The organism is Kitasatospora sp. NPDC002040, assembly GCF_040296785.1.
Taxonomy (GTDB): Bacteria; Actinomycetota; Actinomycetes; order Streptomycetales; family Streptomycetaceae; genus Kitasatospora.
Window position 1 is genome coordinate 55280 of the sequence record NZ_JBEOXV010000010.1, and the last position, 55788, is coordinate 111067.

Consider the following 55788-nt stretch of genomic DNA (forward strand, 5'->3'; position numbering starts at 1 on the left):
GCCTTCTCGATCGCCTATCCGCTCGGCGACATCCTGGTGCTGGCCATGCTGCTGCGGCTGCTGGTGCCGCACGGGCCGCGCAGCTGGTCGCTCCGGCTGCTCACCGTCGGCACCCTGGGCATGCTGGTGTCGGACGTGATGTTCGGCCTGATCCAGCTGCACGGGATGTGGCGGATCGGCACCCCGGTGGACCTCGGCTGGGCCGCGTTCTACACCTCCTGGGGCATCGCGGCGCTGCACCCCTCGATGGTCTCGATGACCCGCCCGGCCCCGCGTCAGCGGGCCGAGGTGGCCCGCGGCCGGATCGGGCTGCTCACCTTCGCCTCGCTGGTCGCCCCGGCGATCCTGATGCTGGACGCCTTCGTCGGCGACACCAGCAACGTCGGTGTGGTGGCGGCCTTCTCCGCGCTGCTCTACGTGCTGGTGCTGGCCCGGCTGGCGGGGGTGGTCAGCACCCACCGGCAGACCGTGGCCCGGGAGCGGGTGCTCCGGGTGGCGGTCAGCTCACTGGCCGCCGCCACCCGGGTCGACGAGGTCACCATCGCGCTGCGGGCGGCGGGCGCCGCGCTGCCGCCGCCCGATCCGCGCCGCCTGGTCCTGCTGGGGCTGAGCGAGGAGGGCCGGGTCAGATTCCAGCCGCTGCACGGCCGAACGGGTGAATGGCCGCCGTTCCAGGTCCCGCGCGCGGTCAACCTGCTGGCCGCCACCGGCCGCAGCCACCAGTGCCGGGCGGCCGATCTGGGCGAGGAGCTGGCGCTGGCGCTGCGCGGCTCCAGCCAGGCCCTGGTCTGCCCGCTGGCCCTGCAGGACCGGCCCACCGGCGACCCGCTGATCGGCGTGCTGATCGTCGGCGGCGAGGAGGAGGAGCTGTTCACGCTCACCGACACCTTCGGCTCGCTCGCCTCGCAGGCGGCACTGGCGCTGGAGCGGATCACGCTCAGCCAGGAGGTCAACCGCCGGAACAGCGAGGCGTACTTCCGCAGCCTGGTGCAGAACGCCTCGGACGTGATCCTGATCCTGGACGAGCGCGACCGGGTCAGGTACGCCTCCGCCTCGGCCGACCGGGTGCTCGGCCACCCCGGGCTGGTCGGTACCCCGATCGCCGACCTGGTGCCGCCCGAGGAGAGCCTGGGCGTGGTCGGCGCCCTGGACCAGATGCGCCGGCCCGGCGTCCGGGAGCGGCGCGAGCACTGGCGGATGGTCCGGCCCGACGGCATCCCGATCGAGGTCGAGGTCAGGCACAGCGACCTGCGCAGCGACCCGACCGTGGCCGGGCTGGTGCTGACCCTCCGGGACGTCACCGAACAGCGCCAGCTGGAGCGCGAGTTGAGCCACCGGGCGTTCCACGACGCGCTGACCGGCCTGGCCAACCGGGTGCTCTTCCACGACCGGGTCACCCAGGCGTTCCGGCGCGGCGTCCGGGGCGGGCTGGCGGCCGCCGTGCTGCTGATCGACATCGACGACTTCAAGGTGGTCAACGACGCGATGGGCCACAGCGTCGGCGACGAGCTGCTGGTGGCCGTCTCGCTGCGGCTCTCCACCATCGCGCGGGCCTCGGACACCGCCGCCCGGCTGGGCGGCGACGAGTTCGCGGTGCTGATCGAGGACGCCCGCACCCCGGCCGACGCCGAGGGCTTCGCCGAGCACGTGATCCGCGCCTTCGACGAGCCGTTCCCGCTCAGCGTCGGCCCGGTCAACATCTCGGTCAGCGCGGGGGTGGCGACCACCGACGACAGCTGCGACTCCACCGAGCTGCTCACCCACGCCGACCTGGCGCTGTACGCCGCCAAGGGCTCCGGCAAGCGGCAGTGGCGCCGGTTCCAGCCGGTGCTGCAGGAGGGCATGATCGAGCGCCACGAGCTCCAGGAGAGCCTGCACGGCGCCGTCGCGGACTCCGCCTTCAACCTGCTCTACCAGCCGATCGTGGAGATCGGCAGCGGTGAGCTGGAGGGCTTCGAGGCGCTGGTGCGCTGGCCGCACGCCAAGCGCGGGATGGTGCCGCCGGAGCAGTTCATCGCGCTGGCCGAGGAGAGCGGCCAGATCGTCCCGCTCGGCGCCTGGGTGCTCGGCCACGCCACCTCCGAGGCGGCCCGCTGGCAGCGGGCGAACGGCTCGGCCCGCCCGCTGTACGTGAGCGTCAACGTCTCGGCCCGGCAGTTCCGCGACCCCGGCTTCGTCGAGGTGGTCCAGGACACCCTGGAGAGCTGCGGGATGTCGCCCGGCTCGCTGGTGCTGGAGCTGACCGAGAGCGTGCTGATGCAGCGTGACGACCGGGTCAGGGCGGACCTGCTGATGCTGAGTGAGCTGGGGATCAGGCTGGCGATCGACGACTTCGGCACCGGGTACTCCTCGCTCAGCTACCTGCGGGAGTTCCCGATCACCATCCTGAAGATCGACAAGTCCTTCATCGACGGCCTGGAGCGGTCCCCGCAGCAGTACGCCCTGGTCGAGGGGATCACCCGGATCGCCGAGACGCTGGGCGTCCGGGTGATCGCGGAGGGGATCGAGACCGCCCGCCAGCGCGAGCTGCTCGGCGCGATGGGCTGCCCGCTCGGGCAGGGCTACCTGTTCGCCCGCCCGATGGAGTCCGACCGGGCGGAGGCCCTGATCCGCGGCGAGTCCCCGTTCGCCGAGCTGCCGCGGGCGGCCACCTGAGGGCCGTTGAGGAATACCCCCTGGGGGTATATGGTTCGTGGTGTCCGAAGGGACGACGAAAGCGCGGGGAGAGCTGATGAACCACGAACACGCCCAGCACGGACACGCGGAGCACGGCCACCAGCAGGAGGGCCGGGCCGACAGCTGGCGGAACGCCGCCCGGGCGACCCTGCACTGCCTCACCGGCTGCGCGATCGGCGAGGTGCTCGGCCTGGTGATCGGCACCGCGCTCGGCCTGCACAACGGTGCGACCGTGGTCCTCTCCGTCCTGCTGGCCTTCGTCTTCGGCTACGCGCTCACCATGCGCGGCGTGCTGCGGGCGGGGCTGGACCTGCGGGGCGCGCTGAAGGTCGCCCTGGCGGCCGACACGGTGTCGATCGTGGTGATGGAGCTGGTGGACAACGGCATCATGGTGGCCGTGCCCGGCGCGATGGACGCCGGTCTCGACAGCCTGCTGTTCTGGGGGTCGCTGGCCTTCTCGCTGGTGATCGCCTTCGTCCTGACCGTCCCGGTCAACCGCCTGCTGATCTCCAAGGGCCGCGGCCACGCCGTGGTCCACGCCTACCACCACTGACCGCCCGCGCACCGGAGGACCTGCCGTCATGCACCCCGAACGCCGTCGCCCCCGAGCCCACCTGCGGGTGCTGCTCGTGCTGGCCGCGCTGCTCGGGGTGCTGGCGATGCACGGGCTCGGTGCCGTACCGGCGGCCTCGGCGCCGCCCGCAGCGATGGCCGGGCACCAGCAGCACGAGGACGGCGGCGGGGACCACGGCAACGGCAGCCACGCGGGGCCGATGTGCCTCTCCGGTGCGGTGGCCGTCCCGTTCGCCCCGGTCCGGCCCGGGCCGGCCGCGCCGTTCGGGTGCGGGCCGCCCGCCGCCGGACCGGTCGGCGCCACCACCGGCGAACCGGACGGCGGGCGGGCCCCGCCCAGCCTGGCCGAGCTCCAACTCCTGCGCAGATAGGCCGTCCTGGACCGGACCGCCCCTCTCACCTTCGTACGCAGGAGAACCACACCATGAACGCCAAGACGACCCGCCGTACCGCGACGGCCGCGGCCGCACTGCTCGCGGGCGGCCTGCTGCTCACCGCCTGCGGCGGCAGCGGTGGCCACGGCGGCCACGCCGCGGCCCCGGCTGCTCCGACCACTTCGACCGCTTCGGGCCAGGCGTACAACGCTGCCGACGTGGCCTTCGCCCAGGGCATGATCCCGCACCACCGACAGGCCCTGGAGATGGCCGAGTTGGCGGCCGGCCGGGCCTCGGCGGCCGAGGTGAAGCAGCTCGCAGCCGCCATCCGGGCGGCCCAGGACCCGGAGATCGCCACCATGTCCGGCTGGCTCACCGGCTGGGGCCAACAGGTCCCGCAGCCCGGTGCGGCCGGTGCGCACGCCGGCCACGGCGGGGCCGGGGCGGCGGGCATGATGACCGAGGCCGAGCTGGCCTCGCTGAAGGACGCCACCGGCGCGGCCTTCGACACCGCCTTCCTGAAGCTGATGGTGGCCCACCACACCGGGGCCGTCCGGATGGCCGAGGAGGAGCGGGCCAACGGCGGCTACGCCCCGGCGAAGGAGCTGGCGGGAGCCGTGATCAGCGGCCAGAGTGCGGAGATCGAGCAGATGAACCGGCTGCTCAAGGGCTGACCGGATCGGTGATGCCCCGTCAGCGGGCGTGCTGTCGGGGCCTGGTGGCAGGATGAGGGCATGACCGAACCTGTGAAGGGCCCCGCCAGCTACTTCCCCGCGATCGAGCAGAAGTACGGCCGCCCGATCGCGGAGTGGCAGCAGCTGATCCGCTCCTCGCCGCTGACCAAGCACATGGAGCTGGTGGGCTGGCTCAAGGCCGAGCACGGGCTCGGGCACGGCCACGCCAACGCGCTGGTCGCCGCCACCCTGGCCGAGGGCTGACCCGGCCGCGCCGCGGCCGCCCGGTTACGTCAACGGGCGGCCGCAGCGCAGGTTCCACCGCCCGGAGCGCCCGGTCAGTTCGGTGGCGGTCAGCGGCGGTACGTCGATCCGCCAGAACGCCTGGGCCGGTACGCCCAGCGCGTGCACCACGGCGGCCCGGACCAGCTCCGGTTCGGCCACCGCCAGCACCGGCCCGTCCGGCAGGCCGGTGAGCCAGCCGGCCACCCGGGCGCAGAGTGCGGTCAGCGACTCCCCGCCGTGCGGGGCGGCGTCCGGGTCGGCCAGCCAGTGGCCGACGGCCTCCGGTTCGGCGGCGGCCACCTCATCCAGGGCCAGGCCGTGCCAGCGGCCCATCGACCAGCCGGCCAGCCCGGGTGCCGTCGTGACGGTCAGTCCGAGCGCCTCGGCGGTCTCCCGGCAGCGCGCGGTGGGGGAGACGGCCACCGTCCCGTCCGCCCGGACGCTCCCCGCGGCCGCCTCCGCCCGGCCCCGCCCGACGGCGTCCAGCGGCTCCCCGTCCTCGAACCGGGCCCCGCGCAGGGCCGCCCCGATCGCCGGTGAGATGAACGTCACCCGTACCGTCATCCTGCTCTCCCCTTCCGCTCAACTACCGCTCGCCGCCGCCGGATCGAGCGCCGCCCGGCGCACCTCGGCGGCCTGCGCCCCGCTACGCACTCCCTTGGCTGCCCCACCCGATTGGCGGTACGGTTCGCAGCGACATGACGACGGCAGGACGGAAGCCGGTGAGAACCCGGCACGGTCGCGCCACTGTATGCCTCGCAGGACCCCGCCCAGGTGCGGGAACTGCCGGTGAGTCAGACCCGAGGGCCGTCGTTCGAGCTCCAACGACTGGGACGCGCGTTCCCCAAGGAGGTCCTGCCATGGCTCAGGCCATCGTCTCCCCCACCACCGAGGTCACCGAGACCCTCCCCGTCCGGGCCCTGCTGCCCTGGGCGGTCTTCCTCGGCACCCTGATGCTGGTGCTGCTCTACTTCGTCGGTGCCGAACAGGGCGCCACCTCCGTGTTCTCCGGCGCGTCCGTGCACGAGTGGGTGCACGACGGTCGCCACCTGCTCGGCTTCCCCTGCCACTGACGGAGAACACGCACATGCCTTCCTCAACTGTCAGAAACCTGCTGGTCCGCGGCATGCTCGCGGGCCTGCTGGCCGGGGTGCTGGCGTTCGCCTTCGCCTTCCTCGTCGGTGAGCCGTCGGTGGACGCCTCGATCGCGCTGGAGAGTGCCGCCTCGGCCCCCCAGCACGTCCACGGCGGGGACGCCGCCGCTGCCCCGGCCGCTCCGGCGGCCGAGGAGGAAGAGGAGCTGGTCAGCCGGTCGGTGCAGTCGACCTTCGGCCTGGCCACCGCGACCCTGGTCTACGGCGTCGCGCTCGGCGGCATCGCCGCACTGGCGTACTGCTTCGCGCTCGGCCGGATCGGCCGCTTCTCGCCCCGGGCGTCCGCCGCCCTGGTCGCGGCGGCCGCGTTCACCACCGTCTACCTGGTGCCGTTCCTCAAGTACCCGGCGACGCCGCCGGCGGTCGGCAACCCGGACACCATCGGCAAGCGCACCACGCTGTTCTTCCTGATGATCGCGCTCAGCGTGCTGCTCGGGATCGCGGCCGTCATCCTCGGCCGCCGCCTCGCCCCGCGCCTGGGCAACTGGAACGCCTCGGTGGTGGCCGGCCTCGCCTTCGCGGCCGTCGTCACCCTCGCCTTCGTGCTGCTCCCCGGCAACGGCGACGCCATCAAGGAGACCTTCCCGGCCGCCCTGCTGTGGAAGTTCCGCCTCGCCACCCTCGGGCTCCAGGCGGTCCTCTGGACCAGCTTCGCCCTGGTCTTCGGCCACTTCGCGGAGCGCCTGCTGGCGCCCCGCCCGGCCCGGGCCACCCCGGCGACGGCGGCGGTCCCGGCCGCCTGACCCACCGCCGTACCACCTCGGGGCCTGCCGCACGCGCGACCGTCGGCAGGCCCCGAGGCGTTTCCCGAGACGTTCTCCGTTCCGGTGCGGCGGCGGTGCGCCCGCCCGTGCGGACCATGCACGCCGTCCGGGTGACCGGGACAGGCGTGTCCCGGCCGCCGGGGAGCCCGGACGGGCATGGTCGGGAGGGTCGTCACCCTCAGCCGAACAGGACGCCTTCGCATGCCCCGCTCCGCCGGCCGGCCCCTCCGCACCGCCACCGTCTCGGCCCTGACCGCCCTGACCCTGCTCTCGGTGGCCGGCCCCGCGTCGGCGGCCGACTCGGTCTACGGGGAGTGGAGCGTGCCCGGCGGCAGCGGCACGCTGACCGTCCCGGCGACCGGCTTCCCCGCCGCCACGGTGACCACCGACAGCACCGGCCCGAGCGTCCCGAGCGGCAGTTCGGCGTACCTCAACGGCTCCACCCCGTTCGGTGCCGCCTACGGCAGCTCCCAGGGCGACCCGTACCTGAGCCTGCACACCGCCGCCGGGGGCGTCCCGTCCACCACCACCATCGGCTTCGCCACCCCGCCGGCCGCGGGCAGTTGGGCCTTCACCCTCGGTGACGTCGACGCCGACGCCGTGCAGATCAGCGGGACCGCCGCCGACGGCAGCGCACTGACCGCCGCCGACCTCGGCCACCAGGGCACCTTCAACTACTGCACCGGCTCACCGGTGCCGTCCAGCTGCGGCGGTGCGCAGACCGACCGGCCGCAGTGGAACGCCGCCACCGCGACCCTGACCGGCAACGGCCCCGACACCTCCGGCGCCGCCGCCTGGTTCCGGCCGGTCAAGGCGGTGAAGAGCCTGACCTTCGTCTTCAGCGTGCAGACCGGTGTCCCCGTCTACCAGATCTGGGTCGCCGCCCGCACCACCAGCGTCTCCGGCAGCGTGGCCACCACCGGCTGCGCCGGGCCCGACCGGGCCACCGTGGAACTGCTCGACGTCAACGGGCGGCCGGTGCTCGGCGCGGACGGCGGGCCGGTCACCACCGGCACGGCGGCGGAGGGCGGTTACCGCTTCGACCGGCTGACCCCGGGCGACTACCAGGTCACGGTCGACCCGCCCGAGGGCTACGGCGCTCCGCCGCCCGTCCGGACGGCCGCCGCCGGAACGGACGCCACCGGCGTCGACCTCGCCCTCACCTGCCGCCCCGTCAAGCTGCCCGTGCGGAGCCCGGTCCGGACCGGTGACGGCCAGCCCGTGGTGATCCGGCTCCCGGAGGCACTCTGCGACGGCAGGCACCTGGACATCACCCGCAAGCCCGAGCACGGCACGGTGCAGATCATGGACAACTGCCGGGTGAAGTACACCCCGGAGGCCGACTACACCGGCCCGGACGGGTTCGGCTACACCGGCAACACCGCCGCCGGCCTGCCGGTCAGCGGTGAGGAGGCCGTCACCGTGGTCGCGCGTCCGCAACTCGCCGAATCCGGCCGTCCGACCGGGCCGCTGCTCACCGCCGCCGCCCTCGCACTGGCCCTGGGCGGCGCCGCGCTGCACGGCTCCCGCCGCCTGCGCCGCCGGGACTGACGTCGGCCGCCCTTCCCGGGAGGGGCGGCCGACGACGGGTCAGGACTTCCGGCGCAGGCCCAGCAGGAGGTCGACGGCCAGGAAGGCGGCCAGCGGTATGCCGAGCAGGGGGAGGAACCAGCCCACCGCGACGGCGCACAGGGCCAGGGCGGCGGCCGGCCATGGGGCGTGGCGCCAGCTGCCGGCGGGGTAGGGGCGGCCGAAGCGGCCGGTGGCGGGTCGGCGGTGCCACCACATCCGGTAGCCGAGGACGGTCATGGTGATCAGGCCCGCCGCGAGCACGATCAGGGCGAGCTGGTTGGCCAGGCCGAAGGTGACGCCCATGTGGAGGTCGATGCCGTAGCGGGTGAGCTTGGCGCCCAGGGGGTAGTCGGCGAACCGGAGTTCGGAGCTGACGGCGGCGGTGGCGGGGTCGATCGCGACCTGGTCCAGGCGGACCGGCCACTGCTTGTCGATCTCCTTGACCACGAACGCCTTGCCGGGCTTGGCCGGGACGAACTCGATCGGCCCGTCGATCCCGGCGGCAGCGGCGGCGGCCAGCACCTGGTCCACGTCGGCCGGAGCGGTGGCGGCGGTGGTGCTGTCGTGCGCCGCGTGGGCGGAGTGGTCGCCGGGAGCGGCGGCGGGCAGGACCGGGGTGGTCCAGCTCAGCGAGGTGCGCAGGGTGTCGATGTGCTCCCCGGCGTACGTGGACCAGGTCAGGCCGGTGGCGGAGAGGCCGAGCAGGCCGAGTGCGGCCCAGAGGCCGATCGCGCCGTGCCAGCCGAGGGCGCGCCGACGGCCCGTCAGCCCGCCCTCGGGGCGGGCGTAGCGCCTGCGGCGGCGGCCGAACCAGAGCGCGAGCCCGCCGAGCACCACCACCCAGAGCCAGCTGGCGGCCAGTTCGCTGTAGATCCGGCCGGGCTCGCCGAGCAGCAGGTTGGCGTGCAGCTTGCTCAGCCAGGTGCGGAACGGCAGCGCGCCGGAGCTGCCGTAGCTCTCCAGTGCGCCGCGCACCTCGGCGGTGTACGGGTCGACGAAGACGGCGAGCTTGAGGCCCTCGGCCAGGGTCGGGACGTTCAGCAGCACCTGGGTGGTGTCCGCCGGGTCGGCGGAGGTGCGGACCAGTGCGAGGGTGCCCTCGGGGTGGGCGGCGGTGGCGGCGGCGATCTGCCGGGACAGCGGCAGGACGGTGTCGCCGGTCCGCTGCACCGTCAGCTGGTCGGCGTAGACGACCCGTTCGATCGGGGTGGCGGCCGCGTACAGCAGCCCGGTGGTGGCGGCGACCAGCAGGAAGGGGGCGATCAGGATGCCCGCGTAGAAGTGCAGCCGCAGCAGCAGGGGGCGGAGCGATGACATTGGTGGGGTTCTCTCCGGCTCAGGAGGACGACGGCACGTCAGGGCACGTCGACGAGGTGGGAAGTCCGGCCGCGGGTGCGGAAGAAGGCACGGCGGAGCGGACCGGCGGCACCCGGAAGCGGGCGCGGCCGTACCACCGGGCACCCGTGGCGGGGCCCGGCTTCAGGAGCAGGAGGGAACGGGTGGCCCGCGCCGCGAGACGGCGGCGGCGAGCAGGGAGAGCAGCGCGGGCGCGGGGCTGTCCCAGACGGTCAGCCCGCGCGGGCGGGGCCGGACGGGGACGGTGGGCGCGGCCGTGACCAGCCGGACCAGCCAGCCGCCGACGGCGACCGCCGCGCCGAGCAGCAGCCCGGCCAGGGCGTGCTCGCCCTGGGCCAGCCACCAGGCGCAGACCAGCGCGAGCAGCGCGTGGACCAGGAGCATCTCCGGTTCCAGCGCCAGGTGTTCGGTCGCGGCGGGGGCTTCGTGCGCCGCGCCGTGATGGTGCATCGGCTGCTGCGCCGCCATCGTGTGCGCCGGTGCCGCGCCGGCCCCGAACAGGTGGTGCAGGCCGTACTGGCCGGCGAAGCAGGCCCCGAGCAGCGGGCCTAGCCCGCGCCGGCGCCCGGCCAGCAGGTATCCGCCGCCGGCCGCCGCCGCGACCGCGAGCAGCAGCGTCCCGGGCCGGACCGGAGCCCCGCCCGCGAACCGGTGCACCCCGAGCGACGCGGCCGCGCACACCGCCGCGAAGGCGAGGGCGCGGAACGCGCGGAACAGGGGCTGGCCGGTGTGCACCCCGGAAGGATGGCAGACCCGGCCACCCGGCCCGGACCAGGGTCGGCCGGTCAGTCAGGTCGGTCCTGCTTCGTCCCCGACCGACCCTTCGTCAGAAACGGCCCCGGGTGACTTTGCCGATCTGTGACCACCCCCGGTGTGGGCAACTGCTTAGGCATGGCTTACTTTACTCCTGGGTGAGGGTGTCCTAAGTAGCTCCCGCCCGCCCCTCACAAGCCGTTCCTTGCCCGTGGAGTCCTGATGCCCGTCCGTCGTCCGCACCTCGCCGCGCTGCTCACCCTCGCTGTCGCCGGAGCCGCGCTGACCGCGTGCACCGAGCAGAAGAAGGACGGCTCCTCCGACGGCGCGGTCCAGGTCAACGCCTCGGACAGCGCGTGCGAGCTGTCGAAGACCAGCTTCCCGGCCGGTGCCGTCAACTTCGCGGTGCAGAACAAGGGTTCCAAGGTCACCGAGGTCTACGTCTACGCGGCCGGCGACAAGATCGTGGCGGAGCGCGAGAACATCGGCCCCGGCACCAAGGCCACCATCACCTCCGAGATCAAGGCCGGCGAGTACGAGGTCGCCTGCAAGCCCGGCATGGTCGGCGACGGCATCCGGCAGAAGATCACCGTGACCGGTGACGGCGCCGCGGCCAAGAGCGACCCGCGCCTGGACAAGGCGGTCGCCGAGTACCGCAAGTACGTCCAGGAGCAGGCCGACGCGACCATCCCGCTGGTGCAGAAGTTCGCCGACGCCGTGAAGGCCGGCGACGTGGCGGCCGCCAAGGCGGCGTTCGCCCCGTCCCGGGTGGGCTGGGAGCGGACCGAGCCGGTGGCCGAGAGCTTCGGTGACATCGACCCGAAGACCGACGTCCGCGAGGACGGCCTGGAGGCCGGCCAGGAGTGGACCGGCTGGCACAAGCTGGAGAAGTCGCTCTGGGAGGCCGGCGCGGTCACCGACGCGGACAAGAAGCTCGCCGACCAGCTGGTCACCGACCTGAAGGCGTGGCAGAAGGTGGTCGGCACCGCCGACATCACCGCCACCAGCATGGCCAACGGCGCCAAGGAGCTGCTGGACGAGGTCGCCACCGGCAAGGTCACCGGCGAGGAGGACCGCTACAGCCACACCGACCTGTCCGACTTCGCGGGCAACGTCGAGGGCGCGCTGAAGGCGTACGAGCTGCTCAAGCCGGTCGCCGCCGAGAAGGACGCGGAGCTCTCCAAGACGCTGGACCAGGAGTTCGCCGATCTGCAGGCGATGCTGGCCAAGTACAAGCAGGCCGACGGCAGCTACACCTCGTACGACAAGGTCGCCGAGCCCGAGCGCAAGGCCTTCTCGGACGCGGTCAACGCGCTCGCCGAGCCGCTCTCCAAGCTCGCCGCCGCCGTCGTGGTCAAGTAAGACCTGAGGAGAGTCATGAGCGAGCAGACGCAGACGCCCGAGCCGGGCACCGAGTCCAAGGGTGCGGTCAGCCGACGCGCCGTCATCGGCTGGGCCGGTGCCGGGGTGGCGCTCGGCGCCGCTGCGGTCGGCACGGTGGCCGCGGCCACCCGCAGCTCCGACGAGGAGGCCGAGGCAGCCCTCAAGGCGGTCCCGGACATCCCGTTCTTCGGTGAGCACCAGGCCGGTATCGCCACCCCGGTCCAGGACCGGCTGCACTTCGCCGCTTTCGACGTCTCCACCACCAGCCGGGACGCCCTGATCCGGGTGCTCAAGGAGTGGACCAAGGCGGCCGCCGTGATGACCGGCGGCCGCGAGGTCGGCGCGGGCGCCACCAACCTTCCGGAGGCCCCGCCGGACGACACCGGCGAGGCGCTCGGCCTGCCCGCCGCCCGGCTGACCCTCACCATCGGCTTCGGGCCGACGCTGTTCGAGAAGGACGGCAAGGACCGGTTCGGCCTCAAGGGCAAGCGGCCCGAGGGCCTGATCGACCTGCCGGCCTTCCCGCACGACAACCTCGACCCGGCCCGCAGCGGCGGCGACCTGTGCATCCAGGCCTGCGCCGACGACCCGCAGGTGGCGGTGCACGCGATCCGCAACCTGGCCCGGATCGGCATGGGCGTGGTCACCGTCCGCTGGTCCCAGCTGGGCTTCGGCAAGACCTCCTCCACCACCCCGGAGGCGCAGACCCCGCGCAACCTGATGGGCTTCAAGGACGGCACCCACAACATCGCGGGCACCGACACCCCGACCCTGGCCGACCACGTCTGGGCCGCGCCCGGCGACGGCCCGGAGTGGATGACCGGCGGCTCGTACCTGGTGGCCCGGCGGATCCGGATGCACATCGAGACCTGGGACCGCACCCCGCTCGCCGAGCAGGAGGACATCTTCGGGCGGACCAAGCGCGAGGGTGCCCCGTTCGGGAAGCAGAAGGAGCACGACGCCCCCGACCTGGCGGCGATGCCCAAGGACTCGCACGTCCGGCTGGCGCACCCGGACAGCAACAGCGGGGCCAAGCTGCTCCGCCGCGGCTTCTCCTTCACCGACGGCTCGGACGGTCTCGGCCGGCTGGAGGCGGGTCTGTTCTTCCTCGCCTACCAGCGCGACACCCGCAAGGCCTTCGTCCCGGTGCAGCGCCAGCTGGCCGCCAGTGACGCGCTCAACGAGTACATCCAGCATGTCGGTTCGGCGCACTTCGCCTGCCCGCCGGGGGTTCGCAAGCCCGGCGAGTGGTGGGGTCAGTCGCTCTTCGGCTGACCTGCCCCCACCCCACAAGCACAGGAGGACACCCGCGTGTTCGGCAACTATCTGATCGGCCTGCGCGAGGGTCTCGAAGCCAGCCTGGTGGTCTGCATCCTGATCGCCTACCTGGTCAAGACCGGGCGCCGGCAGGCGCTCGCCCCGGTCTGGACCGGCATCGGCGTGGCCGTCGGCCTGAGCATGGCCTTCGGCGCCCTGCTCCAGTTCGGCTCCAGCCAGCTCACCTTCCAGGCCCAGGAGGCGCTCGGCGGCACGCTGTCGATCGTCGCGGTCGGGCTGGTCACCTGGATGGTGTTCTGGATGCGCCGGACGGCCCGTCACCTCAAGACGGAGCTGCACGGCAAGCTGGACGCGGCCGTCGCGATGGGCACCGGTGCGCTGGTGTTCACCGCCTTCCTGGCGGTCGGCCGGGAGGGCCTGGAGACCGCGCTCTTCATCTGGGCCGCGGTGGACGCCACCGGCGACGGCATCCGCCCGCTGGTCGGCGCCTGCCTCGGGCTGCTCACCGCGGTGTTCCTCGGCTGGCTGTTCTACCGGGGCGCGCTGAAGATCAACCTGGCCAAGTTCTTCACCTGGACCGGCGCCATGCTGGTGGTGGTCGCGGCGGGCGTGCTGGCGTACGGCCTGCACGACCTCCAGGAGGCCGACCTGCTGCCGGGGCTGGCGAACCGGGCCTTCGACATCAGCTCGACCATCCCCCGGGACAGCTGGTACGGCACCCTGCTGAAGGGCGTCTTCAACTTCCAGCCCGACCCCAGCAAGCTCCAGGTCTGGGCCTGGGCGCTGTACGTGGTGCCCACCCTGTTCCTGTTCCTGCGCAAGCCCGGCGCCCCCGCGAAGGCCCCGGCCACCGCGAGCTGACGGCTCGCCACCCGCCGCGTGTCTTCGGGTGCGCGGCGGGTCCCCGGGCGTGAGACTGGGCGGCGGAGGTTCTGCCCATGTCCGACTGGCGTTCGCGCGCGGCGCGCGCGAGCATGCGTCCGTTCTCCCGTACTCCGGACCAGCCGCCGGAGCCGGCCCCCGAGCACTCGATGGACCCCCGCTCCGAGAGCCGCAGCGAAGGGGTGCACCTGGAGCGCTCGGTGGTGGACGCCGCCGTCTACCGGAGCGGCCACCGGATCGCGGGTGCCGACAGCCTGGCCGAGGTGTACCGGCAGGTGCCGGGGGAGCCCGGCACGATGGCCTGGATCGGCCTCTACCGCCCGGCCGAGGAGCAGCTGCTGGAGGCGGCCGAGCGGTTCGACCTGCACGAGCTCGCGGTCGAGGACGCCATCGTGGCCCACCAGCGGCCCAAGCTGGAGCGCTACGGCGCCACCCTGTTCGTGGTGCTCCGGGCGGCCCGCTACCTGGACGAGAGCGAGCAGGTCGACTTCGGCGAGATCCACCTCTTCGTCGGCCCGCAGTTCGTCCTGACGGTGCGCCACTCGCAGTCCCCGGACCTCTCGGTGGTCCGCCGCCGGCTGGAGCACGACCCCGAGCTGCTGGCGCTGGGCCCCGAGGCGGTGCTGTACGCCGTGCTGGACGCGGTGGTGGACGGCTACGCCCCGGTGATCGCCGGGCTCCAGCACGACATCGACGAGATCGAGACCGAGGTCTTCAGCGGCGACCCCAAGGTCTCCCGCCGGATCTACGAGCTCTCCCGCGAGGTGATCGAGTTCCAGCGCTCGACCCGGCCGCTGCTGCAGATCATGGCCAGCCTGGAGGCCGGGTTCGGCAAGTACGGCACCGACGAGGAGCTCCAGCGCTACCTGCGCGACGTGGCCGACCACGCCACCACCGCGGCCGAGCGGGTGGACGGCTTCCGGCAGATGCTGCAGAACATCCTCACCGTCAACGCCACCCTGGTCTCGCAGGCGCAGAACGAGGAGATGAAGCAGCTGGCCGAGGCGGGGCACGCGCAGAACAACGAGATCAAGAAGATCTCCTCCTGGGCCGCCATCCTGTTCGCCCCGACCCTGATCGGCACCGTGTACGGGATGAACTTCGAGCACATGCCGGAGCTCGGCTGGGGGTTCGGCTACCCGTTCGCGATCGGGCTGATGGCGCTGGTCTGCCTCGGGCTGTACCTGGTGTTCAAGCGCCGCGACTGGCTCTGACGGGAGCCGGCCGCGGCGCTCGACGGGGGGTCAGAGCGAGGAGACGGTGACCCGCTCCACGTCCAGCCGGCCGCCCTGGCCCCAGAGCCGGTTGCCGGGCAGGCTCTGCTCGTCCGCGAAGGTCTGCGGGGTGGGCGCGCCGGTGCGCGGGGCGTAGTAGGTGTCCTGGTCGGTCAGCCGGACCAGGCCGCGCCCGTTCGGGCCCGCGCCGTCCAGGATGGCGAACATCGCGATCCCGCAGGAGAGCTGCCGGGGCGTCACCCGCTCCTCGGTGCCGCCGAGGTCGAGCACCAGGTTGCTGCGGTCGGCCGGGCGGAAGCCCAGCGTGCTGACCTTGTAGACCTCGCGGCCGTCGGCCCGGTACGAGACGGTGCCGGCCGAGCGGTCGTAGGAGATCGACAGGTCGTGCTTCTGGCCCGGCCACCGGTCGGCCACCGGCAGCGCGTAGGAGAACGCGGCGTAGGTGCGGCCGGGCTGCGGCAGGCGCTCGTAGAAGGCGTACAGCTTGCCGTTGGTGATGAAGAAGTCGAACACCATCAGGCTCTCGAAGTCCACCATCGAGACCGCGCCGGCGCCGAGCCGGAGGTCGGTCTGCGGGTCGGTGACGTTCGCGCCGAACGGGTGCTGCTCGTTGCCGTAGCTGCGGGCCGAGATCCGCGCGCCGCAGCTGAGCCGCTGCCCGGGCACCGCGTCGAAGCCGGCGTAGCCGGTGCTCGCGGTGTGGTTGGCGTAGGCGTACCACTTCACGTGGTCGGCGGTGCCGGCGCCGCCCGCGTTCTCCTGGCCGGTGGAGTAGCTGAAGGCGGGCTTGCCGGTGACCGGGTTGCGGCCGGGCGGGACGACGGTGAGGCCCTGGGCCGAGGTGGTCGGCACCCCGTCGCCCTGGGGGCGGTCACCGGTGGCGAACAGGCTCCACCTGGCGTCCGGGCCGGTGCTGTCGAAGCCGTTGCGGAAGTTGTCCCAGACCTTGAAGTAGCGGCCGTCGGCGGGCGTCCCGGTGGCCGCCGCGCCGGTCGGCAGCGCGACCGTGCCCGCGGCCACCGAGAGCGCCGCCGCGCAGCTCAGCAGCGCCCGCCGTATGTTCCTGTGCACTTGGTGACTCCCGTGGGTCGGTCCGTGGTCGACCCCAGGGTGCCGGTGCGGGTTCGGGTGCAGCCAGGGCCGCCCGGGGACTCCGTCAGTTCTGCTGGGAGGATGGCGGGGTGAACGACGCTCCTGGCTCCCCGATCCGGTCCGGTATCCCCGAGCACGGCCGGGTGCCCAAGTACTACGCCGTCAAGGCCGAGCTCGAGGCGCTGCTGGACCAGCTCGGCGAGGGCGGCGCGCTGCCCACCGAACGCGAGCTGGCCGCCCGGTACGAGGTCTCCCGGGAGACGCTCCGGCAGGCGCTGCGCGACCTGCTGATCCAGGGCCGGGTCCGGCGCCGCGGCCGCAGCACGGTGGCGGCCGGGCCCAAGCTGGAGCAGCCGCTCTCGCTGGCCAGCTACACCGAGGGCGTGCGCCGCCAGGGCCGGGTGCCGGGCCGGACCCTGATCGGCCTGGAGCGGTTCGGCGCGGACGGGCAGTTGGCGGACCAGCTCCGGGTGGAGCCCGGGGCACCGGTCTGGCACCTGGAGCGGGTGCTGCTCGCCGACGGCGAGCGGGTCGGGCTGGAGAGCACCTATCTCGCGGTGGCCCGGGTCCCGTTCCTGGAGGACGAGTTCGACCCCGGGGCCTCGCTCTACGCCTTCCTGACCGAGAAGCTCGGGATCGGGTTCGGCGCGGCCGACGAACGGATCGAGACGGTGCTCGCCACCCCGCGCGAGGCCCTGCTGATCGGCACCCCGCCGGCCCTCCCGATGCTGCTGCTGCACCGCCTCACCCGGGACACCGAGGGCACCCCGCTGGAGCGGGTCCGCTCGCTCTACCGGGGTGACCGGTTCAGCTTCACCACCCGGCTGGAGCCGCAGGCCTGAGGCCGGATCAGACCCGCAGGTGCCTGCGCAGGGTGAGGAAGGCGGCGATCGCGGCCATGCCCGTCCCGGCCACCAGCAGCAGTGGGATCACCGAGAGCACCGAGGACAGCCCGATGAAGTCGATGAACTTCAACTGCTCGGCCAGGGCCCGCCGGAGGACGTAGTGCCCGCCGACCAGCAGGCCGGAGGCCAGCGCGGAGCCCAGCAGGGCGGCGATCGCGGCCTCGGCGATGAACGGCAGCTGGACGTGCAGGTTGGAAGCGCCGACCAGGCGCATGATGCCGGTCTCGCGCCGCCGGCTGAAGGCCGACACCCGGACGGTGTTGACGATCAGTGAGAGGGCGACGAAGAGCATCAGCGCCATGATCACGAAGGCGCCCTTCTGCAGCGTGCCGAGCAGCTTGAACAGCTTCTCCAGCACCTTCTTCTGGTCCTGGACCGACCCGACGCCGGGCAGCGTGCCGAAGGCGCTCTGCACCACCTCGTACTTGGTCGGGTCGGTGAGCTTGACCCGCCAGGACTGCGGCAGTGCCTCCGCACGGACCGCCGGGATCAGCTGGTTGTCGGGGCTGCGCTCCTGCCAGCGCCTGAAGGCCTCGGCCGAGCTCTCGAAGGTGAACTCCTGCACCAGCGGCATCTTCTCCAGCCGCGCCTTCACGTCCGCGATCTGCTGGTCGGTGGCGGCGGTCCCGGCGCACTGCGGGGCCCGGTCGGTCTTGGTGCAGAAGTAGATGGTCACCTCGACCTTGTCGTACCAGTAGTCCTTCATCGCGTCGACCTGGTCCCGCACCAGCAGACTGGCCCCGGCCAGGGCGAGCGACAGGGCGACGCTGATCACGACCGAGACGGTCATGGTCAGGTTGCGCCGGAGGCCGACGGCTATCTCGGACAGGACGAACTGGGCGCGCATGGATTCCCCCCACTGCAGAGCTGATCCGGCGCGGGCTCGGCGGCGCGCGTCGGTCGGGCACGGAGCGATCATGCCAGCCGCGCGCTTGAGGTCAACCGATGTCACGGAAGGATAACGGGTCTGGACCGAAGTTACGGCGCTGTTCACATCCGGTACGGCGACTGGGCGGGTCGGCGCCACCGGGCGGCCCGAGTGTGGTCCGCGCCCCGCTCCCCAGCTCTCTGACGCTCCCTCAGGAGGACGACGTGACCGCAGGACTCCCCAGGCGCAGCCTGCTCCTCGGCACCGCCGCGGCCGCACTCGCGACCGGCCCGCTCGCCCGCACCGCCTTCGCCGCCACCGCCGCCCTCACCCCCAAGGTGCTGGTGATCGGCCTGGACGGCACGATGCTGAACCGGATCAAGGACGCCGACGCGCCGAACCTGGACGCCCTGATGGCCGGCGGCATGACCTCGGCCGGCAGCCTGTACGCCAACCCGATGGCGGAGACCTCGTCCGGCCCCGGCTGGTCGACCATCGCCACCGGCGTCTGGCCGGACAAGCACAACGTCAAGGACAACAACTTCACCGCGCCGAACTTCGCGGCCTACCCGGACTGGCTGACCCGGGTGGAGAACGCCCGCCCGGCGCTGTCCACCTACGTGGTGGCCTCCTGGGCGGCGATCCCCAACACCATCTACTCCGCCGCGGTCGACACCCGGGTGGCCACCCCGAGCGCCGAGTACGACACCGGCACCACCTCGCGCGCGGTGGCCAAGCTCCGGGACGGCAACCCGGACGCGGTCTTCCTCCAGCTCGACAACGTCGACCACGCGGGCCACGCCAGCGGCTCGGCCAGCCAGGCGTACCTGGACGCGATCAAGGGCGTGGACGGCCAGGTGGGCCAGATCGTGGCGGCCGTCCGGGCCCGGGCGACCTACGCCCAGGAGGACTGGCTGATCATGGTGACGGCCGACCACGGCCACACCCCGACCGGCGGCCACGGCGGCTCGACCTGGGAGGAGCGGCAGACCTTCGTCATCGCCAACGGCGGTGGCCTGGCGGCGGGTTCGGTCCGCTACGACGTCCGGATGGTCGACATCGCGCCGACCGCGCTGGCCCACCTGGGCATCGCGATCGACCCGGCTTGGGGCCTGGACGGCGTCCCGGTCTCCACCCTCACCCCGGACGCCTTCGACGCGCTGCGCCCGCAGCTCACCGGCCGGGTCGACGAGACCGGCATCCCGGCCGGGGTGCTCGGCTTCACCCACACCGCGCCGAGCGGCTGGTCGGTCGACAACTCGGCGATGGGCACCGGCGGGGTCACCGAGTGGCGCGGCTGGTCGTTCACCACCGACGAGTTCTGGACCAGGACCCAGCGCGACCAGTACCGCGAGCTCAACGTCCGGGCCCGGAACGTGTTCGCGGTCGCCGACTCCGACGAGTGGGCCGACAAGTCCTTCTCGGGGAACTACGACACCACGCTGGTCAGCCCGGCCTACCCGGTCTCCGGCCTGGCCACCGTCAAGGTCGAGTACACCTCCTACTACCAGCAGGAGGGGGCCCAGACCGCGAAGGTGCTGGCGTCCTGGAACGGCGGCGCCCCGGTCACCCTGGCCTCGTACACCAGCCTGGTGAACGGCCGTCAGACCCACACCCTGACCGTTCCGGCGGGTGCCACCAACCTCCAGCTCCGCTTCCGCTACACCGGCAGCAACAACTGGTACTGGGTGGTCGACAACGTCCGGGTCTACGGCGTCTGACCCCGGAGCCGCCCCCGTCCGGTGCCGCGGCACCGGACGGGGGCGGGCCGGTCAGCGGGCGTCGTGCAGGGTGTCGGTGGCCCTGATCTTCTGCCAGGACCTGGGCTCCTGGGCGGCGGTGGCGCGCAGCGCGGTGCCGTCGGCGGGCTTGGCGGGGGTGTAGAGCCAGGTCCGGAGCAGGTCGCCGAGCGGCCGCCCGGTGGTGCGTTCGGCGTACCGGCGGAAGTCGGCGATGGTGGCGTTGCCGTACTTGCGCTCGGCCGGCCAGCCGCGCAGGACCGCGAAGAAGGCCTGGTCGCCGACCTCGTTGCGGAGCGCCTGGACGGCCAGCGCGCCGCGGTCGTACACCGCCGGGTGGAACTGGTTGTCCGGGCCCGGGTCGCCGGGCAGCACGGTCCAGAACGGGTCGTCGGCGGGGTGGGAGGCCCGGACCCAGTCGGCGAGCTCCTGCGCGGTGCCCTCGTTCTCGTGCTCGGACCAGAGCCACTGGGCGTAGCGGGCGAAGCCCTCGTTCAGCCAGATGTCGCTCCACCGGTTCAGTGAGACGCTGTCGCCGTACCACTGGTGCGCGATCTCGTGCACGACGACCGAGGTGTTGGAGCCGGAGTTGAAGATCCGGGGGCTGTAGTAGACCTGGCTCTGGGTCTCCAGGGCGTACCCGGGCCGGGTGTTGGGGACGTAGCCGCCGACGGTGGCGAAGGGGTACGGGCCGAACTGCGTGCTGAGCCAGTCGGTGATCTCCCCGGTGCGTTCGAGGCTGGCCCGGGCGGCGCCCGCGTTGTCGCCGAGGTCGCGGCTGTAGGCGGTGATGACCGGGATGCCGCCCTCGCTGACCGAGGTGTTCAGCTCGAACCGGCCGACCGCGAGGGTGGCCAGGTAGGTGGCCTGGGGCTTGGTCTGGCGCCAGTTGTACCGGGTCCAGCCCAGCCGTGAACTCTGCGACACCAGTGCGCCGTTGCTGATCGCCTGGGTGCCGTCCGGCACCTGGACGGAGACGTCGAAGGTGGCCTTGTCGGAGGGGTGGTCGTTGCTGGGGAACCACCACCAGGCGGACTCCGGCTCCCCGGCCGCGACCCCGCCGTCCGGGGTGCGCTGCCAGGCGGTGAAGCCGTACGCGGTGACGGTGGAGGGCACGCCGGAGTAGCGGACCACCACGGTCGCGCTCTGCCCCTTGGCGAGCGGGACGGCCGGGGTGATCTCCAGCTCGTGCTCGCCGGTGGACGCGAACCGGGCCTTCCGCCCGTTCACCAGCACCTCCTGGACGTCGAGCGCGAAGTCCAGGTTGAACCGGGAGAGCGCCTGGGTGGCGGTGGCCAGCAGCGTTGCGGTGCCCTGGAGTTCGTCGGTGGCGGGCTGGTAGGTCAGGCGCAGGTCGTAGTGCGAGACGTCGTAGCCGCCGTTGCCGTACTGCGGGTAGTAGCTGTCCCCGGCGCCGGAGGCACCGATGGCCCCGGTCGCGGCGGTGGCCGGGTCGGCCAGGAGCAGGGCGGCGGCCAGGATCGCGGAGACGGTCAGCCTTTTGCGCACGGGTCCTCCGTTGTCGTCAAGGGATTGACCGACCGTAGGACGGATGGCGGTGCGGCGGAGGTGATCCGTCGTAGGCGTTATGAAATGTTCATGCTAGGAAACAAGGCCCCGGACCCGGCCCCGGACCCGGCGCCGGACCTTCCGGCCGGGCCGGCGGCTGGCTAGCGTCGCGGGCAGGTACCCGGCCGGAAGGATCCACGGACATGATCGTGATCGCCCACCTGAGCGACACCCACCTCGACGGCTCGCAGCGCGCCACCGACCGGACCAGGGCGGTGCTGGAGCACCTGAACGGGCTGCCCTACGACCTCGACGCCGTTCTGGTCACCGGTGACATCGCCGATCACGGCCTGCCCGCCGAGTACCGGCTGGCCCGCGAACTCCTGGACACCAGGCACCCGTTGCTGACCCTGCCGGGCAACCACGACGACCGGTCCGCGTTCCGGTCCGACCTGCTCGGGCAGGACCCGTCGGCCGCGCCGCTGAACCGGCTGCACGTCACCCCCCGGTTCGCGGTGGCGCTCTGCGACTCCACCATCCCCGGCCGGGACGACGGCCGGCTGGACGACGGCACGCTGGACTGGCTGGACCGGGCCCTCGGCTCGGTCGAGGTGCCGGTGCTGGTGGCCTTCCACCATCCGCCGGTGCTGCTGGGCATCCCCTACCTGGACGGTCTGCGCCAGTTCGGTGCCGACCGGCTGGCCGCCCTGACGGCCCGTCACCCGCACGTCGCCGCCTTCCTGTGCGGCCACGCCCACGTCTCGGCCGTGACCACCTTCGCCGGCCGCCCGCTCACCGTTGCCCCGGGGGTGGTCTCCACCGCCCGCCTGCCCTGGGAGTCCCGCCCCGCCCCGGACAGCCACGTCCACCACGACCTGCCGCCGGCGCTGGCCTTCCATGTCCTGGGCGACGACGGCCGGTTGACCACCCACATCCGGAGCTGCGGTCAGTAGCCGGCCGCCGGGAGCCGGGCCAGCAGTCGGTACGCGCGCCGGAGCGCGGCCTCGCCGCGCCAGAGCAGCAGGGTGCAGGCGAGCGCGGTGAGCAGGTGGGCCAGGGCCAGGGTGGGGGAGAGGCCGTGGGCCGGCACGGCGGGGTCGGCCAGGTCGAGCAGCCGGTCGGGGCGGTGCGCCGCAGCGCGGTCGAAGATTGCGTACAGGGCGATCTGGGTGGCCGTCATCCAGGCGCCGGTGAGGCGGATGCAGGGGCGGGCGGTGGCCAGCAGCCAGGTGCAGACGGCGGTGCCCGCGAAGGCCAGCGCCAGCGCGGGCAGCGGGAGTTCGGCACCGGAGCAGGCGTGGTGGGCGGCCGTGGTGAGTGCCACGCACAGGGGGGCCAGCACGGCGGTGCGGAGGAGGCGGGGCTGCCAGGTCGTCACAGCGGGACATGGTGGCACCGATCACCGCTGCGCGGCCGGGAATTTCGGGCTACTCCGTCAGTCCGCCGGGCCGGTCCGGGCCGTGGCGCCGAACCCCTTCCGCAGCCATGTGATGTATGCAATGGTACATGTCACACTCCCCACCGTGTTCACGACAGAACCGGGAATCCTCAACTCCCGTCGCTGCCACGGTCCGCATCCCCCATTGCCGTGCCCCCAAGCACGGCCGCAGACCGGCCCGGAGGCCACCCTCATGCGTAGTTCCCCCACGACGAAAGACGTCGTCAGGCTGCTGATAGCCGCCCTGATCTGCTGTCTCGGGCTGACCCTGCTCGCGCCCGCAGGCCAGGCCGCGGCCGTCGGAGCCAAGGGCCCGCAGCCGACCCCCGCGCCCGCGCCGAGGTCCGGCGCCGCTCCGCAGGCCGCCAGCGTGCCGGCCGCCGCCGACGCCGCCGCCGAGGAGGCCAAGGCGCCGAGCTCCCTCGCCGAGCGGGCCCCGCTCCGCGCGGTGCAGGACCCCAGCAAGCGCGAAAAGGCCCCGGCGAAGCCGCAGTTGTCGGCCGGTGCGGCCGGCACCGCGGCCGCCTGCAACGTCGCCGACTTCACCTCCAAGACCGGGGCCGCCCTGGTCAGCCAGATCAAGGCCTCGGAGCTGGGCTGCATCAACACCCTGTTCCAGCTGACCGGCCCCAACGCGCAGGCCGCGTTCCGCGAGGCACAGATGGTCTCGGTGGCCGACGCGCTGCGCAGCACCGCCTCCAACTACCCGGGTGACAACAGCACTTCGGCGGGCCAGCTGGTGCTCTTCCTGCGCGCCGGCTACTTCGTCCAGTGGTACAACGCCTCCACCGTCGGTGCGTACGGCCCGGCCCTGAAGAGCTCGATCCAGGGCGCCCTGGACACCTTCTTCGCCGCCCCGCGCACCGCGGACGTGAACGACGCCAACGGGGCGACCCTCTCCGAGGCGGTCATCCTGGTCGACAGCGCCGCGGAGAACGCCCGCTACCTGAGCCTGGTCAAGCGGATGCTGACCGGCTACAACAGCTCGTACGACGGCTCGTACTACATGGTCGCCGCGGTCAACAACAGCTACACCATCCTGTTCCGCGGCCACCAGAACGACGACTTCCTGCCCGCCGTGCAGGCGGACCTGAGCGTGCTCACCGTGCTGCGCGACTTCGCGATCGCCCACGACGACCTGCTCGGCACCTCCAAGTCCTACCTGGCCGCCAACTCGGGCCGGGAGCTGGGCCGTTTCCTGATCCACCCGGAGCTGAAGGGGGCAGTCAAGCCGCTGCTCAAGCAGCTGCTCGACCGCACCTCGATGACCGGCCGGACCGCCTCGATCTGGGTCCCGATGGCCGAGATGGCCAACGAGTACGACGCGACCGACTGCTCGTACTACAACAGCTGCGACCTTGGCAACCGGCTCCGCGCCGCCGTGCTGACGGTCAACTACACCTGCAGCCCGAGCATCCGGATCGTCGCCCAGCAGATGAGCCCGGCCGACCTGACGGCCGCCTGCACCAGCCTGACCAAGCAGGACGCCTACTTCCACAGCGTGGTCAAGGACAGCGGGGCGGTGGCGAACGACAACAACACCACCATCGAGGTCACCGCCTTCGACTCCAGCGCGGACTACCAGACCTACGCCGGTTCGATCTTCGGGATCAGCACCAACAACGGCGGCATGTACCTGGAGGGGAACCCGGCCGCGGCCGGCAACCAGCCGCGCTTCATCGCCTACGAGGCCGAGTGGGTCCGCCCGGACTTCCAGATCTGGAACCTGAACCACGAGTACACCCACTACCTCGACGGCCGGTTCGACATGTACGGCGACTTCAACGCCGGCATGACCACCCCGACCGTGATGTGGGTCGAGGGCTTCGCCGAGTACATCTCCTACTCGTACCGCAACGTCGCGTACGACAAGGCGATGACCGAGGCGGCCAAGAACACCTACAAGCTCTCCACCCTGTTCGACACCACCTACGACAACTCGGACTCCACCCGGGTCTACCAGTGGGGCTACCTGGCGGTCCGCTACCTGATCCAGTCGCACCCGGCGGACGTGACCACGCTGCTCGGGTACTACCGCACCGGTAACTGGGCGGCCGCCCGCACCCTGCTCACCTCCACCATCGGCACCCGCTACGACGCCGACTTCGCCTCCTGGCTGGCGAAGTGCGCGACCGGCGACTGCACCCCCGTCCCGCCCGCCAACCAGGCGCCGGTGGCCGGGTTCACGGCGTTGGTGAACGGCCTCGCGGTGAACTTCACCGACGCCTCCACCGACGCGGACGGCACCATCGCCTCCCGCGCCTGGAACTTCGGTGACGGCACCACCTCGACCGCCGCCAACCCGGCCAAGACCTTCGCCGCGGCCGGCACCTACACCGTCCAGCTCACCGTGACCGACAACAAGGGCGCGACCAACACCATCAGCAAGCCGGTCACGGTCGCCGTCCCGGGCCTGCCGGAGTGCTCCCCGGCCGACGACACCCGGGTGCTCGGCAAGAACTGCCGCCGCACCAACGTGTCCAACACGGTGGGCAACTACAGCTACTTCTACCTGTACGTCCCGGCCGGCACCGCCTCGATCAAGGTCACCGTCACCGGTGGCACCGGCAACGCCGACCTGTACTACAGCCCGACCGGCTGGGCCACCACCACCAACTTCACCCAGCGCTCGGTGAAGAACGGCAACAGCGAGACCCTGACGATCAAGAAGCCCAAGGAGGGCTACGTCTACCTGAGCCTGTTCGCCGCGGCCTCCTTCGACAAGGTCAGCATCACGACCGCGTTCTGAGCCGCCCGCACCAGCTGAACCGCCGCCCCACCCCGTTCCCGGGGTGGGGCGGCGGCGCTGTCGGGGCGTCAGCCCTCGGCGAAGGCGTTGGCGAGCCGGCGCAGGCCCTCGCCGATCTCCTCGGGGTTGTGGGTGGTGAACGACATCCGCAGCGTGCGGTGGTCCGGGTCGGCGGCGTAGAACGGCGCCCCGGGGACGTACGCGACGTCGTGCCGGACGGCGGTCCCGAGCAGCTCGGTCGCGTGGTGGCCGTCCGGCAGCCGGACCCAGAGGAACATGCCGCCGGACGGCTGGTTCCAACTGCTGCCCTCGGGAAGGGCCTTGGGCAGACCGCCGAGCAGCGCGTCCCGGCGGTCGCGGTAGGCGGCGCGGATCCGGCCGATGTGGGCGTCCAGGTCCGCGTCGCGCAGGTAGCGGGCGGCGGCGGCCTGGTCGATGGTCGAGGTGTGCAGGTCGGCCGACTGCTTGACGATCACGCAGGCGCGGCGCAGGGCGGCGGGCGCGCGCAGGAAGCCGAGCCGCAGGCCGGGGGCGAGGATCTTGGAGAACGAGCCGAGCAGCAGGGTGCGGTCGGCGGCGGCCGGGAGTCCGGCGATCCACGGCTCGGCCGCACCGTCGTAGCGGAGCTCGCCGTACGGGTCGTCCTCGACCACCCAGAAGCCGTGCCGCTCGGCGAGCTCGGCCACCGCCCGGCGGCGGGCGGTGTCCAGGGTGCGGCCGGTCGGGTTCTGGAAGGTGGGCACCAGGTAGAGCAGCTTCGGCCGCTCCCGGGCGACCAGCTCGGCCAGCGCGTCCGGGATCAGGCCGCCGTCGTCGGTGGGCACCGGCACCACCCGGGCGCCCGCGAAGGCGAAGCACTGGAGCGCGGCCAGGTAGCCCGGGTCCTCCACCAGCACCACGTCGCCGGGCTCCAGCAGGGCGGTGGCGACCAGGGTCAGGCCCTGCTGGGAGCCGGTGGTGACGAGCAACTCGTCCGGGCCGGTGGGCAGTCCGCGTGCGGTCAGCCGGGCGGCGATCGCGGTCCGCAGCTCCGGGTCGCCCTCGGTGGTGGAGTACTGCAGGGCCCGGTCCGGGACCTCGGTGAACGCCCGGTCGTAGGCCGCCCGGAGGCCGGCCACGTCGAACAGCTCGGGGGCGGGCAGGCCGCCCGCGAAGGAGATCACCTCGGGGCGCGCGGTGAGCGCGAGGATCTCGCGTACGGCGGACGGACCGACGGCGGAGGCGCGGGCGGCGGTCGGCGGCAGTTCGGCTCGGGTCATGGCCGGAGCCTACGAGCACTCCACCGTTCGGATCGATGCCTTTCCACCATCTGAGCCGCCGGCCGCCGCGGCGTGGGCCGGCGTCAGCCCCGGGGCAGCACCAGCGACTGGATCTCCGGCAGTGCGCGCCAGTCGCTGGTGGCCAGGCTGGCGTGGGCGGCGGCCAGTTGGGCCACCCGGGCCCGGGCCTGCTCGGCGGTGGGGGCGGTGCCGGAGATGGCCGGGGCGACGTTGTGGGCGTCCGTCATGACGAGGAAGTAGTTCCCGGTCCGGTACCAGGAGGTGTCGATGCCCCCGGCCAGGTAGGTGGCGGCGTCCCCGTCGAAGACGACGAACCACGGGCGGATGCCGGTCTCGGCGTACCGGCCCCGGGGGTCGCCCGCCGCGGCGCCGTGCACCGCCGGGAAGACCTGGGCCTGCCCGATCCGCCCGGCCGCCGCCAGGTCCCGCAGGTGGCGCCCGTACTCCACGTCGGTGTGCAGGGTGTCGAACGGGTTCTGCTCCTCGACCGTGCCGGGGATGAGGTCGACCAGGACCCGTCCGGCCAGGGCCGAGCGGCTCGGCCAGTGGCCGGCCCGGGCGGCGGCGTCCAGGGTCAGGTACGAGCCCAGCAGGTCGGCCGGGCGGAAGACGGTGCTGCCCAGGTGGGCGGCGATCAGTGCGTCGAGCTGGGCCGGACCCATGCCGCGGTTGGCGGCGAAGCCGCCCTTGAGTTCCAGCTTGACCACCAGCGGGCCGGCCTGGGGGTGCGCACCGAGCCAGAGCCGGACGTCGTCGAGGCAGTGCTCCAGGTTCTTGTTGGTGCCGCCGCCGTACAGCTGCGAGGCGTCGGTGGCCGCGACGCAGTTGTTGCTGTTGCCGAGCGGGTTGGAGTGGCTGACCTTCCACTCCTTGGTGACGGTGTCGGTCCAGGCGTCCAGCTCGATCAGGCCGGTGCCGGTGTCCAGGGCACGCGCCAACTGGGGGAAGGCGGCCGGGTCGTAGGTGTTGTGCAGCCCCACGGTGGTGGCCCCGGCGAACGGCAGGTCGGTGGCGGCCTGTGCCGGAGCGATCGGCAGCAGGGTGGCCGCAGTGGCGGCGAGCAGGGCGGTGGCGATCCGGCGAAGGCTCAACGGGGGCTCCTGGTAGGGGGGTTGGGAGAAGGCCAGGATCGGGCAGCCGAGCGGACGCCAGATGACATGACAGGTACATCTGGCAGAAGACTTCGCCACGACTGGCCTTGACCTAAGCATGACACTGGCTTCACCATCATGGTTGGCGCGCGCCGCAGCTCCTCCCTCCATCCGTCCTACCGGACCCCCCACAGGAGGACAGTCATGCGACTGCCCCGTCGCGGAAAGCCCGCTGCGGCTGTTGCCGCCCTGCTCGCGATCGCCCTGGCGATGCCGCTCGCCTCCGAGGCCAGCGCCAAACCCGCACCACAGCACGAGAGTTCGTCCGCCGTGGCGGACGAGACGGTCACCCAGTACGCCATCGACGGGCCCCGGACGGTCGGCGAGCGCACCGCGATCGCCGCCGTCGGCGTCTCGATCGACGAGGTGGACGCCCAGTCGGTGGTGGTCTCCGCCACCGCCGCCGAGGCGCGCCGACTCCGGTCCCAGGGCTGGAAGTTGACCGCACTGCCGGGCCCGGAGAACGACCCGGCGCTGGGCATCACCATCAACGACTTCCCGTCCAAGGACTCGAACTACCACAACTACGCCGAGGCCACCGCCGACATCAACGCCGTGGTGGCGGCGCACCCGACCATCATGAGCAAGCAGGTGATCGGCAAGTCCTACGAGGGCCGGGACCTGTTCGCGATCAAGATCAGCGACAACGTCGGCACCGACGAGGCCGAGCCGGAGGTGCTGTTCACCGCCCACCAGCACGCCCGGGAGCACCTCACCGTCGAGATGGCGCTCTACCTGCTGCACGAGTTCGGCGACAAGTACGCCACCGACAGCCGGATCGCGGGCGTGGTGAACAGCCGGGAGATCTGGATCGTGCCGGACATCAACCCGGACGGCGGCGAGTACGACATAGCCACCGGCAGCTACCGCAGCTGGCGCAAGAACCGGCAGCCCAACTCCGGCTCCAGCAACGTCGGTACCGACCAGAACCGGAACTGGAACTACAAGTTCGGCTGCTGCGGCGGCTCCTCCGGCTCCACCTCCAGCGAGACCTACCGGGGCCCCGCCGCGGAGTCCGCCAAGGAGGTCAAGGTGGTGGCCGACTTCGTCCGCACCCGGATCGTCGGCGGCAAGCAGCAGATCACCGCCGCGATCGACTTCCACACCTACAGCGAGCTGGTGCTCTGGCCGTTCGGCTGGACGTACAACGAGACCGCCACCGGGATGTCGGCCGACGAGTACAACACCTTCGCCACCTTCGGGAAGGCGATGGCCGCGACCAACGGCTACACCCCCGAGCAGTCCAGCGACCTGTACATCACCGACGGCACGATCGACGACTGGCTGTGGGGCTCGCAGCGGGTCTTCGCGTACACCTTCGAGATGTTCCCGGCCTCCGGCAACGGCGGCTTCTACCCGGCGGACGAGGTGATCGGCCGGGAGACCAGCCGCAACCGCGAGGCCGTGCTGAAGCTGCTGGAGACCGCGGACTGCATGTACCGCGCGATCGGCAAGCAGCAGCAGTACTGCGGCATCGCGTCCTGACCGGGACGCCCTGAACGCGCCCCGTCGGCCGGGCCTGCCCGGGTCCCGGCCGACGGGGCGTCAGAGCGCGGGGGCCTTCACGCCGTCGACGACCAGCCGGAGCGCCGCCGCGGACGGCGAGCCGGCCTCGGCGGTGTAGACCACCAGGGTCTGGTCCGGGTCGTCCGGCATCCGCATGGTCTCGTAGGAGAGGGTGAAGTCGCCCGCCGCCGGATGCCACATCGGGTAGCTGCCGTGCGTCTTCTCCCGGACCTCCAGGTCGGCCCAGAGCTCCTTGAACTCCGGGCTCTGCTCGGCCAGCCACTCGATGAAGTCGGTGTAGCCGGGGTCGCACTGGTGCCGCCCGAGGTCCATCCGCAGGATCGCCACCAGGTCACGGGCCTTGCACCCCCACTCCGCGAACCGGCCGCGCAGCCGCTCGTCGCAGAAGTGCAGCCAGGTCATGTTCCGCTGATCCCGGGTCAGCATCGCCAGGTCCACCAGCATCAGCGCGGCGAACGGCTCGTTCCAGGCCAGGATGTCCGTCCGCCGCCCGACCACCACCGCGGGCGTGTCCGGCATCGACTCCAGCAGCCGCCGCAGCCCGGGCCGGACCTGCTGCGCGGGCCGCGCACCGGTGACGTCCGGACGGACCAGGTGCAGCAGGTGCTGCCGCTCGGCCCGGTCCAGCCGGAGTGCGGTGGCCACCGCCTCGACCACCGCGTCCGAGACGTTCTCCGCCCGGCCCTGCTCGAACCGGACGTAGTAGTCCACGCTGACGCCGGCCAGCTGGGCCAGCTCCTCCCGGCGCAGGCCGGGCACCCGGCGCCGTTCGCCGTACTGCTGCAGGCCGGCGTCCTCCGGCTTCAGCCGGGCGCGTCGCGACCGCAGGAAGGTTCCGAGTTCCGCCTTGTTGCCCATGCCCTGATCCTAAGGTGGTTCCGCCAGACCCAGGTTCACCGGTTCCCAGGTGACGCGGAGCGCTGGGTAACCCGTGCGGGCCGGGCCAGGATGGGGAGCGAAACCGCAGGCCGGACCGAAGGGCACCTTTCCATGAGCACCACGACCGTCTCCGCGTACGCCGCCCCCGCGCCCAAGGCGCCGTTGGAGCGCGTGACCGTGCCGCGCCGGCCGGTGGGCGAGCACGACATCCTGATCGACATCAAGTACGCGGGCATCTGCCACTCCGACATCCACCAGGTCAACGAGGACTGGGGCCAGGCGCTGTTCCCGATGGTGCCCGGCCACGAGATCGCGGGCGTGGTGGCCGAGGTCGGCCCCGGCGTCACCCGGTACGCGGTCGGCGACCGGGTCGGCGTCGGCTGCTTCGTCGACTCCTGCCGGGAGTGCGACAACTGCCTGGCCGGGCAGGAGCAGTACTGCGCCAAGGGGATGTCCGCCACCTACCCGGAGGGCTCCGACGGACAGCCCGCCTACGGCGGCTACAGCACCCACATCGTGGTGGACGAGAACTACGTGCTGGGCATCCCCGAGGGCATCGGCCTGGCCGAGGCGGCCCCGCTGCTCTGCGCCGGGATCACCCTGTACTCGCCGCTCAGCCGCTGGGACGCGGGCCCGGGCCGGAAGGTCGCCATCGTCGGCCTGGGCGGCCTCGGCCACATGGGCGTCAAGATCGCCCACGCGATGGGCGCCGAGGTCACCGTGCTGAGCCAGTCGCTGCGCAAGCGGGAGGACGGCCTGCGGCTGGGCGCCGACCACTTCCACGCCACCGCCGACCCGGCCACCTTCACCGAGCTGGCCGGCACCTTCGACCTGATCGTCAACACCGTCTCGGCCGTCCTGCCGCTGGACGCCTACCTCGGCCTGCTGCGCACCGGCGGCACCCTGGTCAACGTCGGCGCCCCGGCCGACTCCGCCTCGGTGAACATGTTCTCCCTGATCAACGGCCGCAAGCAGCTGGCCGGTTCGATGATCGGCGGCATCCGGGAGACCCAGCAGATGCTGGACTTCTGCGCCGAGCACGGCCTGGGCTCCGAGATCGAGACGATCGGGGTGGAGCAGATCAACGAGGCGTACGAGCGGGTGCTGGCGGGCGACGTGCGCTACCGCTTCGTGATCGACACCTCGACGTTCTGACCGGTCCTCACTTGAGCAGTCTGGACAGCCGGCGGTCGGCCAGCACCCGGCCGCCGGTCTGACAGCTCGGGCAGTACTGCAGCGAGGACTCGGCGAAGTTCACCGAGCGCACGGTGTCCCCGCAGCGCGGGCAGCGCTCACCGGCCCGGCCGTGCACCGCCAGGCCCGCCTTCTTCTCCGCCTTGAGCGCGTCGGCGGTGGTGGCCCGGGCCCGCTCCAGCGCGGCGGTGAGCACCTGCCGGACGGCGGTGTGCAGCCGGCCGAGCTGCTCCCCGGTCAGCGCGGGCGCCAGCGCGTACGGGGAGAGCCTGGCCTCGTGCAGGATCTCGTCCGAGTAGGCGTTGCCGATGCCCGCGAGTACGGCCTGGTCGGTCAGGAAGGTCTTCAGCCGGTGGCGCTGCGCGGCCGCCAGGCCGGCCAGCCGCTCCCCGGTGAAGTCCGGGCCGAGCGGGTCGAGGCCGAGCCGCGCGACGCCGGGCACCAGCTGAGGGTCGGTCACCACGTAGGCGGCCAGCCGCTTGGTGGTGCCCTGCTCGGTGACGTCGAAGCCGGAGCCGTCGTCCAGCACCAGCCGCAGCGCCTGCGGACCGCGGCCCGGCCGGGCGCCGCCGGGACGGTCGGTGAACGAGGCGCGGTGCCGGATCCAGCCGGCCCGGGCCAGGTGCAGCACCAGGTGCGGACCGTCCCCGGCCAGCAGGTCGAGGAACTTCCCGTGCCGGGTCACCGAGCTGACGGGCTGTCCGTGCAGTGCCGTCACCGGTGGGTCGAAGGTCTTCAGCACCTGGATCGACAGCACGTCGACCCGCTGCACGGTCCGGCCTTCGCACGCCTCGGCGATCCGCTCGGCGAGCGCCTGGACTTCCGGCAATTCGGGCATAGTGCCCAGTCTAGGCGGAGCCCCCGGACGGTCGGCCGTCCAGAGTGCTGGCCAGCCGGGTGACGCCCTCGGTGATCTCGGCCAGGTTGCGCGGGGCGGCATAGCTCAGCCGCAGGTGCGGGGCGGGCGGCTCGGCGGCGAAGTACGGGCGGCCCGGCGTCACCGCGACCCCGTTGCGGTGGGCGGCGGCGGCCACCTCGCGGTCGTCGGCCCCGTCCGGGAGCCGCAGCCAGAGGTGGTAGCCGCCGTACGGGATCCGCTGGTCGAGCAGTTCGGGGCAGAGCCGGGCCAGCGCGTCCACCGCCGTCCGCCGACGCTCCGCCAGGGCGGTCGGGGTGTCCCGCAGTTGGCGGGCCCAGGCGGGGGAGCCGACCAGTTCGAGCGCGGTCTCCTGGAGCGGCCGGGGCACGAAGAAGCTGTCCACCGCCTGGACGGCGCGCAGCCGCTCGAAGGCGGGGCCGCGCGCGGTCACCGCACCGACCCGCAGGCTCGGCGAGGTGATCTTGGTCAGCGAGCGGACGTGCACCACCACCCCGTCCGGGTCGTCCGCCGCCAGCGTCGGGGGCAGCGGCGGTGCGTCGTCGTGCACCAGCATCCGGGCGAAGTCGTCCTCCACCACGAACGCGCCCGCCGCCCGGGCGATCCGCAGCACCTCGTGCCGCCGCTCGGCGGAGAGCACCGCCCCGGTCGGGTTGTGGAACAGCGGCTGGCAGACGAAGGCCCGGGCCCTGGTCGCGGCGAAGGCCTCGGCCAGCAGCCCGGTCCGTACGCCGTCCCGGTCCATCGGCACCGGGACCGGCCGCAGCCCGGCCGCCCGGGCCACCGCCAGGGTGCCCGGATAGGTGGGGGACTCCACCAGCACCGGCGCACCGGGCGCGACCAGGGAGCGCAGCGCGGTGCTCAGCGCGCTCTGCCCGCCCGCCGTGATCAGCACGTCCGAGGCGCTCAACGCACCGTCAGGGCCGCCGATCTCCCGGGCGAACCAGGCCCGCAGCTCGGTCAGACCCTCCACCGGCGGCCGGCCCCAGGCGCCCGGCCGCCGCCCGGCCCGGGCCAGTGCGGCGGCCAGCGCCCGCTCCGGCTGGAGCGAGGGGTGCAGGTAGCCGCTGTTCAGGTCCAGCACGTCCGGTGCCTGGACGGCGAGGGCGCCGAGCACCCCGGTGGCGTCGGTGCGCCGGTCCTGTCCGCCGGAGGTCTCGGCGCTGAGCGCGACCTCCTGCCAGGAGACGTCGCCGTGGCCCACGGCCGCCGCCCGCCGCCCGGCCCGGAAGACCCCGGCGCCGGGACGGGAGACCACCAGGCCCTCCGCGACCAGCGCGGCGATCGCCCGGGAGACCGTCACCGGGCTCACCTGGTGCCGCTCGATCAGGGCCCGGCTCGACGGCAGCTTCTCTCCTTCGGAGTAGCGGTTCACCTCGGCTCGAAGGATGGCGGCCAGCTCACCCACACTGCTACGCTCGGTCATGACAGCACACGATAGCGCTATTCGCCCGAGCACGATAGCGGTCAAGAGCGGGACGGTCCTCGCGGCACTGGGCGTGGTCTCCTTCTCGCTCAGCTTCCCGGCCACCGTCTGGTCGCTCGACGGCTTCGGCCCCTGGACCTCCACCGGCCTGCGCGGCCTGCTCGCCGCCGCCGTCGCGGCGCTCGCCCTGACGCTGGGCCGGGTCCCGGTGCCCGCCCGGCGGCACTGGCCCGGGCTGCTGGTGGTGGCCGGCGGCTGCGTGCTCGGCTTCCCGCTGCTCACCACGCTGGCGCTGCAGGTCTCCTCCACCGCGCACACCGCCGTGGTGATCGGGCTGCTGCCGCTGGCCACCGCGAGCTTCGCGGCGCTGCGCTCGGGCGCCCGCCCGTCCCGGACCTTCTGGTGCGCGGCGCTGGCCGGGGCCGCCGTGGTGATCGCCTTCGTGCTCCAGCAGAGCGGCGGGTCGCTGAGCCTGGCCGACCTCTACCTGGCCGGCGCGCTGCTGGTCTGCGCGGCCGGGTACGCGGAGGGCGGGCGGCTGGCCCGGCAGATGCCCGGCTGGCAGGTGATCGCCTGGGGCGTGCTGGCGGCGGCCCCGGTGCTGGCGGTGATCTCGGCCGTCGCGCTGGCCGCCGAACCGGTGCACCTGACGGTCCGTGCGCTGACCGGCCTGGCCTACATCGCGGCGGTCTCGCAGTTCGGCGGCTTCGTGCTCTGGTACCGGGGGATGGCCGCGATCGGCGTCCCGAAGGCCAGTCAGCTCCAGCTCGCCCAGCCGCTGCTGACCCTCGGCTGGGCGGTCCTGCTGCTCGGCGAGACCCCGGCTGCGGCCGCCCCGCTGGCCGCGGTCGGGGTGCTCGCCTGCATCGCCGTCACCCAGCGGGCGCGCAGCTGACCGGCAGGCGGAGCCGACCGCCTGCGGCCGGCCGGATGCCGCCGACTACTTGAGGCCGACCGACGCGCAGGCGGCGGCGTGCGCGTCGTCGCAGATCTCCTCGGCCTTGTACAGGCCGCCGGCCACCACCGTCTCGGCCACCTTGGCCTTGGTCACCACGATCGGGCTGAGCAGCATCGAGGGGATCTGCTCGCCGCCGCTCTCGGTGATCGAGGTGGCCACCGCGGTGATGCCGAGGCCCTTCAGCAGGTAGACCGCGATGCTGGCGGCGGCGTCCGCCTCCGGCTTGTACGGCTTGTAGATGGTGTACGCCTGCTCGCCCGTCAGCAGCCGCCGGACGGCGTCGATCGAGGCGTCCTGGCCGCCGACCGGCATGTTCTTGGCACCGGCCGACTTCAGGGTGGAGATGATCGAGGTGGCCATGCCGTCGTTGGCCGAGTAGACCGCCTGGAAGCCGTCCTTGCCCAGGCTCTGGATCGCCTCGGTGGTCTTCTGGGCGGCGGTCTCGGGCTTCCACTCGCCGGACTGCTCGTAGCCGATCCGCTTGACCTTGCCGTCCAGCACCTTGTGCGCGCCGGTCTTGAACATCGCGGCGTTCGGGTCCGACTCCGCCCCGTTGATCATCACCACGGTGGACTGGGCGGCCTTCGGGCCGAGCGCCTCCAGCAGGGCCTCGCCCTGGAGTTCGCCGGTGCGCTGGTTGTCGAAGGAGACGTACGCGGTCACCTTTCCGGCGGCCAGCCGGTCGTAGGCGATGACCTTCGCGCCCTTCTTGTTCGCCTGGTCCACCCACTCCGCCGTGACCTTGGAGTTCACCGGGTCGAGCAGGATCACCTTGACGCCCTTGGCCAGCAGCTGGTCGAACTGCTGGCGCTGCAGGGTCTCGTCGCCGTCGGCGTTGGCGTAGTCCACCGAGCACTTGGTGCACAGGGCGGTGATCGCCGACTCGATCAGGGGCTTGTCGAAGCTCTCGTACCGGGTGGACGAGCTGCGCTCGGGCAGCAGCAGGCCGACGGTCTTGCTGCCGGTCGCACCGGGGTCCGGTGTGCCGTCCTGGCCGCAGGCGGCGAGCGAGAGCGTCATCGACACGGCGACCGCGGCGAGGAGGGTGCGGCGCATTGCGTTCATGGTGGGTGGTGCCTCCCTGACTGCGTACCGCAGCTTTGCGGCAGCGGAGGGAGTCAAGCTGTCGATCCGATGTAACGTCAAGAATTTAACCATGCGGGGTGCTGAGGTGTGCCAATCGTTACTTTCTCGAATCCACCCGTCCCTTTGGTTGGTATATGCCAAAGGCCCGCCTTCAGAAGATGGCGGGCCTTTGCTGACTGTTCGTCATTTCTCCGTACGGACCACCAGGCAGACGGCGGCCACCACGATCGCGCCGCCCAGCACGATCGGCCAGCTGAGCGGCTCGGCCAGGATCAGCCAGCCGAGCAGCACGGCCACCACCGGGTTCACGTACGCGTAGGTGGCGACCAGCGGCAGCGGGGCGTTGTGCAGCAGCCAGGCGTACGCGGTGAAGGCGACCAGTGAGCCGAAGACGATCAGGGCGGCCAGCGCGAGCCAGGACCGGGTGGAGATGGCGGCGAGGTCGAGCGCCTGCGGTTCGCCCTTGATCGCGGCGACCGCCAGGCAGCCCAGTCCGCCGATGATCATCTCGTACGCGCTGGTGGCGAAGACGTTCTTCGGCATCGGCAGTCGGGAGGTCAGGAACGAGCCGCCGGCCCAGGACAGCGTCCCGATGATCACCAGCAGCAGGCCCACCAGTTCGACGTCACCGTTCAGGCCCGGCACGGTCAGCACCCCGAGCCCGAGCAGGCCGAGCAGCACCCCGACCAGGGTGGCGCCCGAGGTGCGCTGGCCGAAGCCCAGCCGCAGCAGCACCAGCCAGAGCGGCACCACGGCGATCACCAGCGCGGCCAGCCCGGACGGCACGTCCTGCTCGGCCAGCACCACCATGCCGTTGCCGCCGAGCAGCAGCATCAGCCCGACCAGCCCGGCCGAGGCGAGCTGGCGCGGGGTCACCTTCAGGGCGGACGGCCCCTGCCGCCAGGCCACCAGCCCGGCCAGGATCAGGCCGGCGGTGATGAACCGGGCGGCGGCGGAGAGGAACGGCGGCATGGTCTCGACCGCGATCCGGATGGCCAGGTAGGTCGACCCCCAGACCACGTAGACGATGCTGAGCGCGCCCCAGACGGCGGCCGAGGTCCGGCCGGTGGTGGCGGGGGCGGTGGTGGCAGGGCCGGTGGCGGCGGGGGCGGAGTCGCGGGGAAGGGCGGTCGGCCGGTTGGGCTGCCGAGACGTGGCGGTCATGTGTGTCTCCATGCTTTGGTGCTGTCAGTCGAATGGCACCACACCGGGGAGTCCGACGCGAGCGAGATTGCTGCCAACCCCGGTCGAGTTGCTGCCAGCGCGCCGGCGTCGGCCGACTGGCTGACCCTGCCGGTGGTGTCGCCCGGCTGCCGGGGGTGCCGGTGGTAGGCATGGACGGTCCGGTGGGAGGAGCGGCGTGGAGTGGTTCGCGGCACCCGAGTACTGGTGGGGACGGTTGGTGTTCCAACGGATGGTCGCCGCCGTGTACTTGCTCGGCTTCCTGGTGGCGGCCCGGCAGTTCCGCGCGCTGCTGGGCGAGCACGGCATGCTGCCGGTGCCCCGCTTCCTCGCCCGGACCGACTGGCGGCAGGCGCCGAGCCTGTTCCGGTTCCACTACTCGGACCGGGCGTTCGCCACCGCCGCCTGGTCCGGCGCCGCACTCGCCGCCGCGCTGCTGGCCGGTGCGGGCGAACTCGTCCCGCTCTGGGCCGCACTGCTCGGCTGGGGCGTGCTCTGGCTGCTCTACCTCTCGATCGTCAACGTCGGCCAGACCTGGTACGCCTTCGGCTGGGAGTCGCTGCTGCTGGAGGCCGGCGTGCTGGCCGGGCTGCTCGGCAACGGCGAGGTGGCGCCGCCGGTGACGGTGCTCTGGCTGCTGCGCTGGCTGCTGTTCCGGGTCGAGTTCGGCGCCGGGCTGATCAAACTGCGCGGCGACCGCTGCTGGCGCGAACTGACCTGCCTGCGCTACCACCACGAGACCCAGCCGATGCCCGGGCCGCTCAGCTGGTTCTTCCACCACCTGCCCGCCCCGCTGCACAAGGTGGAGGCGGCGGCCAACCACGTGGTCCAACTCCTGGTCCCGATCGGCCTGTTCCTGCCCCAGCCGGTGGCCGGCGGGTGCGCCGCGCTGATCGTGGCCACCCAGCTCTGGCTGGTCCTGTCCGGCAACTTCGCCTGGCTGAACTGGCTCACCATTGCGCTGGCCTGCTCGGTCCTCCCGTTCTCCGGGGGTACCAGGGCGGCCGGGCCGTGGTGGTACGTGTCCGGTGTGCTGGCGTTCACCCTGCTGGTGGTGGTGCTGAGTTACCGGCCGGCCCGCAACCTGCTCTCGTCCCGGCAGGTGATGAACCGTTCGTTCGACCGGCTGCACCTGGTCAACGCGTACGGGGCGTTCGGCTCGGTGAACCGGCTCCGGCTGGAGGTGGTGGTGCAGGGCACCTCCGACACCCGGGTGACCGGGCGGTCGGACTGGCAGGAGTACGGTTTCCACGGCAAGCCCGGCGACCTGCACCGGATTCCGCGTCAGTTCGCCCCGTACCACCTGCGGCTGGACTGGCTGATGTGGTTCGCCGGGATCTCCCCGGCGTACGCCCGGCCCTGGTTCCGCCCGTTCGTCCACCGACTGCTCGCCGGGGACCGGGACACCCTCCGCCTGCTCCGGCACAACCCCTTCCCGGACGCGCCGCCCCGGTACGTCCGAGCGCTGCTCTACCGTTATCGCTTCACCGACTGGCGCACCCTGCGCGCGACCGGCGCGTGGTGGGAACGCACGCTGGTGCGCGAGTACCTGCCACCGGTCCGACTGTCCGACTTCCGCCCCTCCGTCCGAGGTGATCCCCGGTGAGCAGCCAACCGGTACGACCGGCGCGCCGTGCCCGAACCCGACCGGGTGCGTGCAGGCCTCGAACGCCCACCCGTATCCTGGGCGTCCGCACTGGGCGCCTCGCTCGTCCCGCCCGTGCCGGCGGACCACACCGCCGCCACCGCCCCCTGTCCGCCCAGCCACGAACCGGACTTCACACATGACCGTGAACTACCTGAACGACGCCGACAACCCGGCGGTGGACGCAAACTCCTCCTCGGTGGGTGACCCGCGCGAGGACCTCGGCCGTTATGCCGAGTTGGGCGGTTTCACCCTGACCGCCGACGCCAACCCCTGGTACGCCGCGCAGGCCGTCGCCACCTCCGAGGACGCCCGCGCCGCCTCCACCGCCCTGGCCGAGCTCCGCAGCCACGACCTGATCGCCACCCGCGACCGGCTCACCACCCTGCTCGGCGGGACGGCCGCCCCCGCGACCCTCGCCGAGCTCACCCGCCTGACCGCCATCCTCCAGCGCGCCCAGGGCACTTCCGCCGCCCTGCGCGGCGAGGTCTACGACGCCGACCTGGCCGCGCTGACGGCGGCGCTCGCCCCGGCGCGCTGGCGGCGTGAGCAGGGCGTGAAGCTTCCCTGGGGGCGCAGGCGCGCGCTGCGCGCCGAGGCCAAGAGCTTCGCGCTCGACGGGCGCACCCGCCGGGCCGAGCTGCTCGACGCAGTCCGGGCCGCCGCCACCACCCAGGCCGACTGGGCCGCCGCCGGTGCTGCCACCCGTCCGGTGCAGGTGACCGACACCGCCGGCCTCACCGCCACCGCCCAGGCCGTCGAGGAGCTCGGCCAGGCGGTCCGGGCGCTCTCCGCCCTGCTGCCCGGCCAGACCCTCGACACCCTGCCGCTGGCCGAACTCGCCGAACTGGTCGACCGCCTGGCCGCCGACGAGGGCACCCTCTACCGGCTGTCCGCGCTCCGTGCGCTGCGCACCGCCCTGACGGACGGCGGGCTCGGTGAGCTGCTGGACGAGCTGGCGGCGCGTCAGGCCGACCGCGACGCGGCGCTCGCCGCGTACGACCGGCTGCACGGCAACGCCACCGAGGAGGCGGCGATCCAGGCGCTGGCGGCGGGGCCGCGCGAGCCCGAGGCCGAGCCCGAGGTGGTCGAGGTCGAGGCTGTCGTTGAGCCCGAGCCCGAGGCCGAGGTCACGCCGGAGCCCGAGGTCGAGCCCGAGCCCGTCGTCGAGGCTGTCATTGAGCCCGTGGTTGAGGCCGAGCCGGAGCCCGAGGTTGAGCCCGAGGCCGCGCCCGTGGTTGAGGCTGTCGCTGAGCCCGAGGTTGAGCCCGAGGCCGAGCCCGTTGTCGAGGCTGTCGTTGAGCCCGTGGTCGAGGTCGTGGTTGAGGCCGAGCCCGTCGTCGAGGCTGTCGTTGAGCCCGAGGTCGAGGTCGCGCCGGAGGCCGTCGTCGAGCCCGTCGTCGAGGTCGAGCCCGAGGTTGTCGCGGAGCCGCAGCCCGAGCCGGTGGTGGCCGAAATCGCCGTTGCCGAGCCCGAGTTGGCGGCGGAGCCGCTGACCCCGGCCCCGGCGGCCGAGGAGTCGAAGCGGGCGCGTCGCCCGAAGAAGCCGGCCGTCACGGCCGGCCGCGCCGTGACCGCGTACGAGCCCGCCGAACTGACCGCACTGGTGCGGTGGATCGACAGCGACGGCACCGAGCGCAGCGAGGACGAGCTGCTCCGGGCCGCCGTGAAGGAGCTCGGCTTCTCCCGGGTCGGCCCCCGCCTCAAGGAGGCGCTCGCCCCGGCCGTGGCCGAGGCCCGCGCCTGAGCAGCGGCACCGGCCCACCACGGAGGCGCCCCCGGACCGTCGGTCCGGGGGCGCCTCCGTCCGTGCCGGGGTCAGCGAGCTGCGCGCCCGGCCCAGACCGGGCTGTCGAAGTAGTGGTTGTCGAAATGCTGACCCGACTCCTTGATCTCCTGCACGCTCGCCTCGCCCTTGTTCACCCGGTCGAGCAGGCGGTAGTAGTCGAAGCGGTCCATCCCGGGGGTGAAGAGCACCAGCACGTCGGCGGTCGAGTCCGCCGCCGGGCCGAACGCGTGCGGGGTGCCGGGCGGCACGGCGAGGAAGTCGCCGGCCCCGAGGGTCTCGATCCGGTCGCCGATCAGGACGTCCAACTGCCCGTCCAGGCCGAAGAAGAACTCGGTGGCCCGGGTGTGGAAGTGCGGCGGCGCGCCGATCGCACCCTTCTCGAAGGTGGCCCGGTTGCTGGTGACCTTGCCGCCGGTCCGGGCGGAGTCGGCGAACAGGGTGATCAGGCTGCCCGGTGCGTCCGCCAGCACCTCGGCCTCGGCGGCGCGGACCAGGACGACATCGTGAGCGTTGGACATGGTGCGTTCCCCTCGAACTGCTGTGCTTGCCTTGACATCTCAAATTCTATGAAGCCAACGGCCCGTCAGATCGGTGCATTCGACTGCCATTTCCTTGGGCCAATTCGGCGCCGGCCGGTTGCCCGTACACTTCCGCCCATGGACGCCACACCCGAGCAGCTCGAACGCATCCGCAGCCTCGCCGCCGGGAGCTACCTGCTGGTGACCACCTACAAGAAGGACGGCACCCCCGTCCCGACCCCGGTCTGGGTCGTGCGCGACGGCAACGCCCTCGGCATCTGGACCGTCACCGACTCCTGGAAGGTCAAGCGGATCCGCAACCGCGCCGACGTCCTGGTCGGCCCCTGCGACCTGCGCGGCAACCCCACCGGTGACTCCGTCCCGGCCACCGCCGAGCTGCTCGCTCCCGAGCAGACCGCCGCCTACCGGACCCTGCTCCGCCGCAAGTACGGCCTGCTCGGCGTGGTCACCCTGCTCGGCAGCAAGCTCCGCCGCGGCGACCGCGGCACCATCGGCATCCGCATCGTCCTGGCGGACTGAACCGCCGGCTCCGGCCCTCAACGGCTCGGCTGGATCATCTTCCGCCCTGCGGTGCTCCCGCCGTCCACGGCGACCGAGCTGCCGGTCAGGTAGGGGAAGTCGTCGGAGGCCAGGCCCAGCACGGCGCGCGCGATCTCGTCCGGCTCGGCCATCCGCTCCAGGCCGTCGACGTTGAGCGGTCCCCAGGCCTGCTTGTACGCGGCCCAGCCCGCGTCCGGGATGCCCGGCGGGCGGACGAAGGCGGTGTCCGTGGTCCCCGGCAGGATGGCGTTGATCCGGATGCCCTTGGTGCCGTAGGCGAGTGCGGCCGCCTTCACCACGCCCTGCACGGCCCGCTTGCTGGCGCTGTACGCGGCCCCGTTCGGCCGGGCCTGTTCGGCCGCCGACGAGGAGGTGCAGAGGATGACGCCCCGTCCGGCCGTGAGCATGTACGGGATCTGGTACTTGAGGGCCAGGAACACCCCCCTGGCGTTGGTGTTCTGGACGTCGTCCCACTCCTCGACGGTCAGCTCGTGCGGCAGCTTGCCGTTGCCGATGCCCGCGTTGTTGAAGGCGATGTCGAGGCCGCCGTAGCGGCTCGCGACCCGGTCCACGAAGCTCCGCACCTGGTCGGCCACCCGGACGTCGGCCTGGATGTACGAGGCCTCGCCGCCCGCCTCCCTGATCTCCCGCTCCACCTGGCGGCCCGCCTCCGCCCGCCGGCCGCAGAACCCGACCCGGGCGCCCTCGGCGGCGAAGGCGATTGCGGCCGCCCGGCCGATGCCGGAGGTGGCGCCGGTGATGATCACGGACTTCCCCTCGAACCGCCGGGCCTGCGGATGCACCCGGCCCTTCGCCTCGGCGGCGGGCGCGGCCGCCCCGAGGACGGCTCCCGCCACGCCCAGCGCGGCGGCGCCGCCGAGCAGTGCCCGCCGGCCCAGTGCGGTGCGGGTCCCGCTGTCCTGGCCGGTCGTGTTCGTGTTCGTGTTCGTTTCCATGGCCCCACGCTCGCACCGCGGCCGGGACGCCCGCTTCCTGCCGGCGGCCGGACCCGGCGGCCGGTGGGAGGAGGCGGCCCTCCTCCCGCGGCAGGAGCCGACGGGCCCGAACTGCCGCCTAGGGTGGGCTCCGTGAACCGACCGTGGCTCGATCTCGTCTTCAGCCGCCGTGCTGCCGCCGTGCGCATCCTGGTGATCGCCGGGGCCCTGGTCGGCGACCTGCTGCTGGTCCAACAGCCCACCGGGGCCCGGGACTGGGGCTTCGCCGGTGCCGGTCTGGTGCTGTGCCTGGCGGCAGGCAGCCGGCCGCTGGCGGCGCTGGGTGCGCAGGCGGTGCTGCTGGTGGTCGCGCACGGCGCCGGCGCGGGCATCGTCCCGACCCTGAAGGTGCTCGCCGCCGTCACGCTGTTCGAGCTGGCCGTCCGGCGGTCGGGGCGCAGCCCGGTGGCGGGTGCCGCCGTGCTCGCCTGCGCGGTGGTGGCGAACCGGCTCCCCGACCTGCCCGGTGAACTGCCCTCGGTGCTCTACAAGGCGGGCATCGTGGCCGGCCTGCCGCTCCTGCTGGGCGAGTACGTGCGGGTGACCCGGGAGCACGCGCGGCAGCAGGAACTCCGGTCCGAGCAACGGCTGCTGGCTGCCAGGGCGGCCGAACGGGCCACCATCGCGCGGGAGTTGCACGACCTGGTGGCGCACCACGTCTCGTCCATGGTGCTGCGGGTCGGCGTGGCCCGGCACGTCATCCCCGCCGCCTCGGCCACCAGCGGCGGCGACCCCCGGATCGCCGAGGTCCTCGACGACCTGCACGCCAGCGGCAGTGCGGCGCTGGCCGACCTGCGCCGCCTGGTGGCCGTGCTCCGCGATCCGGACGGCACCGGCCCCGCCACCGGTTCGCTGGCCGCCCCCGGGGCGCTGCCCGCCGCGCTGGACTCGGTGGTGGAGCGCAGCCGGGGCACCGGACTGACCGTCAGCGCGGGCATCGACGCGGGGCTCGCGCAGCTCGACCCGGTGCGCGGGCTGGCCGTGCTCCGGCTGGCGCAGGAGGGCCTGGCCAACGCGGCCAAGCACGCCGGGCCCGGCGCCCGGGCCGAGCTCAGGGTGGCGGTGGGCGGCGACGGCACCGTCCGCCTGACCATCCGTGACGACGGCGCCGGTGGCGCCGCGCCGCCCGCGCCGGGCCCGGCCGGTCACGGGCTGATCGGCATGCACGAGCGGGTGGACCTGCTCGGCGGCCGACTGGACGCGGGCCCCGCCCCCGGCCGGGGCTGGCTGCTCAGCGCCGAACTCCCTTCCCCCTCGCGTACCTTGGAGCCCCAGGCATGATCGGTGTCCTCGTCGTCGACGACCAGCAGCTGGTCCGGATGGGGCTGCGGATGCTGTTCGAGCAGGCCCCCGACATCGAGATCCTCGGGGAGGCGGACAACGGCGCGGAGGGCGTCCGGCTGGCCGGACTCCTGCAGCCCGATGTGGTCCTGATGGACCTGCGGATGCCCGGCACCGACGGCATCACCGCCACCCGCCGCATCCTCGCCGCCCGGCCGGATGCCCGGGTGGTCGCCCTCACCACCTTCGACGACGACGACCACCTGTACCCCGCCCTGGAGGCTGGGGCCTGCGGCTTCCTGGTGAAGGACACCCCGCCGCCCGAGCTGCTCGACGCCGTGCGCCGGACCGCCGAGGGGGAGGCCGCCTTCAGCCGGGCCGCCCTGGACCGCCTGGTCACCCGGGCCGTCCGCACCCGCACCGCACCGGGAGCGGTACCGGGAGTCGCCCCCGAGGCGCCGCTCGCCGCCGTGACCCCGCGCGAGCGCGAGGTGCTCGGCCTGCTCGGCGCGGGCCTGTCCAACCAGGAGATCGCCGACCGCCTGCACTTGGGGGTCACCACCGTGAAGACCCATGTGGCCGGCCTGATGGCCAAGACCGGCCAGGACAACCGGATCCGCCTCGCCGTGCTGGCCGTCCGCACCGGCGTCACCCGCGACTGACCCGGCCCGGACCGGCTGTCGGTCCGCCGCACGGCAGGCCTACCTGACGAAGTGTTCGACCGGGGGCCTTCCCGGGATGGGGGTGCGTTCATGTGCCGGCCCTAGCTTGGCGACGCCCGGGTGAACCGGGCCCGCGCAAGGCGTGAAGGCCGCGCGCGCCAAGACGCTTCGAGGAGACATCGCTCAATGCGACGCAGCCTTTGGCAGACCTCCGCCGTGCTCGCCGCGGTCGGGGCGCTGGTCGGTGGCACCGCCACCGCCGCCAGCTCCGACTCGTACGAGAGCCGGGACCGCGACCGTGACCGGGTCAACAACGTGATCTACCTGCTCGGTGACGGCATGGGGCGCACCCACGTCACCGCCGGCCGGGACCGCTTCTACGGTGCGGGCGGCAAGCTGGCGATGGAGAAGCTGCCGTACACCGGTGCCGTCGCCACCTACGCGGTGGAGAAGGGCAGCGACAAGCCCGCCCTGGTCACCGACTCGGCCAGCTCGGCCACCGCGTGGTCCTCCGGCGTGAAGACCTACAACGCCGCGCTGGGCGTCGACTCCTACGAGAAGCGGGTCGTGACGCTGATGGAGCAGGCCCACGCGGCCGGCTTCGCCACGGGCAACGTCTCCACCGCGGAGATCACCGACGCCACCCCGGCCGGGCAGTTCAGCCACGCGCTGCTGCGCGGCTGCCAGGGCCCGGTCTACTCCGACGCCGCCTGCCTGCCGAAGAACGCCGACGGCAGCTACGAGGCCAAGCCCTCCGACACCACGCTGATCACGCCGATCGCCGAGCAGATCGCCCGCAACGGCACGGCGGACGTCATCCTCGGCGGCGGCCTGGCCCGGTTCGAGCCGGACGACCAGAAGGCCCTCCAGGCCCAGGGCTACCAGGTGCTGGGCAGCTTCGGCGACGCCGCGCTGCCGGCCCAGACCGCGGCCAGCCAGAAGGTCGCCACCAAGGCCGACCTGGACGCCGCCAAGGGCAAGAAGGTCGTCGGCCTCTTCAACCGGGGCAACCTGACGGTCGAGCAGGCCAAGGCCGCGCTGCCCGCCGGTGCGCCGCAGAAGCTGGAGCCGACGCTCGCGGAGATGACCCGCAAGTCGATCTCGCTGCTGAACGACCGCCGCGGCTCCAAGGGCTTCGTGCTCCAGGTCGAGGGCGCCCAGATCGACAAGCGCTCGCACGCCAACGACGCCGACCAGACGCTCGGTGAGATCAAGGCCTTCGACGACGCGGTGGCCGCCGCGGTCGAGTTCGCCAAGAAGGACGGCCACACCCTGGTGATCGTCACGGCGGACCACGAGTGCGCCGGCTTCAACATCATCGAGAAGGGCAGCTTCACCAACGCCGAGGCCGCCGCGCCGCCGGTCAACAGCGACGCTGGCAACACCGCGAACAACAGCACCCCGGCCCGCTCCGCCGGTGCGAACGTCAAGGACCCGGCCCGCTCCAGCGGCATCGTCAACGGCGCCGGCTCGCAGGACCCGAAGAACTTCGCCCCGGCCACCTTCCGCACCCCGGACGACGCGGCCGGTGTGAAGGACGGCAGCCCCGAGGCCAGCCTGTGGCTGACCTACCTGTCCGGCAACCACACCGGTGCGGACGTGCCGATCTTCGCGTACGGCCCGGGTGGCCAGGACTTCGCGGCCAGCCAGCAGAACACCGAGCTCTACACCAAGATGTACCGCGCCCTCTTCCGCAAGGCGCCCCACCAGCACTGACCCGCTGGGCAGTTGTCGAAAGCCGGGGCCGGGAGGAGCATCCTCCCGGCCCCGCACCCGCCTCAGGAGTTGGCCATGAACACCCTCACCCGCGCCGCCGCGCTCGCCGCCCTGGCCCTGACCCTCGCGGTCGGCTGCTCGGGCCCGTCGGACCGCGACAGCGGCCCGGTGGAGCTGCCCTCAGTGGCCGCCGCGTCGCTGCCCGCCCCGCGCGAGGCACCCGCCCCGGCGCCGGTGCTCGCCCGCCCGGCCGCCGCCGGTGAAGTGCGGCTGGAGGAAGGCCCGTTCACCGACCGGGTCAAGTTCAGCGGCCTGGCCCTGAACGGGAAGGCCGGCGCCGTCACCGGGCACCTCGCCATCACCTCGGACGTCAGCGACCTGCTCGCGCTGGAGCTGCGGGCCGCCTTCTACGACGCGGGCGGCCGCCTGCTGGGCTCCGGCAGCTTCCACTACCAGGAGGAGGAGACCGCGGGCGTCAGCCAGGGCGAACGCCGGGCCGAGGGCGAGGGGATCGACTTCACCGTGCCCGCCACCGGTGTCGGCGGGACGCCGGCCAGCGCGGTGCTCTCGGTGCCGGTCCTGGTCAACGAGTAGCGGCTCGGCCGACGCTCCGTCAGGAACGGACGAACGGCGCCAGCACGGCCGCCAGGTCGGCCGGGCTGCCGAAGACCTCCAGTCGGTCCGGGGAACGCCGCCGCCAGAGCAGGAGCAGCAGGTCGGAGGCGGAGCCCCGGACCGCGACCGCGCCCTTGGCGTGCTCGGTGGTGACCTCCCAGGCGCCGTCCACGGCGCGCAGCAGCCACTCGCCGGGACCGTCGGTGGCGTGCAGGTGCAGGCCGGCGGCGGGGAAGTCGGCGGTGGGCGCACCGGAGACGAACAGCCGCAGGAACTCGTCGATGCCGTCGGCCGCGAGTGCGCGCTCGATCGGCTCCTCCCGGCCGACGGCCTCCAGCGCGTCCCAGCCGTGGACGGCGGTCTCCTGGGCCACCCGGCGCTGGATGAAGCCGACGTCCTTCTGCGCGGCCCAGGTCCAGCGCGGCAGGTCCGGGTCCAGCCGCTCCAGGGTGGCGGCGCACCGCTCGACCCCCTCGAGGAACCAGTCGGCCAGCTCGGCGTCGCCGGGCCGGTCCGCGGGCTTCTCACCGGCCGGGTCGGTGACGGAGCCGTCGGCGATCCCGGTCCAGAACCGGTGCACCCGGCTGGTGTGCCAGAGCAGTTCGGCGACGTCCCAGTCGGGGCAGCCGGTCACCCGGGCGGTCGGGTCGACGGCGGCCGCCGCCATCCGGGCGCCGTCGCGGCGCAGTGCTGATGCATAGTCAGTTCGGTCCACAGGCCCGACCCTAACCGCCCGGCCGACGGGGCGGCGACGGCGTTTCGTAGGCTTCCCCGCATGCGAGATTTTGTGGCGGGGCTCGGCTACCTGCTCAAGGGTCAGAAGTGGGTGGCGCGGCACGGGCGCTGGTGGGGCTTCGGGATGATCCCGGCGCTGATCGCCCTGGTGGTCTACGTGGCGGCCCTGGCCGCCCTGGTGGTCTGGTCGGCGGACGTGGCCGACTGGGCCACCCCGTTCGCGGACGACTGGGGCTCGCCCTGGCAGGGCCTGGTCCGGGGTGCGGTGCTGGTGGCCCTGATCGGCGGCAGCGCGGCCCTCTCGGTGGTGACCTTCACGGCGGTGACGCTGCTGATCGGGCAGCCGTTCTACGAGTCGCTGTGCGAGAAGGTGGACGAGACCGAGGGCGGCGCCCCGGCCAAGCCGGAGATCCCGCTCTGGCGGGAGCTGCTGGTCTCGGCCCGGGACAGCCTGTACGTGCTGCTGCGGGTGCTGGCGTTCGGGATCCTGCTCTTCCTCTGCGGCTTCGTCCCGGTGGTCGGCCAGACCGTGGTGCCGGTGGTCGCGCTGGCCGTCTCCGGCTACTTCATGGTGGCCGAGCTGAGCGCCGTCGCACTCCAGCGGCGCGGCATCCCGCAGCGGGAGCGGCTGCGGCTGCTGCGCCGGCGGCTGGGGCTGGCGCTCGGGTTCGGGATGCCGCTGATGCTGCTGTTCCTGGTCCCGTTCGTCACCGTGCTGGCGATGCCCGGCGCGGTCGCGGGCGCCACCCTGCTGGCGCGCGACCTGGTGCCGGTCGAGGAGAGCGAGGAGCCCGAGGAGCGGGCGGACGAAGAAGAAGCGGAATTGCCCTATCAGTAGGTAAATATGAGATACCGGTGGGAATTTGACTTTCCGTCCGAAGCTGCACGATAACTGCCGACATGAGCGCAACGGCGGATATCGGTTCGCGGCGGACGGACACCGGACTTCCCACCGGCATCGACCTGGCAGACCCGGAGTTCTGGCGGCTCCCGCTGCCGGATCGGGCCGCCGCGTTCGCCCGGCTGCGCTCGCTCGGCGGCCCGGTGTACTTCACCGACCTGCGCACCGGGAAGGGCTTCCACGCGCTGGTCCGGCACGCCGACGTGGTCGCCGCCAGCCGGACGCCCGAGGTGTTCATCAGCGGCCCCGGCGTCACCACGCCCGAACCGGCGCGCTGGGTACGGACGTTGTTCGGCGACTCGATGGTCAACCTGGACGACCCCCGGCACGCCGATCTGCGCCGGATCGTCTCCCGCGCCTTCACGCCGCGGCTGATCGCCCGGGTCGAGGACGACATCCGGGCGGTGGCCCGGGAGCTGGTGGACCAGGTGATCGCCGACCGGCCGGCCGACTTCGTCAGCGCGGTGGCGGCCGAACTGCCCTATCGGGTGATCTGCAACATGATGGGCATCCCCGAGCCGCAGCGGAACCGCATCCTGGCCCAGATCAACCACGCCTCGGAGCACACCGGGGTGGCCCGCAGCCGGCTCCGGATCCCCGGCAAGGGGCTGCGGGCGCTGGCCCGGATGCAGGGCGTGATCGCCGCCCTCGGCCGGGAGCGCCGCCGCCGCCCCGCCGACGACCTGATCTCCGCCCTGGTCACCGCCGACGTGGACGGCCGCCGGCTCAACTCCCGCGACCTGGGCGCCTTCTTCTCGCTGCTGCTGGTCGCCGGGGTGGAGACCACCCGCAACGCGCTCGCGCACGGCCTGCACCTGCTGACCGAGCACCCCGAGCAGCGCGCACTGCTGCTCTCCGACCTGGACGCCCACCTGGGCGGCGCGGTCGAGGAGATGGTCCGGTACTCCACCCCGATCATCCAGTTCCGCCGCACCGTCGCCGCCGACCACCGGCTCAACGGCACCCAGCTGGCCAAGGGCGAGAAGGTGGTGCTGTTCTTCGGCTCCGCCAACCGGGACGAGGCCGTCTTCACCGACCCGGACGCGTTCGACATCACCCGCTCGCCCAATCCGCACCTCGGATTCGGCGGCGGCGGGCCGCACTTCTGCCTGGGGGCCTATCTGGCCCGGCAGGAGATGAAGGTGCTCTTCCGCGAACTCCTCACCCGGCTCCCGGAGATCCGCTCGATCGGCGAGCCCGAGCTGATCCACTCCAACTTCGACAACCGGGTGAAGGCGCTGCGCTTCGGTTACTGAGCGGGCGCGGCCGCAGCCCCGGCCCGGTCGACAAGCGGCGGACCGTACGGTTCGGCGGCCGCCGTTGTCCGTTCCGGCGGGAGGCGCGGAGCGGGGGCGGGTTCTAGCGTTCCGGGACACCCAGACGAGAGGCGGGCCCCGGGATGAACGAGTGGCTGATCCATGACTACCGCGAGGACGATCTGGCGGCGGTGGTGCACCTGATCGACACCACGGCCGAGCTGGGGCAGGAGTCGGTGTTCTCGCTGGCGGAGTGCATCACGGCGCTGACCTCCCGTCAGCCCGCCGTGGTGGCGGTCAGCCAGGGGGTGCCGATCGGTGCGGCGCTGGCCCACCTGGCGGGGGACCGGGCCTGGGTGATGCGGATCGCGATCGCCCCGGCCTGGCGCGGCCGGGGCCTGGCCAGCGGCCTGCTGCGGGAGCTGGAGCGGAGGCTGCTGGAGCGGCGGGTGCGGCGGATCGCGTACGTGCTGCCGGAGGAGGAGCTGCTCGGCGAGGGGCTGCGGAACGCCGGGTACACCCGGCGGCCGGCCGTGGCGTACTTCGAGAAGGCCGAACCGCCGACCGGGCCAGGCGGCAACGTGCTGGAGGAGCTGGGCGGGCGGCTGCTGCCCGGCGACCTGTGGGCCAAGGTGGCCGGGATGGCGGCGGAGAAGAACCTGATCGAGCGCCGGGTGGTGCAGCCGCTGGCCGAGCCGGAGCGGGCGGCCAGGCACGGGGTCCGGCCGCCCCGGGCGATCGCGCTGTTCGGCCCGCCCGGCACCGGCAAGACCACCTTCGCCCGGGCGGTCGCCTCCCGGCTGGGCTGGCCGTTCGTCGAGCTGCTGCCGTCCCGGCTGGCCGACGAGGGGAACCTGGCGGCGGCGCTGCGGACGGCCTTCGGCCGGATCGCCGAGCTGGAGCGGGTGCTGGTCTTCATCGACGAGGTGGAGGAGATCGCGCCGGTCCGGGGCGAGGGGGTGCAGTCGGGGCTGCACGGGGTGACCAACGAACTGCTCAAGCTGATCCCGGGCTTCCGGGAGGGCGAGGAGCGGCTGCTGGTGTGCGCGACCAACTCGATCCGCTCGCTCGACCCGGCCTTCCTGCGGCACGGCAGGTTCGACTACCTGATCCCGATCGGCACCCCCGACCCGGTGGCCCGGGAGGCGATCTGGTCCCGCTACGCCGAGGGCCGGGCCGGGGTCGAGCTGGACCGCCTGGTCGAGCAGAGCGAGCTGTTCACCCCGGCCGACATCGAGCACGCCGCCCGCAGCGCGGCCCAGGCCGCCTTCGAACGGGACCTGGCGGGCGACGCCCCGGCCGGCGCCACCACGGGGGACTACCTGACCGCGATCGGCCAGTGCCGCCCGACCGTCACACCCGCGATGATCGAGGACTTCACCGCCGACATCACCTCGCACGCACGGGTCTAGGCCCCTCAGCCCGGGTGGACCCCGACCGCGTCCCGGATCTGCTCGCCCAGGCCGCCGTCGCGGCGGGCGCAGTTGGCGCAGCAGAAGAACTTGCCGGAGACCTCGACGCCGTGGCCGACGATCCGGACCTGGCAGTACTCGCAGCGCGGCGCCAGCTTCTCCATCGCGCACTCGAAGCTGTCGAAGGTGTAGGTGTCGCCGGTGATCGTCCGGATCTCGAAGGCCAGCCAGTAGTCGTTTCCGCAGACCGCGCAGACTGCCATGGGGACGCTCCGTCTCTCAGCGGGGAGCCCGGCCGGGCTCGGCCGGGCTGTCTCCAATCTCCGGGCGCAGGCCTGGCCCGGCAATCGGCACGCCGCCGAACGGATACTGGAGGCAGACGGCTCGGAGGTGGTCGAGATGATCGTCCGGATCTGGGAGGCGCAGGTGTCGCCCCGGCGGGAGGAGGAGTTCTGCACCAGGCTGTGCGACGAGGTGCTCGCCGTGCTGTGGGACACCGACGGCTTCGAGGGGGCCGAGCTGCTCAGGTCGGCGTCCGAGGCGGACCACCGGGTGCTGCTGCTGACCCGCTGGCGGGACGAGGCGGCGGTGCGGGCGTACGCCGGGCCGATGTGGCGGATCAGGCCGGTCTGGGCGGAGGGCGAGTTCGGCTACCTGGAGCACCCGCCGACCGTCGCGCACTTCCTGCCGACCACGCTTCAGCGGGAGCGGACCGCGCCGGTCGGCAGCCCCTGATCGGCCTTCACCTGCTTCATCGTCAGGTGCGAGTTCACCTGGGCGATCCCGGGCAGCCCGGACAGCACGTCGGTGATGAAGCGCTCGTACGCCGCGATGTCGGCCACCGCGATCCGCAGCAGGTAGTCCGGGTCGCCGAACAGGCGGTGCGCCTCGACCACCTCGGGCAGCGCGGCGACCTGCTGCTCGAAGGCGGCCACCGTGGCCTTGTCCTCGTGCCGCATCACGATGGTGACGAAGGGCTGGAAGCCCCGGTCCAGCGCCGCGCCGTCGAGCAGGGCGCGGTAGCCGCGGATCACCCCGTCCTGCTCCAGCTGCCGGACCCGGCGCAGGCAGGGCGAGGGGGTCAGGTCCACCCGGGCGGCCAGTTCGGCGTTGGTGAGGCGGCCGTCCTGCTGGAGCTCGTGCAGGATTCTGCGGTCGATTCGGTCCATGGCGCAATATTGTGCCACTCCACTGCCCTGACCTGCACGAACCGGTCATCGGCTGCCGGGCCGTTCCGCCTACCTTCGGAGCCATGGCACCGCACACCCTGCTGCTCTTCCTCGGCGTGGACCTCCTGCTGGTCCTGACCCCCGGCCCCGACTGGCTCTACATCGCCGCCCGCGGCCTGGGCCAGGGCCGCCGGGCCGGCCTGCTCGCGGTGGCCGGGGTCTGCGCCGGGTACGCGGTGCACACCGCACTCTCCTCGGCCGGGCTGGCCGCCGCGCTGCGGGCGGTGCCCGCCGTGCTGCCCGCGCTGCGCTGGGCCGGGGCGGCGTACCTGGCGGTGCTCGCCGTCACGATGCTGATCGGCCTGCGCCGGTCCGGCGGCGAACTGCCGCCCGCACCAAGGCAGTCGACCGGGACGGTGCTGCGGCAGAGCATGCTCACCGCGCTGCTCAACCCGAAGGGCCTGCTGCTCTACCTGGCGCTGGTGCCGCAGTTCGTCGACCCGGGCAGCGGCGTTCCGGTCGGCGGGCAGGTGCTCGTGCTGGGCAGCCTCAACGTGCTCTGCTGCGCGGCGGTGTACGGCGCGGTCGCGGTGGCGGCGGCCCGGCTCGGCGGGTCGATGTCCAACACGCCGACCGCCGCGCGCAGGCTGACGGCCGTCTCGGCGGTGCTCCTGCTGCTGGTGGCCGGGGCGACCGCGACGGCCTGACCGGGGGCGCGCACGGCTCCGCGGGAGTGCTCCGGCACGACCGTTGACGGGCCGTCACCGCACTGGCACGCTCGGAGACGGCCAGGGGGGAGCCCGGCCGTGTCCCGCACACCACCGGTACCAGGGGGCCTGATGAGCACTGCCAGTTCCGGAACCGCCAACAGCTGCCGACTCGAGTACGACCTGACCTTCATCGGGGCGGCCGGACTCAACGGCCGGATCGACACCGAGTCGCACCAGAAACTGGTCAACAGCTACTACCACGGGCTCGCCGAGCCGACCGGCACCACGCTCGGCGGGTTCCGGCACGACCTGGACGCCGAGAAGCAGGCGATGAACATCCTCGCCAACCGGATCTACGCCCACCTCGGCTGCGCCAGCGACGACGACTACCGGGCCAGGATCGGCCGGGTCCGCCGCGGGCTGGTGACGCTGTTCTCCAGCTTCGGCCCCTGTCACTCCTGCCGGGAGGTGCTCCGGCAGCTGCGGCACGACTTCCCCGCCGTCACCTTCGAGATCACCTACCGGAACGGCCTCCGCGGCGGCGGCACGGCCCGCCTGATGGAGGCCGGCGGCGGGCTCAGCGGCGTGTACGGCATCGGCGACGCGGACGAACTGCCCAACAAGGACTGGCGCAAGGCCTACCCGGGCACCCCGGTCCCGGCGGCCACCGCGACCCTCCGGGCGCAGTTCACCGGCGGCCCCGCGGTGGCCGCCGCCGCCACGGCCGTCGCCGGCCAGGCGTACACCTCGTACCGCTACCCGGCGGCCCGGCAGCAGGGCAACCCGGACGAGGTGACCGCCGCGCTCGACGTGGTGGCGAAGGCGGTCTGGGACACCATCGCCCCCGGGCAGAACTTCAACGAGCGGACCTTCCCGCAGTTCATCCGCAACGTCGGCTCGGGCGACCTGGTGCTGGCCTGCGAGCAGGGGCCGACCTCGGCGGGGCGGACCGCGATCGCGGCCTTCGTCGCGGACTTCCCCAGGGTCCGGGTCCAGGTCGACTACCAGGGCGCGGCCGCCCGGGTCGGCGCGCTCGGCTACGCCGACTCGACGGCGGCCGGCGGCGGCTGGCGGAAGGTGTTCCCGGCCACCTAGGGAAAGTCCGGTGGGGCCGGTCCGGCAGGAGCCGGACCGGCCCCGGGGCTCGGTCAGACGCCCGAGGGGAGCTCCCTGGCCCGGCGGCGGACCTGCAGTGCGGTGGCGATCTCGGTGATGCCGAGCACCAGCAGGCCGCAGCCGGCCAGGATGGTCAGGGCGGTGATCGAGGTGACCGGCCAGACCATCAGCAGTACGCCCGCCAGGGTGTTCACCGCCCCGCCGAAGATCTGCCAGCCCCGGGCGGGCATCGCCGGGTCGGAGGCGGCCGCCGCGATCTGGGTGATGCCCCGGAACAGCCAGCCGATCCCGATCCAGATCGCCAGCAGCAGCACCGACTGCGCCACGCTGCGGAAGCAGAGCAGCCCGAGCAGGACGCAGATCGCCCCGCTGATGAAGGCCAGCACCCGCATCGCGGTGGAGGCGTGGGTGCCGAACGCGGCGACCAGCTGCACGATGCCGATGATCAGCAGGTAGAGGCCGAACAGCACGCCGACCACGAACAGGGTCTGCTTCGGCCAGACGAAGACGATCACGCCGAGGACCAGCGAGGCGATGCCCGCCCCGAGCAGGGCCTGCCAGGCGGCCTGGGCCAGTCGCTGGATCGGACCCTCCAGCACCCGGCCCTCCAGCGGCGGGCGATCCGTGGTGGGAAGGGCGTCGGGGTCGTGCGGGTTGGCCATGGCGGGCTCCTGACGGGCAGAGGTGTTGATCATTCCCACTCTCCCGGCGCCCGCCCGGCCCCGCCGGGCGGGCGCGGCCGTTCGGGGGACCCGAACTGATGGCCCCTCAGTCGTCGTAGCGCCATCCGATGGACACCCGGATCGATATGATCGGGATCGGAGGACTACGAAGCATGGTCGGGGGGCCGGTGAGTCACTACGTCGTGTGCGGCGGGAACGCGCTCGCCCACCGGTTGATCCGGGAGCTGATCGAGCAGTACGAGGTCCCCGTGGTCGCCCTGGTGCCGGACCTGGCCCAGGGGCACGGCCCGCAGATCAGCCAGATACCCGGCCTGTCCGCCGTGCACGAGTACCCGACCGTCTCGGCCGAGGCGCTGCGGGCCTGCGGGGTGGACACGGCCGGCGGGATCGCGCTGGTGGACGGCACCGACGAGGGCAACATCCACGCCGCGCTGGCCGCCGAGGGCCGCAACCCCGGCATCCGGATCGTGCTGCGGATGTTCAACCAGCGCCTCGGCGAGCACCTGGAGCGGCTGCTGCCGAACTGCGCGGCGCTCTCCGGCTCGGCCACCGCCGCCCCCGCCTTCGCCAACGGCGCGCTGGAGCGGCCCAACTCGGTCCGGGTGGGCAGCCGGTACCTCTACGTCGCGTACGACGGCGAGATCCAGGAGAACCAGCTCTGCGTGGTCGCCGACCGGATCGACCCGCTGGACCTGGCCCGGCTCCGGCTGCTGCCGCAGACCGCCAGCCAGGCGGCCGAGTTCATCGCGCTGGCCCGCCGGTTCGGGGACGAGGGCGAGTACGGGCCGCCCTCGCTGGAGCAGCACGAGGACCGCGGCGGGATCGCCGCCCTGCAGGCGCTGACCGAGGAGCCGCCGCTGCGGATCGGCTGGTGGTCCCGGGTCCGCTGGTGGCTGCTGGACACGCTGCGGTTCTTCACCAGCGCCCGGCTGCGCCTGCTGCTGACCATCGCGGTGGTGGCGGTGCTGCTCAGCGGCGCGGTGATCTGGTACTCCACCGGCCACCTCGGCTGGGCGTTCTACTACACCCTGCTCGACCTGGCCGGCGCGGCCAGCCCGGACCAGCCCGACCAGACGGCGGCCGGCGGGAGCTGGCAGCGGGCGGCCCAGGTGGTGATCACCTTCTGCGGCATCACCTTCGTCCCGGTGGCCACCGCGATCGCGGTGGAGGCACTGGCCAGCGGGCGGCGCGGCCTGCCCCGGGCG

General features: G+C 72.9%; 53 protein-coding genes (2 of these 53 only partly in view). 33 read left to right on the plus strand and 20 right to left on the minus strand.

Annotation, left to right across the window (positions count from 1 at the left end; translation table 11 throughout):
• From ABT118_RS21685 to ABT118_RS21705, 5 genes are all read left to right on the plus strand, one after another.
• Positions 1-2655, plus strand: the 3' portion of a protein-coding gene (locus ABT118_RS21685; protein ID WP_350671331.1) for a putative bifunctional diguanylate cyclase/phosphodiesterase. Its footprint begins 477 nt before the window's first position; 2655 of the gene's 3132 nt are visible here — the last part of the coding sequence; its start codon lies off the left edge, out of view; its stop codon occupies positions 2653-2655.
• A 76-nt stretch (positions 2656-2731) separates the two neighbouring features.
• Positions 2732-3229, plus strand: coding sequence for a DUF4396 domain-containing protein (locus ABT118_RS21690; protein WP_350671334.1), 498 nt, complete (start codon positions 2732-2734; stop codon positions 3227-3229).
• A gap of 28 nt (positions 3230-3257) precedes the next feature.
• Positions 3258-3620 (plus strand): DUF6153 family protein, encoded by a 363-nt coding sequence (locus ABT118_RS21695; protein ID WP_350671336.1) that lies wholly within the window; start codon positions 3258-3260, stop codon positions 3618-3620.
• A gap of 53 nt (positions 3621-3673) precedes the next feature.
• Positions 3674-4297 (plus strand): DUF305 domain-containing protein, encoded by a 624-nt coding sequence (locus ABT118_RS21700; RefSeq protein WP_350671339.1) that lies wholly within the window; start codon positions 3674-3676, stop codon positions 4295-4297.
• 60 nt (positions 4298-4357) lie between these two features.
• Positions 4358-4561, plus strand: coding sequence for a DUF4287 domain-containing protein (locus ABT118_RS21705; protein ID WP_350671342.1), 204 nt, complete (start codon positions 4358-4360; stop codon positions 4559-4561).
• A 24-nt stretch (positions 4562-4585) separates the two neighbouring features.
• Here ABT118_RS21705 and ABT118_RS21710 read toward each other — a convergent pair whose 3' ends face one another.
• Complete coding sequence (locus ABT118_RS21710) at positions 4586-5146, minus strand: histidine phosphatase family protein (protein WP_350671344.1); 561 nt, start codon at positions 5144-5146, stop codon at positions 4586-4588.
• A gap of 296 nt (positions 5147-5442) precedes the next feature.
• On the opposite strand from ABT118_RS21710, the gene ABT118_RS21715 reads away from it, so the two are divergent.
• From ABT118_RS21715 to ABT118_RS21725, 3 genes are all read left to right on the plus strand, one after another.
• Positions 5443-5655, plus strand: a complete 213-nt coding sequence (locus ABT118_RS21715) for a CbtB domain-containing protein (protein WP_350671346.1) — start codon at positions 5443-5445, stop codon at positions 5653-5655.
• 14 nt (positions 5656-5669) lie between these two features.
• On the plus strand, positions 5670-6479 hold the full coding sequence (locus ABT118_RS21720) for a CbtA family protein (RefSeq protein ID WP_350671347.1): 810 nt from the start codon (positions 5670-5672) through the stop codon (positions 6477-6479).
• Positions 6480-6701: 222 nt separating this feature from the next.
• Positions 6702-8051: an Ig-like domain-containing protein gene (locus ABT118_RS21725; RefSeq protein WP_350671351.1), complete on the plus strand. Its 1350-nt coding sequence runs from the start codon at positions 6702-6704 to the stop codon at positions 8049-8051.
• A gap of 39 nt (positions 8052-8090) precedes the next feature.
• On the opposite strand, the gene ABT118_RS21730 is transcribed toward ABT118_RS21725, so the two are convergent.
• Positions 8091-9389 (minus strand): PepSY-associated TM helix domain-containing protein, encoded by a 1299-nt coding sequence (locus tag ABT118_RS21730; RefSeq protein WP_350671354.1) that lies wholly within the window; start codon positions 9387-9389, stop codon positions 8091-8093.
• Positions 9390-9551: 162 nt separating this feature from the next.
• Positions 9552-10163 (minus strand): hypothetical protein, encoded by a 612-nt coding sequence (locus ABT118_RS21735; RefSeq protein ID WP_350671357.1) that lies wholly within the window; start codon positions 10161-10163, stop codon positions 9552-9554.
• A 240-nt stretch (positions 10164-10403) separates the two neighbouring features.
• Here ABT118_RS21735 and efeO point away from each other — a divergent pair, with 240 nt between their 5' ends.
• The 4 genes from efeO to ABT118_RS21755 all read left to right on the plus strand — a co-directional run bounded on the left by efeO (position 10404) and on the right by ABT118_RS21755 (position 14938).
• On the plus strand, positions 10404-11543 hold the full coding sequence (gene efeO, locus ABT118_RS21740; protein WP_350671361.1) for an iron uptake system protein EfeO: 1140 nt from the start codon (positions 10404-10406) through the stop codon (positions 11541-11543).
• A gap of 15 nt (positions 11544-11558) precedes the next feature.
• A complete protein-coding gene (efeB, locus tag ABT118_RS21745) occupies positions 11559-12839 on the plus strand; it encodes an iron uptake transporter deferrochelatase/peroxidase subunit (RefSeq protein WP_350671363.1) in 1281 nt (426 codons plus the stop codon).
• 36 nt (positions 12840-12875) lie between these two features.
• Positions 12876-13703, plus strand: coding sequence for an iron uptake transporter permease EfeU (gene efeU, locus ABT118_RS21750; RefSeq protein WP_350671369.1), 828 nt, complete (start codon positions 12876-12878; stop codon positions 13701-13703).
• Between the two features lie 77 nt (positions 13704-13780).
• Complete coding sequence (locus tag ABT118_RS21755) at positions 13781-14938, plus strand: magnesium and cobalt transport protein CorA (RefSeq protein WP_350671372.1); 1158 nt, start codon at positions 13781-13783, stop codon at positions 14936-14938.
• A gap of 30 nt (positions 14939-14968) precedes the next feature.
• Here ABT118_RS21755 and ABT118_RS21760 read toward each other — a convergent pair whose 3' ends face one another.
• A complete protein-coding gene (locus ABT118_RS21760) occupies positions 14969-16030 on the minus strand; it encodes a DUF6081 family protein (RefSeq protein ID WP_350671374.1) in 1062 nt (353 codons plus the stop codon).
• Between the two features lie 110 nt (positions 16031-16140).
• Between ABT118_RS21760 and ABT118_RS21765 the strand changes: the two genes are divergently transcribed.
• Positions 16141-16893, plus strand: a complete 753-nt coding sequence (locus ABT118_RS21765) for a GntR family transcriptional regulator (protein WP_350671376.1) — start codon at positions 16141-16143, stop codon at positions 16891-16893.
• A gap of 7 nt (positions 16894-16900) precedes the next feature.
• On the opposite strand, the gene ftsX is transcribed toward ABT118_RS21765, so the two are convergent.
• The gene (gene ftsX / locus ABT118_RS21770; RefSeq protein WP_350671378.1) at positions 16901-17803 is read right to left on the minus strand and encodes a permease-like cell division protein FtsX; all 903 of its coding nucleotides are present in this window, start codon (positions 17801-17803) and stop codon (positions 16901-16903) included.
• Between the two features lie 245 nt (positions 17804-18048).
• Here ftsX and ABT118_RS21775 point away from each other — a divergent pair, with 245 nt between their 5' ends.
• Positions 18049-19545, plus strand: a complete 1497-nt coding sequence (locus ABT118_RS21775) for an alkaline phosphatase family protein (RefSeq protein ID WP_350671381.1) — start codon at positions 18049-18051, stop codon at positions 19543-19545.
• 51 nt (positions 19546-19596) lie between these two features.
• Here ABT118_RS21775 and ABT118_RS21780 read toward each other — a convergent pair whose 3' ends face one another.
• A complete protein-coding gene (locus ABT118_RS21780) occupies positions 19597-21072 on the minus strand; it encodes a M1 family metallopeptidase (RefSeq protein WP_350671383.1) in 1476 nt (491 codons plus the stop codon).
• A gap of 203 nt (positions 21073-21275) precedes the next feature.
• On the opposite strand from ABT118_RS21780, the gene ABT118_RS21785 reads away from it, so the two are divergent.
• Positions 21276-22025, plus strand: coding sequence for a metallophosphoesterase (locus ABT118_RS21785; protein WP_350671386.1), 750 nt, complete (start codon positions 21276-21278; stop codon positions 22023-22025).
• Here the strand turns inward: ABT118_RS21785 and ABT118_RS21790 are convergent.
• Positions 22019-22450: a hypothetical protein gene (locus ABT118_RS21790; protein WP_350671388.1), complete on the minus strand. Its 432-nt coding sequence runs from the start codon at positions 22448-22450 to the stop codon at positions 22019-22021. The two genes, ABT118_RS21785 and ABT118_RS21790, sit on opposite strands and share 7 nt — an antisense overlap.
• Positions 22451-22703: 253 nt before the next feature.
• Here ABT118_RS21790 and ABT118_RS21795 point away from each other — a divergent pair, with 253 nt between their 5' ends.
• On the plus strand, positions 22704-25259 hold the full coding sequence (locus ABT118_RS21795; protein ID WP_350671390.1) for a collagenase: 2556 nt from the start codon (positions 22704-22706) through the stop codon (positions 25257-25259).
• 68 nt (positions 25260-25327) lie between these two features.
• On the opposite strand, the gene ABT118_RS21800 is transcribed toward ABT118_RS21795, so the two are convergent.
• Together ABT118_RS21800 and ABT118_RS21805 are read right to left on the minus strand one after the other, a co-directional pair.
• Positions 25328-26518: an aminotransferase-like domain-containing protein gene (locus ABT118_RS21800; RefSeq protein ID WP_350671393.1), complete on the minus strand. Its 1191-nt coding sequence runs from the start codon at positions 26516-26518 to the stop codon at positions 25328-25330.
• A gap of 83 nt (positions 26519-26601) precedes the next feature.
• Complete coding sequence (locus tag ABT118_RS21805; protein ID WP_350671396.1) at positions 26602-27630, minus strand: phosphatidylinositol-specific phospholipase C domain-containing protein; 1029 nt, start codon at positions 27628-27630, stop codon at positions 26602-26604.
• 204 nt (positions 27631-27834) lie between these two features.
• Between ABT118_RS21805 and ABT118_RS21810 the strand changes: the two genes are divergently transcribed.
• Positions 27835-29175, plus strand: a complete 1341-nt coding sequence (locus tag ABT118_RS21810) for a M14 family metallopeptidase (RefSeq protein ID WP_350671398.1) — start codon at positions 27835-27837, stop codon at positions 29173-29175.
• 60 nt (positions 29176-29235) lie between these two features.
• On the opposite strand, the gene ABT118_RS21815 is transcribed toward ABT118_RS21810, so the two are convergent.
• Positions 29236-30075: a helix-turn-helix transcriptional regulator gene (locus ABT118_RS21815; RefSeq protein ID WP_350671401.1), complete on the minus strand. Its 840-nt coding sequence runs from the start codon at positions 30073-30075 to the stop codon at positions 29236-29238.
• 132 nt (positions 30076-30207) lie between these two features.
• On the opposite strand from ABT118_RS21815, the gene ABT118_RS21820 reads away from it, so the two are divergent.
• Positions 30208-31251 carry an NAD(P)-dependent alcohol dehydrogenase gene (locus ABT118_RS21820; protein WP_350671402.1) on the plus strand — a complete coding sequence of 348 codons (1044 nt, stop codon included), beginning with the start codon at positions 30208-30210 and terminating at the stop codon, positions 31249-31251.
• 7 nt (positions 31252-31258) lie between these two features.
• Here the strand turns inward: ABT118_RS21820 and ABT118_RS21825 are convergent, their stop codons facing one another.
• The gene (locus tag ABT118_RS21825) at positions 31259-32128 is read right to left on the minus strand and encodes an Fpg/Nei family DNA glycosylase (RefSeq protein ID WP_350671404.1); all 870 of its coding nucleotides are present in this window, start codon (positions 32126-32128) and stop codon (positions 31259-31261) included.
• A gap of 10 nt (positions 32129-32138) precedes the next feature.
• A complete protein-coding gene (locus ABT118_RS21830) occupies positions 32139-33593 on the minus strand; it encodes an aminotransferase-like domain-containing protein (protein ID WP_350671405.1) in 1455 nt (484 codons plus the stop codon).
• Between ABT118_RS21830 and ABT118_RS21835 the strand changes: the two genes are divergently transcribed.
• Positions 33592-34488 (plus strand): DMT family transporter, encoded by an 897-nt coding sequence (locus ABT118_RS21835; RefSeq protein ID WP_350671407.1) that lies wholly within the window; start codon positions 33592-33594, stop codon positions 34486-34488. The two genes, ABT118_RS21830 and ABT118_RS21835, sit on opposite strands and share 2 nt — an antisense overlap.
• Before the next feature lie 45 nt (positions 34489-34533).
• Here ABT118_RS21835 and ABT118_RS21840 read toward each other — a convergent pair whose 3' ends face one another.
• Both ABT118_RS21840 and ABT118_RS21845 read right to left on the minus strand, forming a co-directional pair.
• The gene (locus ABT118_RS21840; protein WP_350671409.1) at positions 34534-35616 is read right to left on the minus strand and encodes a substrate-binding domain-containing protein; all 1083 of its coding nucleotides are present in this window, start codon (positions 35614-35616) and stop codon (positions 34534-34536) included.
• Positions 35617-35820: 204 nt separating this feature from the next.
• A complete protein-coding gene (locus tag ABT118_RS21845; protein ID WP_350671411.1) occupies positions 35821-36801 on the minus strand; it encodes an EamA family transporter in 981 nt (326 codons plus the stop codon).
• Positions 36802-36997: 196 nt separating this feature from the next.
• Here ABT118_RS21845 and ABT118_RS21850 point away from each other — a divergent pair, with 196 nt between their 5' ends.
• Positions 36998-38425 carry a lipase maturation factor family protein gene (locus ABT118_RS21850; protein ID WP_350671413.1) on the plus strand — a complete coding sequence of 476 codons (1428 nt, stop codon included), beginning with the start codon at positions 36998-37000 and terminating at the stop codon, positions 38423-38425.
• A 178-nt stretch (positions 38426-38603) separates the two neighbouring features.
• Entirely contained in the window at positions 38604-40211 is a 1608-nt protein-coding gene (locus ABT118_RS21855) for a hypothetical protein (protein WP_350671416.1), read from the plus strand.
• Between the two features lie 71 nt (positions 40212-40282).
• Here ABT118_RS21855 and ABT118_RS21860 read toward each other — a convergent pair whose 3' ends face one another.
• The gene (locus ABT118_RS21860; RefSeq protein ID WP_350671417.1) at positions 40283-40771 is read right to left on the minus strand and encodes a cupin domain-containing protein; all 489 of its coding nucleotides are present in this window, start codon (positions 40769-40771) and stop codon (positions 40283-40285) included.
• A 138-nt stretch (positions 40772-40909) separates the two neighbouring features.
• Here ABT118_RS21860 and ABT118_RS21865 point away from each other — a divergent pair, with 138 nt between their 5' ends.
• Positions 40910-41311, plus strand: a complete 402-nt coding sequence (locus ABT118_RS21865; protein WP_350671419.1) for a PPOX class F420-dependent oxidoreductase — start codon at positions 40910-40912, stop codon at positions 41309-41311.
• A 17-nt stretch (positions 41312-41328) separates the two neighbouring features.
• Here ABT118_RS21865 and ABT118_RS21870 read toward each other — a convergent pair whose 3' ends face one another.
• Entirely contained in the window at positions 41329-42288 is a 960-nt protein-coding gene (locus tag ABT118_RS21870; RefSeq protein WP_350671424.1) for an SDR family NAD(P)-dependent oxidoreductase, read from the minus strand.
• 132 nt (positions 42289-42420) lie between these two features.
• Between ABT118_RS21870 and ABT118_RS21875 the strand changes: the two genes are divergently transcribed.
• The 4 genes from ABT118_RS21875 (at position 42421) to ABT118_RS21890 (ending at position 46580) form a co-directional block, all read left to right on the plus strand.
• Entirely contained in the window at positions 42421-43608 is a 1188-nt protein-coding gene (locus ABT118_RS21875) for a sensor histidine kinase (protein WP_350671429.1), read from the plus strand.
• Entirely contained in the window at positions 43605-44270 is a 666-nt protein-coding gene (locus ABT118_RS21880) for a response regulator (RefSeq protein ID WP_350671431.1), read from the plus strand. Before ABT118_RS21875 ends, ABT118_RS21880 begins: the two co-directional genes overlap by 4 nt.
• Before the next feature lie 186 nt (positions 44271-44456).
• Positions 44457-45986, plus strand: coding sequence for an alkaline phosphatase (locus ABT118_RS21885; protein WP_350671434.1), 1530 nt, complete (start codon positions 44457-44459; stop codon positions 45984-45986).
• Positions 45987-46061: 75 nt separating this feature from the next.
• Positions 46062-46580, plus strand: coding sequence for a hypothetical protein (locus tag ABT118_RS21890; RefSeq protein WP_350671435.1), 519 nt, complete (start codon positions 46062-46064; stop codon positions 46578-46580).
• 19 nt (positions 46581-46599) lie between these two features.
• On the opposite strand, the gene ABT118_RS21895 is transcribed toward ABT118_RS21890, so the two are convergent.
• Entirely contained in the window at positions 46600-47316 is a 717-nt protein-coding gene (locus ABT118_RS21895; protein ID WP_350671436.1) for a maleylpyruvate isomerase family mycothiol-dependent enzyme, read from the minus strand.
• Between the two features lie 60 nt (positions 47317-47376).
• Here ABT118_RS21895 and ABT118_RS21900 point away from each other — a divergent pair, with 60 nt between their 5' ends.
• The 3 genes from ABT118_RS21900 to ABT118_RS21910 all read left to right on the plus strand — a co-directional run bounded on the left by ABT118_RS21900 (position 47377) and on the right by ABT118_RS21910 (position 50905).
• Positions 47377-48174: an EI24 domain-containing protein gene (locus tag ABT118_RS21900; RefSeq protein WP_350671439.1), complete on the plus strand. Its 798-nt coding sequence runs from the start codon at positions 47377-47379 to the stop codon at positions 48172-48174.
• Positions 48175-48236: 62 nt separating this feature from the next.
• Positions 48237-49493, plus strand: coding sequence for a cytochrome P450 (locus ABT118_RS21905; protein ID WP_350671442.1), 1257 nt, complete (start codon positions 48237-48239; stop codon positions 49491-49493).
• A gap of 143 nt (positions 49494-49636) precedes the next feature.
• Positions 49637-50905, plus strand: a complete 1269-nt coding sequence (locus tag ABT118_RS21910; RefSeq protein WP_350671444.1) for an ATP-binding protein — start codon at positions 49637-49639, stop codon at positions 50903-50905.
• Positions 50906-50910: 5 nt separating this feature from the next.
• Here ABT118_RS21910 and ABT118_RS21915 read toward each other — a convergent pair whose 3' ends face one another.
• Complete coding sequence (locus tag ABT118_RS21915) at positions 50911-51168, minus strand: metallothionein (protein WP_350671446.1); 258 nt, start codon at positions 51166-51168, stop codon at positions 50911-50913.
• Positions 51169-51304: 136 nt separating this feature from the next.
• Here ABT118_RS21915 and ABT118_RS21920 point away from each other — a divergent pair, with 136 nt between their 5' ends.
• Positions 51305-51640, plus strand: a complete 336-nt coding sequence (locus tag ABT118_RS21920; protein ID WP_350671448.1) for an antibiotic biosynthesis monooxygenase family protein — start codon at positions 51305-51307, stop codon at positions 51638-51640.
• Here ABT118_RS21920 and ABT118_RS21925 read toward each other — a convergent pair.
• Entirely contained in the window at positions 51604-52074 is a 471-nt protein-coding gene (locus ABT118_RS21925; RefSeq protein ID WP_350671451.1) for an Lrp/AsnC family transcriptional regulator, read from the minus strand. The genes ABT118_RS21920 and ABT118_RS21925 overlap by 37 nt on opposite strands.
• A gap of 83 nt (positions 52075-52157) precedes the next feature.
• Between ABT118_RS21925 and ABT118_RS21930 the strand changes: the two genes are divergently transcribed.
• Together ABT118_RS21930 and ABT118_RS21935 are read left to right on the plus strand one after the other, a co-directional pair.
• Positions 52158-52781, plus strand: coding sequence for a LysE family translocator (locus ABT118_RS21930; protein ID WP_350671453.1), 624 nt, complete (start codon positions 52158-52160; stop codon positions 52779-52781).
• A 132-nt stretch (positions 52782-52913) separates the two neighbouring features.
• Positions 52914-53879 carry a hypothetical protein gene (locus ABT118_RS21935; protein ID WP_350671456.1) on the plus strand — a complete coding sequence of 322 codons (966 nt, stop codon included), beginning with the start codon at positions 52914-52916 and terminating at the stop codon, positions 53877-53879.
• A gap of 53 nt (positions 53880-53932) precedes the next feature.
• Here ABT118_RS21935 and ABT118_RS21940 read toward each other — a convergent pair whose 3' ends face one another.
• On the minus strand, positions 53933-54595 hold the full coding sequence (locus tag ABT118_RS21940) for an HdeD family acid-resistance protein (protein WP_350671458.1): 663 nt from the start codon (positions 54593-54595) through the stop codon (positions 53933-53935).
• A gap of 155 nt (positions 54596-54750) precedes the next feature.
• On the opposite strand from ABT118_RS21940, the gene ABT118_RS21945 reads away from it, so the two are divergent.
• On the plus strand, positions 54751-55788 hold the 5' portion of the coding sequence (locus ABT118_RS21945; RefSeq protein WP_350671462.1) for an NAD-binding protein. The gene runs 729 nt beyond the window's last position; the window shows 1038 of its 1767 coding nt (coding positions 1-1038); it begins with the start codon at positions 54751-54753; the stop codon falls past the right edge of the window.

What these genes read in the sequence shown, in the direction of transcription:
- ABT118_RS21920 (WP_350671448.1), top strand. Translation starts at nt 51,305, where the DNA reads ATGATCGTCCGGATCTGGGAGGCGCAGGTGTCGCCCCGGCGGGAGGAG.
- efeB (WP_350671363.1), top strand. Translation starts at nt 11,559, where the DNA reads ATGAGCGAGCAGACGCAGACGCCCGAGCCGGGCACCGAGTCCAAGGGT.
- ABT118_RS21880 (WP_350671431.1), top strand. Translation starts at nt 43,605, where the DNA reads ATGATCGGTGTCCTCGTCGTCGACGACCAGCAGCTGGTCCGGATGGGG.
- ftsX (WP_350671378.1), bottom strand. Translation starts at nt 17,803, where the DNA reads ATGCGCGCCCAGTTCGTCCTGTCCGAGATAGCCGTCGGCCTCCGGCGC.
- ABT118_RS21695 (WP_350671336.1), top strand. Translation starts at nt 3,258, where the DNA reads ATGCACCCCGAACGCCGTCGCCCCCGAGCCCACCTGCGGGTGCTGCTC.
- ABT118_RS21785 (WP_350671386.1), top strand. Translation starts at nt 21,276, where the DNA reads ATGATCGTGATCGCCCACCTGAGCGACACCCACCTCGACGGCTCGCAG.
- ABT118_RS21935 (WP_350671456.1), top strand. Translation starts at nt 52,914, where the DNA reads ATGAGCACTGCCAGTTCCGGAACCGCCAACAGCTGCCGACTCGAGTAC.
- ABT118_RS21860 (WP_350671417.1), bottom strand. Translation starts at nt 40,771, where the DNA reads ATGTCCAACGCTCACGATGTCGTCCTGGTCCGCGCCGCCGAGGCCGAG.
- ABT118_RS21830 (WP_350671405.1), bottom strand. Translation starts at nt 33,593, where the DNA reads ATGACCGAGCGTAGCAGTGTGGGTGAGCTGGCCGCCATCCTTCGAGCC.
- ABT118_RS21910 (WP_350671444.1), top strand. Translation starts at nt 49,637, where the DNA reads ATGAACGAGTGGCTGATCCATGACTACCGCGAGGACGATCTGGCGGCG.
- ABT118_RS21925 (WP_350671451.1), bottom strand. Translation starts at nt 52,074, where the DNA reads ATGGACCGAATCGACCGCAGAATCCTGCACGAGCTCCAGCAGGACGGC.
- ABT118_RS21940 (WP_350671458.1), bottom strand. Translation starts at nt 54,595, where the DNA reads ATGATCAACACCTCTGCCCGTCAGGAGCCCGCCATGGCCAACCCGCAC.
- ABT118_RS21795 (WP_350671390.1), top strand. Translation starts at nt 22,704, where the DNA reads ATGCGTAGTTCCCCCACGACGAAAGACGTCGTCAGGCTGCTGATAGCC.
- ABT118_RS21705 (WP_350671342.1), top strand. Translation starts at nt 4,358, where the DNA reads ATGACCGAACCTGTGAAGGGCCCCGCCAGCTACTTCCCCGCGATCGAG.
- ABT118_RS21885 (WP_350671434.1), top strand. Translation starts at nt 44,457, where the DNA reads ATGCGACGCAGCCTTTGGCAGACCTCCGCCGTGCTCGCCGCGGTCGGG.
- ABT118_RS21810 (WP_350671398.1), top strand. Translation starts at nt 27,835, where the DNA reads ATGCGACTGCCCCGTCGCGGAAAGCCCGCTGCGGCTGTTGCCGCCCTG.
- ABT118_RS21720 (WP_350671347.1), top strand. Translation starts at nt 5,670, where the DNA reads ATGCCTTCCTCAACTGTCAGAAACCTGCTGGTCCGCGGCATGCTCGCG.
- ABT118_RS21730 (WP_350671354.1), bottom strand. Translation starts at nt 9,389, where the DNA reads ATGTCATCGCTCCGCCCCCTGCTGCTGCGGCTGCACTTCTACGCGGGC.
- efeO (WP_350671361.1), top strand. Translation starts at nt 10,404, where the DNA reads ATGCCCGTCCGTCGTCCGCACCTCGCCGCGCTGCTCACCCTCGCTGTC.
- ABT118_RS21905 (WP_350671442.1), top strand. Translation starts at nt 48,237, where the DNA reads ATGAGCGCAACGGCGGATATCGGTTCGCGGCGGACGGACACCGGACTT.
- ABT118_RS21690 (WP_350671334.1), top strand. Translation starts at nt 2,732, where the DNA reads ATGAACCACGAACACGCCCAGCACGGACACGCGGAGCACGGCCACCAG.
- ABT118_RS21900 (WP_350671439.1), top strand. Translation starts at nt 47,377, where the DNA reads ATGCGAGATTTTGTGGCGGGGCTCGGCTACCTGCTCAAGGGTCAGAAG.
- ABT118_RS21865 (WP_350671419.1), top strand. Translation starts at nt 40,910, where the DNA reads ATGGACGCCACACCCGAGCAGCTCGAACGCATCCGCAGCCTCGCCGCC.
- ABT118_RS21825 (WP_350671404.1), bottom strand. Translation starts at nt 32,128, where the DNA reads ATGCCCGAATTGCCGGAAGTCCAGGCGCTCGCCGAGCGGATCGCCGAG.
- ABT118_RS21845 (WP_350671411.1), bottom strand. Translation starts at nt 36,801, where the DNA reads ATGACCGCCACGTCTCGGCAGCCCAACCGGCCGACCGCCCTTCCCCGC.
- ABT118_RS21715 (WP_350671346.1), top strand. Translation starts at nt 5,443, where the DNA reads ATGGCTCAGGCCATCGTCTCCCCCACCACCGAGGTCACCGAGACCCTC.
- ABT118_RS21755 (WP_350671372.1), top strand. Translation starts at nt 13,781, where the DNA reads ATGTCCGACTGGCGTTCGCGCGCGGCGCGCGCGAGCATGCGTCCGTTC.
- ABT118_RS21820 (WP_350671402.1), top strand. Translation starts at nt 30,208, where the DNA reads ATGAGCACCACGACCGTCTCCGCGTACGCCGCCCCCGCGCCCAAGGCG.
- ABT118_RS21915 (WP_350671446.1), bottom strand. Translation starts at nt 51,168, where the DNA reads ATGGCAGTCTGCGCGGTCTGCGGAAACGACTACTGGCTGGCCTTCGAG.
- ABT118_RS21800 (WP_350671393.1), bottom strand. Translation starts at nt 26,518, where the DNA reads ATGACCCGAGCCGAACTGCCGCCGACCGCCGCCCGCGCCTCCGCCGTC.
- ABT118_RS21870 (WP_350671424.1), bottom strand. Translation starts at nt 42,288, where the DNA reads ATGGAAACGAACACGAACACGAACACGACCGGCCAGGACAGCGGGACC.
- ABT118_RS21835 (WP_350671407.1), top strand. Translation starts at nt 33,592, where the DNA reads ATGACAGCACACGATAGCGCTATTCGCCCGAGCACGATAGCGGTCAAG.
- ABT118_RS21815 (WP_350671401.1), bottom strand. Translation starts at nt 30,075, where the DNA reads ATGGGCAACAAGGCGGAACTCGGAACCTTCCTGCGGTCGCGACGCGCC.
- ABT118_RS21725 (WP_350671351.1), top strand. Translation starts at nt 6,702, where the DNA reads ATGCCCCGCTCCGCCGGCCGGCCCCTCCGCACCGCCACCGTCTCGGCC.
- ABT118_RS21855 (WP_350671416.1), top strand. Translation starts at nt 38,604, where the DNA reads ATGACCGTGAACTACCTGAACGACGCCGACAACCCGGCGGTGGACGCA.
- ABT118_RS21930 (WP_350671453.1), top strand. Translation starts at nt 52,158, where the DNA reads ATGGCACCGCACACCCTGCTGCTCTTCCTCGGCGTGGACCTCCTGCTG.
- ABT118_RS21890 (WP_350671435.1), top strand. Translation starts at nt 46,062, where the DNA reads ATGAACACCCTCACCCGCGCCGCCGCGCTCGCCGCCCTGGCCCTGACC.
- ABT118_RS21840 (WP_350671409.1), bottom strand. Translation starts at nt 35,616, where the DNA reads ATGAACGCAATGCGCCGCACCCTCCTCGCCGCGGTCGCCGTGTCGATG.
- ABT118_RS21710 (WP_350671344.1), bottom strand. Translation starts at nt 5,146, where the DNA reads ATGACGGTACGGGTGACGTTCATCTCACCGGCGATCGGGGCGGCCCTG.
- ABT118_RS21700 (WP_350671339.1), top strand. Translation starts at nt 3,674, where the DNA reads ATGAACGCCAAGACGACCCGCCGTACCGCGACGGCCGCGGCCGCACTG.